This is a genomic window from Paraburkholderia sp. GAS42 (assembly GCF_050436565.1).
Classification (GTDB): Bacteria; Pseudomonadota; Gammaproteobacteria; order Burkholderiales; family Burkholderiaceae; genus Paraburkholderia.
Map to the genome: position 1 here is coordinate 1 of NZ_JBNDML010000008.1, position 57,671 is coordinate 57,671.

Below are 57,671 nucleotides of genomic sequence, written 5' to 3' on the forward strand. Positions count from 1 at the left end.
CCTGCCTGCCGGATGACCGCCGTGATTCGCCGATAGCCATACCGGCCACGGTGGGACGCGTAGATCGCCTGGATGCGTTGCTTGAGTGCGGCGTACCGGTCTCCAGCCTGACGCACCTTCTGCTGGTAGTAAAAGGTACTGCGCGCCAATCCCGCCACGTCCAGCAGGATGGCCAATGCATGGTCTTGCCTCAATTCGAGCACTACTTGCGCTTTGCGCGTCGTGTCTGACGTTGCTCCGCCCGAATCAAGGCATCGAGTTTTTTTAGGTAGGCCACCTCCGCGCGCAGGTACTCGTTCTCCTTGAGCAATTGCTCACGGGTACGGCTATCCGGGTCGGCGTCCGGCGGCGTGGGGTGGGCAGGCGGTGAGGTCGTCATCTTTGGGCGACGCCCCTTCGGGCGCGGTAACAATGCAGGGAAACCACCTTCATGATACTGGCGTTCCCAGCGAGCGACTGCGCCGGGATCCTTGATGCCCAGCATTAACCGCAGTTGCGTTCGCGACAGATGCTCCCGTTGCATACGCTCCAGCGCCTCGAGCTTGAATTGCGCGCTGTATTCCGTATGCCCCTTGCGGCGCAGCCCCGCTGGACCGTGCAGCTCGTATTCCGCAATCCATTGCTGCGCGAGAGTACGTGCTACCCCGTACTCTCGCGCCAGGGCACCGGTTCCGATACCTCCTGCCAGGTATCGCCTTACTACTTTGAGTTTGAGCTTCGCGTCGTGCTTCGCCATGAAAAAACCCCAAGGGTCGGATCTATGTCCAACTCTTGGGGTTCAGTTCAGCGCGAGTGGCGCATGCAGCCTTTTTCACACAACCAGCAGATTAACAGGTGAGCTTACTCACCCAGATAAGCAGCCCGCACCTTCGGATCATCGAGCATCTTCTTCGCGTCACCCGTCATCGTGACGAGACCCGAGTCCATCACATAGCCACGATTCGCCGCCTGCAACGCCAGACGCGCGTTCTGCTCGACCAGCAGCACCGTCATGCCTTCGGAGGAAATCGAACGCACCACTTCGAAGATCTTCTCGACCATGATCGGCGACAGACCCATCGACGGCTCGTCCAGCAGCAACAGCTTCGGGCGCGAGATGATCGCGCGCGCCATCGCCAGCATCTGCTGCTCGCCGCCCGAGAGCGTGCCCGCGTACTGCGTCGCACGTTCCTTCAGGCGCGGGAAGAAGCCGAACATGCGATCGACGTCCTTCTTGATGCCATCCGTATCGTTGCGCAGGTACGCGCCCATCTGCATGTTCTCGACAATCGACATGCGTGCGAAGATGCCACGGCCTTCCGGCACCATCGCCAGACCGCGCTTGAGCAGTTCATGCGCCGGCAGCCCCTTGATCGACTGGCCCATGTACTCGATGTCGCCAGCCGAATACGGCTTAAGACCCGTGATGGCCTTCATCGTCGTCGTCTTGCCCGCGCCGTTCGCACCGATCAGCGTGACCAGCTCGCCCTGCGCGACTTCGAGGTCGATGCCCTTGACCGCCTGAATGCCGCCGTAATTGACCTGAAGGCCCTTGATTTTCAACATTGCCGTAGCCATCAGTGGACCCCCGCGCCGAGATAAGCCTCGATCACCTTCGGGTCCTTCTGCACATCATGCGGCAGACCCTCAGCAATCACCTTGCCGTAATCGAGCACTGTCATGCGGTTGCACAGGCCCATCACCAGTTTCACATCGTGTTCGATCAGCAGGATCGTCTTGCCGTCCGAACGGATCTTGTCGAGCAGCTTCGTGAGTTCCACTTTCTCGGTGGCGTTCATCCCTGCAGCCGGCTCGTCGAGTGCGAGCAGCTTCGGATCGGTCGCGAGCGCACGTGCGATTTCCAGACGACGCTGGTGACCGTACGACAGGTTGCGCGACGTGTAGTCCGCGTATTGCAGCACGCCAACGTACTCCAGCAGTTCAAGCGCACGCTCCTTGATCTCGCGCTCTTCCTTGCGCTCGGACGGCGTCTGGAACACCGCGCCCAGCAGACCGTGCTTCGTCCGCACGTGGCGCCCGACCATCACGTTTTCCAGCGCGGTCATGCCGCCGAACAGACGGATGTTCTGGAACGTTCGCGCAATCCCCGCCTTCGCCACCTGATACACCGCAGTCGGCGTGTAGTTCGTGCCATCGAGCCTGAAGTCGCCGGAATCCGGCGTGTACAGCCCCGTGATCACGTTGAAGAAGGTCGTCTTGCCGGCGCCGTTCGGGCCGATCAAACCGTAGATCGTCCCTTCCTCGATCTGCAGACCGACGTCGGAGAGGGCCTGCAGGCCGCCAAAGCGCTTGTTCACGCCCTTGACGGACAAACGGATTTTTTTATCGCTCATATGATTTCTCCTGTGTCGACCCGAGTTAGCGCTTTAGCGCTTACTCGGGTCCCATGCATAGCTGTCGACCCGAGTTGGCGCTTTAGCGCTTACTCGGGTCCCATGGCCTCAGGCACGCACCGGCTTCTTGCCTGCGCGCTTCGCGATTTTCGCAATCTTGTCCTCATGCTTCGGCGACGGCCACAGGCCTTCCGAGCGGTACAGCATGATGAGCACCATCGCGAGGCCGTACAGCAGCTGACGGATCACTTCCGTGTCGACGATTTCGTGACCGAAGATCGCGTTCTGCAGCGGACCCATCGTCGAGCGCAGGAATTCCGGGAACACAGCGAGCAGCACCGCGCCGAGAATCACGCCCGGGATATGGCCCATACCGCCCAGCACCACGCACGCCAGCACCACGACCGATTCCCAGAACGTGAACGATTCCGGCGACACAAAGCCCTGGAACGTGCCGAACATCGCGCCCGACAGGCCGCCAAACGACGCGCCCATCGCAAACGCAAGCAGCTTCACGTTACGGGTGTTGATGCCCATCGCCTTCGCGGCGATTTCGTCTTCGCGGATCGCGGCCCATGCGCGACCGATACGCGAGTGCTGCAGACGCGTACACGTCCAGATCACGACCAGCGAACACAGCACGAACAGGTAGTAATACATGTACACGGACGGGAACGAGAACCCGAGGAACGTGTGCGTCTGCGCGAGGTTGAAGCCCGCGACGTGGATGGGATCGATCCCCGTGATCCCCTTCGGGCCGTTGGTGATGTTCACCGGACGGTCGAGGTTGTTCATGAAGATCCGGACGATTTCCCCGAAACCCAGCGTCACGATCGCGAGATAGTCGCCTCGCAGACGCAGCGTCGGTGCACCGAGCAGGATCCCGAAGATCGCCGCGAGCCCCATCGCGAACGGCACGATGATCCAGATCGGCGTATGCAGGCCGGCCGGGAACAGATGCGCGATCCATTCGAACTGCGAGGTCAGGTGCGGCGAGCTCAGCAGCGCTGCCGAGTAGGCGCCGATCGCGTAGAACGCGATGTAGCCCAAATCGAGCAGGCCGGCGAAGCCGACCACCACGTTAAGACCCAGCGCGAGCATCACATACAGCATCGCGAAGTCGAGCACGCGAACCCAGTAGTTGCCGCCTGCCGCGCCGATGATCATCGGGGCCGCGATCACGAAGATCGCGGTGATGATGCCGACGGTCAGCGTCTTCGTCAGGTTCTTCTCGGGGATGAGCGTCGTCGACGGCTCGATCGGTTGAATTGAGGTCATGTTCTTCTACTCCTTATGCTCGATCCGCGACACGTTCGCCCAGCAGGCCCGACGGACGGAACACCAGCACGATGATCAGCACGATGAATGCGAACACGTCCTGGTAGTTACTGCCGAATACACCACCGGTCAGGTTGCCGATGTAGCCCGCACCGAGCTGTTCGATCAGCCCGAGAAGCACGCCACCGACCATCGCGCCGCCAAGGTTGCCGATCCCGCCCAGCACCGCCGCGGTAAAGGCCTTCAGGCCGGGGATGAAGCCCATGTAGAAGTGCGCGTTGCCGTATTCGGACGCGATCATCACGCCAGCCAGCGCGGCAAGCGCCGAGCCGATCATGAACGTCGCCGAGATCACGAAGTTCGGGTTCACGCCCATCAGGCTCGCGACGTTCGGGTTCTCGGCGATCGAGCGCATTGCACGGCCGAGCTTTGTCTTGTGCACGAGCAGCAGCAGGCCGCCCATCACGAGGAACGCCACCACGATGATCACGATTTCAGTCACCGAGATCACGGCGCCAGGCGTCGTATCGGTGGCCTTGATCACGTTGATCGGATCGGTGGGCAGCAACTGCGGGAACGGCAGCGGGTTACGCGACCAGATCATCATCGCGAGCGTCTGCAAGAGGATCGACACGCCGATGGCGGTGATCAGCGGTGCAAGACGCGGCGCCTTGCGCAACGGACGGTAGGCGACCCGCTCGATCGTGTAGCCCACCACCGCGCACACGACGGCGGCGATGATCAACGCGATGCAGAGCGTGGCCGCGTTGCCGAGGCCAGGGAAGTGGTTCTGCAGCACGCCGATGGCTGAGAGCGCAACCATCGCGCCCACCATCAACACATCGCCGTGCGCGAAGTTGATGATGCCCAGAATGCCGTAAACCATCGTGTAGCCCAGTGCGATGATGGCGTAGACACTGCCAAGCACCAGTCCGTTGAGGATCTGCTGGATGAAGATATCCATTTAATGCTCCTTAGCCCGTGCGACTGGATTCGCGCTCGTCATCCGGCCGGTGGGCGAGGATGCATCACGGAATCGCAACGGCACTGCGGGTACTGATAAAAGACCGGTAAGGGTTATCCGCTCCGGATTCGCGTGGCGACTGTGTTGCAGCAGCCGGCTCGTCCGATGCGGATGCAAAAACGGCACCGTTAGGTGGTTCGGTGCCGTCAGGCTATGACTATCCCGTCATCACATCTTCACGACGTCGAGAACCGCTTTCTTGCCGTCCTTGAAGTCGTAAAGCGTAATGGCGCCCTCTTTCAAATCACCCTTGTCGTCGAATGCGATGTGGCCGATTACACCGTTGTAATCGGTAGAGGGCATCGCAGCCAGCACCTTGGGCGCGTCGATCGAATTGGCGCGCTTCATTGCATCGACGATCACGTACACAGCGTCATACGTGAACGGTGCGTAAATCTGCACCGGCGTGTGGAAGCGGTCGTCGTACTTCTTCGCGAAGTCCGCTCCCTTGTCCATCTTCGAAAGCGCCAGTCCCGCTTCCGAACAGACCAGGTTCTGCACGGCGGTTCCCGCCAGCTCCCCTACCTTGTCGGTACACACACCGTCGCCGCCAAGGATTTTTGCCCTGATTCCGAGCGCCGCCGCCTGCTTCGTGAACGGCCCGCCCGTTGCATCCATGCCGCCGTACATGATCACGTCCGGCTGAACACTCTTGATCTTCCTGAGGATGGTTCCAAAGTCCACGGTCCGCTCAGACGTGGCTTCGCGCGCAACAATCTTCGCGCCGCTTGCCACGACTGTCTTCGCAAACTCATCGGCCAGTCCCTTGCCGTAGACGGTCGCATCGTCCACGATCGCGATGCGTTTCGCGCCGAGCGTCTTCGTCGCGTAGTTGGCAAGCGCCGGGCCCTGCTGCGCGTCGGTCCCGACCACGCGATACGTCGTCTTGAAACCTTGCTGCGTGTAACCCGGATTCGTCGTCGACGGCGAGATCTGCACGATGCCTGCATCGCTATAGATCTTCGACGCCGGAATCGAAACGCCTGAATTCAGGTGCCCGACCACCGCGACGACATGATCGCCGACGAGTTTTTCCGCAACTTCCGTGCCCACTTTCGGGTCCGCAGCGTCGTCCTGCGCGTCGAGTTCAAGGTGAATCCGGCGGCCATCGATGGTCAGACCCTGAGTATTGATCTCTTCGACCGCGAGGCGCGCACCGTTCTCGTTATCCTTGCCGAGGTGCGCAATGCCGCCCGTCAACGGCGCGGCATGACCGATCTTGACGATAGTCGCATCGCTGGCGGGCGCAGCCGCTGCCGGCGCAGCCGAAGCAGCCGTGCCCGCCTCGCCATCACTCTTCTTGCTGCACGCGGCCAGCAGCGCAACCGCGGCTGCGACGGTCACAACGTGAGCAAACTTGACTCGCATTAAATAGGTCTCCTGCGCCTTGCAAAATCCAATGTCTGGGGCCCGGAGGCCCTGAGAACGCGCGCATTGTAACTCCAATTATGCGATAGGCAATATTGTTGAACCGGCAGGGTTTTCCTGCATTGCAACCGTATTTTGGGATCAATAGTGGTGAATTGGCGCAACCCGGTTGCGACATTTATCCGTGCATCAGTTGCACCAGCATCGCCGCCCCGGGCATCAAGTGTTGCAGCAATCTTTTTTGACGCCTGATGCCAGCGCGCTTCTATTGGATTTGCGATTTATCTGTAAGGCCGATTCCGCCGCACTATGTTGGTGCAATTAATCGTACTTGATCGATTCGTTTGATACGAAATTGGGGCTCAATCGTAATTGGCGGCGAAAAAATTTATCAAAAAATATGCGGAAATTTGCGTGCCGAGGTCTTCGATCGATGCTTTTGACGTGGTGTGGCACTATTTTTCGAAAGCCGTCGCCTGTCGGCGGAAGATAAAAAAAACGCGCCCTGGTGGACGCGTTTTGTTGTGCAGCCAGACGAAACCGGGGTCAGGCCGGCAGCCCCAGCCCGCGCGGCAGCGGAAACGCGATGTTTTCTTCGATGCCTTCAAGTGCGCGCACGTTGCGCACACCCAGTTCGTGTAGACGCGCGATCACGGCCTGCGCGAGCGCCTCCGGCGCCGACGCGCCAGCGGTCACGCCAATCCGGCGCTTGCCTTCGATCCAGGCCGGATCGATCTGCGTCGGCGAATCCACCATATAGGAAGGAATGCCGCGCTTTTCGGCCACTTCGCGCAACCGGTTCGAGTTCGAACTGTTCGGGCTGCCCACCACGATCACGACGTCGCATTGCGGCGCCATGAACTTCACCGCATCCTGACGGTTCTGCGTCGCGTAACAGATATCCTGCTTCTTCGGCTCGCGGATCGCCGGATACTTCGCCTTCAGCGCGGCGATGATTTCGGCCGCGTCATCGACTGAAAGGGTGGTCTGCGTGACAAACGCAATACGCTCCGGGTCTGGCAGCGCAAGCGCCTGCACGTCGTCGATGTCTTCGACGAGATGCATGCCTTCGCCAGCCTGCCCCATTGTGCCTTCGACTTCAGGGTGACCCTTGTGGCCGATCATTACGATATCGAACCCATCGGCGCGCATCTTCGCGACCTCGATGTGCACCTTGGTCACGAGCGGACAGGTCGCGTCATACACGCGCAGCCCGCGCGACTCGGCTTCCGTGCGCACCGCCTTCGACACGCCGTGCGCGCTGAAGATCACCGTATTGCCAGCCGGTACTTCCTCGAGCTGCTCGATAAAGATCGCGCCCTTCTTGCGAAGGTCCTCGACAACATAGGCGTTGTGGACAATTTCGTGGCGCACATAGATCGGCGAGCCATGCAGCTTGATGGCGCGCTCGACGATTTCGATCGCGCGATCGACGCCTGCGCAAAACCCGCGCGGCTGCGCCAGCAGGATTTCGGCTTCGGCCAGAGTCGTATCCGTGATGCTCATGTTTACAGGATTCCGATGATTTTCACTTCGAACGCCAGCGCCTGGCCAGCGAGCGGGTGATTGAAATCGAACAGGGCGGACGTTTCGCCCACTTCCTTCAGCACGCCCGCATAGCGTCCGCCGCCAGGCGCATTGAATTCGACGAGATCGCCGGGAGAAAAATCCTCACCAATCATGCTGTTTTCGCGCAGGGTGGCGAGCGACACGCGCTGGATCAACTCCGGATTGCGCGGGCCGAAGGCCTGCCCCGGTGCTAGCTGAAAGGCCGAATGGTGGCCGACCCTCAATCCCAGCAGAATATCTTCCAGTGGCGGCGCCAGCTGGCCCGCGCCCAGCAGCAGCGTGGCGGGCTTCTCGGTGAAGGTATTGATGATCTCGGCGCCATCGGCGAGTGAGAGCCGGTAGTGAAGCGTGACGTGCGAACCCGGTTTCACTTCGGAAATGTCGATGATGCTCATGCAGTACTCGTTCGGTCGACGCGCTGCGCGTGCGCCAGGGGCGCGATGCGCGCGGTGGCAACGGAAGTGCCGTGCGCAAAGGCACTATTGTAAGCCACATATCCAGTGGCGGTCGTGCGCTTCCCCGCATGCCGCCAGCAACGGCCGCACAGGCGGCCTCTCCCGAAGGACGACATCATGCATGACACCGATGACCTCACGATGTCCAGCGACCTCACCATCGAAGCCCCGCCCGGGCCGGCCGCGCCGAGCCGCTGCAGCGACTGGCCTTCGCGCGACATGCCGCGTGAGCGCCTCCTGGAAGCGGGCCCGGGCGCATTGTCGGATACGGAATTGATCGTGCTCGTGCTTGGCTCAGGGCTGCCTGGACAGAACGTCTTCGAGCTGGCGCGGGCGCTGCTGGCCCGTTTCGGCTCATTGCGCGCGATGCTCGACGGCACGCCAGCCGATTTTGACGGCCTGCGCGGCATCGGGCCGGCCAAGACCGCACAGCTACTCGCCATCGTCGAAATGGCGCGCCGCGGGCTGGCCGAAAAAATGCGCGAGCGGCCGCTGATCGATTCGCCTGGCGCAGTCGAAGATTACCTGCGGCTACTGATCGGCGCACGGCCGTATGAAGTGTTCGTCTGCCTTTTCATGGACGCGCGACACAGACTGATCCGCTCGGAAGAAAGTTCGCGCGGCTCGCTCACTCGCATCGCGGTCTATCCACGCGAAATCGTGCGTCGGGCGCTCACATTGAATGCGGCGAGCCTGATCGTGGCGCATAATCACCCCTCCGGCGCCGTCAAGCCCAGTGCCAGCGACCGTCGCCTCACGCGTGTCCTCCGTGAGACGCTGGCTCTGGTGGATGTGCAACTGATCGATCATCTTGTGATTGGCGTGCACGAAACGTTCTCCTTTGCCCGCGCCGGATGGGCCTGAACGCCTTTTTGCGACCCTGCAAGGGCGTCGCGGACAGGCGTCACAGCCTGTTGGCAGCCGCAAATAAGGTTTGATTTATCGGGTTTTTTCCTGCTAGAATCACGGTTTGCCTGTTTCCAACCCTGTTCCGAAGCCACCAAGGCCTTCCGGGAAGCGCCGAACGATCTCAAGCATCGCTCTTCTTTCCTGGATACTTTCACGGCGTTCGAACTCAGAATTAGCGTATTAGGAGTGCTCTCATGGCACGCGTATGCCAAGTAACTGGGAAAGCGCCGATGAGCGGCAACAACGTTTCCCACGCGAACAACAAGACCAAGCGTCGTTTTCTCCCGAATCTGCAGAACCGCCGTTTCTGGGTCGAAAGCGAAAACCGTTGGGTGCGTCTGCGCGTCTCGAACGCCGGTCTGCGCCTGATTGACAAGAACGGTATCGACACCGTGCTCGCAGATCTGCGCGCACGCGGCGAAGCCTAAGGAGTAGATCATGGCAAAAGGCGCACGCGACAAGATCAAGCTGGAATCGACCGCTGGTACGGGTCACTTCTACACCACCACGAAGAACAAGCGCAATATGCCGGAAAAGATGGCGATCATGAAGTTCGATCCCGTCGTCCGCAAGCACGTTGAGTACAAGGAAACCAAGATCAAGTAATCTTGCTTTCCGTTGTTCGACGACGGTTTGACGACAAAAAGCCTCGCACCTGTGCGGGGCTTTTTGTTTTTCCGCGCCCGCACTCCCCTTCCGATACGGTCGTTCTTCGTTAGCCGTTCGGCCAGCTTTCCCTCCAGTTGCGCGACGCGGTATCCTCTAATGCTTACCGACATGCCATTTGGCGCGTTCACGTCGCAAACAAGAGAGAAAGAGACACGGAGAGGCAGGACATGAATTTCGATGTAGCGATTGTCGGCAGCGGGCTGGCTGGTCTGAGCGTCGCGCTGAATCTCGCCGAGACGCGGCGCGTCGCCGTCATCGCCAAACGCTCAATGACCGAAGGCGCCAGCGACTGGGCGCAAGGCGGCATTGCCGCAGTGCTCGATTCCGCGGATAGCGTCGAGAATCACGTCAGCGACACGTTGATCGCCGGAGGTGGCCTCTGCGACGAAGCCGCTACCCGCCACATCGTCGAGCACGGGCGCACGGCCATCGAGTGGCTGATCGCGCAGGGCGTGCCATTCACCAAAGACGACGCGGCAGAACTGGGATTCCACCTGACGCGTGAAGGCGGCCACAGCCATCGCCGCATCATTCATGCCGCAGACGCCACCGGCCACGCCGTGGTCACGACGCTCAGCGAGCGCGTGCGCCACCATCCGAATATCACGCTGCTCGAAGACCACTGCGCGATCGACCTGATTACCTCAGACCGGCTCGGCCTGCCAGGCCGGCGCTGTCACGGCCTGTACGCGCTCGATATCGCGAGTGGCCGCACCGTGACCATCGAGGCACCCCACACCGTCCTCGCGACGGGCGGAGCGGGCAAAGTCTATCTGTACACCACCAACCCCGACACGGCGACGGGAGACGGCACAGCGATGGCATGGCGCGCAGGGTGTCGCGTGTCGAATATGGAATTCATCCAGTTTCATCCGACCTGTCTGTTCCATCCGTACGCGAAGTCGTTTCTGATTTCCGAAGCCGTGCGCGGCGAAGGTGGTATTTTGAAGCTGCCCGACGGCACCCGCTTCATGCCGAATCACGACGAGCGCGCTGAACTGGCACCGCGTGACATCGTCGCGCGTGCGATCGACTTCGAAATCAAGAAGCGCGGCATTGACTGCGTCTACCTGGACATCAGCCATCAGCCAGCTGCGTTCCTGCAGGAACACTTTCCGACCATCCTTGCGCGCTGCCTCGAATTCGGCATCGACATCACGAAAGAGCCCATCCCGGTCGTACCGGCGGCCCACTATACGTGCGGCGGCATCGTGACCGATCTTGCCGGGCGCACCGATCTGGCCGGTCTGTACGCGGTCGGCGAGACCTCGTGTACCGGCCTGCACGGCGCGAACCGGCTGGCCAGCAACTCACTGCTGGAATGTCTGGTTATCGGCAGATCTGCGGCGGCGGCGATCGAGGAGGAAGGGTTCGGTGCGGCCGTCCACGCGCCACTGCCCGATTGGGACGAAAGTCGGGTCTCGGATCCCGACGAAGAAGTCGTCGTCGCACATAACTGGGACGAACTGCGGCGACTGATGTGGAATTACGTCGGCATCGTGCGCACCGACAAGCGGCTTGCGCGCGCAAAGCATCGGCTGGCGCTGCTGCGCGACGAGATCCACGAGTACTACGCGAACTTCAAGGTGAGTCGCGATCTGCTTGAACTGCGCAATCTGGTCGACGTGGCCTCGCTGATCGTCGATAGCGCGCGTTCGCGTCGCGAAAGCCGCGGCCTGCACTTCAGCCGCGACTGGCCGGCGGCGCTGCCAAAAGCACTTCCCACGGTGCTCTCACCGGAACGCGTACCGAATCGCACGATTTGAGGCGCAAAAAAACCCGCAGCGATGCGGGTTTTTTTACGGCCAACGCGAATTGGTCGAATCAGAGCAATCGCATCGAGTAGTCGGTCGCCCGGACGTCCTTCGTGAGCGCACCGATCGACACGCGATCGACACCGGTTTCCGCAATGGTTCGTACCGTGTCGAAATTCACGCCGCCTGAGACTTCAAGCACTGCGCGGCCCGCAGTGATACGAACGGCATCTCGCATTGCGTCGAACGTGAAGTTATCGAGCAGGATCGACTGGGCGCGATGCGCAAGCGCCGTCTCTAGTTGCGCGAGCGTCTCGACCTCGATCTGGATCGGCACGCCCGCGTTCAATGCAAGCGCCGCGTTCATCGCCAAACCGACACCGCCGGCTGCGGCGATATGGTTTTCCTTGATCAGAATGCCATCGTACAACGCGATCCGCTGGTTCGCGCCGCCGCCAACCCGCACCGCATACTTCTGCGCGAGCCGCAGACCCGGTAGCGTCTTGCGCGTATCAAGAATGCGCGTGTGCGTATGAGCGATCGCGTCCACGTAGCGCCGCGTCACAGTGGCAACGCCCGACAGCAGTTGCAGGAAGTTCATCGCATTGCGCTCGGCCGTCAGAAGTGCGCGCGCCGGCCCGCGCATTTCGCACACCGTCGTGTCGGCTGTCATGCGATCGCCTTCGCGATAACGCCATTTCACGCCGATACGCGGGTCGACCCGATGCATGACCTCGATGAACCACGACACACCGCACAACACAGCATCTTCGCGCACGATGATCCGCGCATCGCGCAGATCATCGGCGGGCACGAGCAGGCCGGTCAGATCACCGTCGCCGACGTCTTCGGCAAGTGCATCGGTGACATTGCGAACAATCGCCGCATCAAAAGCGTCGCCGTACTGGGCGCGGATTTCCGCGAAGAGCGGAGAAATCGCCTCCGACCAGGCAAATTCAGACGCGCCCATCATGCCGCCCCTACATTCGAAAACAACGATGTATCGCGCGCGAGATCGCCACTCGCCTGCACGCGCTTCTTATGCTGCGCGGCGAATGCAAGCATCCGGTCGATCGGCAGACGCGCACGCTCGCCAATCGCGCGATCTACGGCAATCTCGTTGTGCCCGCGCTCCAGCACATCGGCGAGATTGACAAGACCGTTCATCGCCATCCATGGGCAATGCGCGCAGCTTTTGCAGGTCGCGCTATTGCCGGCCGTCGGCGCTTCGATGAACGTTTTGCCGGGTGCCGCGAGCCGCATCTTGTGAAGGATGCCCAGATCAGTCGCAACAATAAAGTGCGTTGCATCGAGACGTTTCGCGGCGTCGATCAGCTGCGTGGTCGAGCCGACGACATCTGCCTGCGCGACCACACCCTCTGGCGACTCCGGATGCACCAGCACCTTCGCGCCGGGATACTCGGCGCGCAGCAAATCGAGTTCGATACCTTTGAATTCGTCGTGAACGAGACAGGAACCCTGCCACAGCAGCATGTCGGCGCCGGTCTTCTTCTGGATATAGCCGCCGAGGTGGCGATCCGGTGCCCAGATGATCTTTTCGCCGCGTGCGTGCAGATCGGCGACGATTTCGAGCCCGATCGACGACGTCACCATCCAGTCCGCGCGCGCCTTCACGGCCGCACTGGTATTCGCATAGACGACCACGGTGCGATCCGGATGCGCATCGCAGAATGCGGAAAACTCGTCGACGGGACAGCCGAGATCAAGCGAACAGGTCGCATCGAGATCCGGCATCAGAATGCGCTTATCCGGACTCAGAATCTTCGCCGTCTCGCCCATAAAACGCACGCCGGCAACGACCAGCGTCTGCGCTTCGTGATCACGGCCGAAGCGCGCCATCTCCAGCGAATCGGCGACGCAACCGCCTGTCTCGTCGGCCAGTTCCTGCAGTTCGGCGTCCACGTAGTAGTGGGCGACGAGCACCGCCTTTTCGCGCGCGAGCAGCGCACGGATGCGCGCTTTCAGCACAACTTTCTCTTCCGCCGAGGGCACGTCGGGTACTTTCGCCCATGCCTGACCGACGCCGCACGTCAAACCCTGCGTCTGCGGCCGGTCGTATTCGACGCTCCTGATTACCTGATTCATGATCTCCTCTGCCCTGCTGATCTGGCGCCACGTACATGGCGTACGTTTTCGGCGGCCCAAAAAGCAAAACCCCGCCAACGCGGGGTTCTGTGACGTTCCGAAATTTTAAAGTATTTCGGGATCAGCCGGGATCAGGCATAACGACGAAGTCGCAGCGCAAATTCCTGGAGCGCCTTGATGCCGCTTTGTTCGGCACGATGGCACCAGTCCTGCAACTGCACCAGCAACTGTTCGCGTGAAGCATTCGACCGTTCCCACATCGCCGCGAGTTCGCTACGCAGCTCGATATACGTGCGCAGTTTCTGGCTGTTCGCGAAGATCTGCGGAAGCTGACGCTTCTGCGGTTCGTCCAGCCCGTCTTCTTCCTTGTGGACCCACTTGCGTGCGCCGCGCATCAATTGATACTTTTCACGCGCACCCACTTCCTTCAGGTGCGCCATTTCCTGGCGATACGCGCGCTTGAGCGCCTTGCCGTAGCGGGCCATCACTTCGTAACGGTTCGCGAGCACGGCCTGCAGCGTGTCCTGGTCGAGTACCAGCTTGCCCGACGTGAGACGCGGCGTCGGGGCAATTTTCTTCACCTTTGCCAGCTTGAATGCCGACATGATGCGGATGTACATCCAGCCAATGTCGAACTCGTACCACTTGTTCGACAGCTTCGCAGACGTCGCGTATGTGTGATGGTTGTTATGCAGCTCTTCGCCGCCGATCAGGATGCCCCACGGAAAGATGTTCGTGCTTGCGTCCGCGGAGTTGAAGTTGCGGTAACCCCACCAGTGCGCGAGACCGTTGACAACGCCTGCGGCCCAGAACGGAATCCAGATCATCTGCACAGCCCAGATGGTCAGGCCGACGATGCCGAACAGCGCGACATTCAACACCATCATCAGGCTGATGCCGAGAATCGGGTACTTCGTGTACACGTTGCGTTCAATCCAGTCATTCGGCGTGCCGTGGCTGAACTTGCGCAGCGTTTCTTCGTTCTTCGCTTCGGCGCGATACAGTTCCGCGCCTTCGAGCAGCACCTTCCAGATACCGCGCGTCTGCGGGCTGTGCGGATCTTCTTCGGTCTCGCACTTCGCGTGATGCTTGCGGTGAATCGAGGCCCACTGTGCCGTCAGCATGCCTGTGGTCATCCACAGCCAGAAACGGAAAAAGTGACTGACGACGGGATGCAGGTCAAGCGCACGGTGCGCCTGGCAGCGGTGAAGATAGACAGTCACGCCAATGATGGTGACGTGCGTCACCGCCAGCGTGTAAAGCACGAGTTGCCACCACGAAAGACGAAGCAGTCCGTGGGCAAGAAAGTCGAGCAGGGAGTTCAACAAGTCAATTTACCTGTGTGACGTGCGACATCGACCGAAAGGGCCCATGTCAAGAAAGTGAAAGCATGCATCAGGATTCGACGGCATTTTACTAGAACCGTTCCAAGTGTTTGTAACAAATGAGGATTTTTTTGTAGCACCGCAAAGAATATGCAGTTTGAAAGCCCAGGTTCCAGGTAAATCGGAGGACAGATGGAGGGCGGCAACGCCGCCCAGCCCTATCAGGCGCCGTTGTCGCCTTTATGTATCGTTTCACCGGTCAGATTTACTGCATGCGACAGCATGTCGCTGGCGCCGCCGACGATCCGCACTTCGCGTTGCGCGAATGGGATGGAAATGCCGTTCGCCGCAAAGAGCCGCCAGATGTTCAGGTTGATCGCCGAGCGTACGCCCGCGGTTCCCTGCGCCGCATTTTCGATCCAGAAGCCCAGTTCGAGATTGACGCCGTCTGTGCCGAAGCCGACCAGATAAGGCGTCGGCGCGGGCTCCTGCAGCACGCGCGGCACGTCCTTCGCGGCTTCGACCAGCAGCGCCATCGCCTTGTCGATATCGGACGTGTAGGCAATCTGCACCGCCGCCTTCGCGTGACCGCGCGTCAGATACGACGACTGGTTCTGTACGACATCCGTGATGAGCTTTTCGTTTGGAATCAGCGTTTCGATGCCGTCCAGTCCGCGCACCACCGTATAACGCGTGCGGATCTGCGTGACCATGCCCTGCAGTCCGGTGACGTTGATCGTGTCGCCGATGCGAAGCGACCGGTCGATCAGGATGATGAAGCCCGACACGTAGTTGCTCGCGATCTTCTGCAGGCCAAACCCCAGCCCGACGCCGAGCGCGCCGCCAAATACGCCCAGCACGGTCACGTCGATGCCGACGAGCGAGAGACTGACCAGCACCGCCGCCAGCATCAGCAGCGCGCGTCCGACGCGCACCAGCACGACCTTCAGGTTCGCATCGAGCGTGGTCGAACGCGTCAGGCGGTCTTCGAATGCCGAGCCGAGCCACATGGCGACAATCATCGTCACGCAGACCCACAGCAGCCCCGTCGACAGCGACAGCAGCGTCATATGCGCATTCGCAACGCGGAATTTCACGCTGCCCATCCACGCGAGCACGGCGTCCTGAATGCCCATCACGGTCAGCACCATGCCGATCCACACGACGACCGACACCACCTTCTCGACGAGAAACAGCAGACCGTGCGCCTCGCCGTCGCTGCTGAAGACGCGTCGCGCGAAGTAGAACACGATGTAGATCAGGGCAATGCCGAAGAGCGGTACCAGCGCGAGGTCGAGCAGCGCCGTGTGCATGAAATGCGCGGTGATCGTGCTCGCGATCCACACAAACACGCCGCCAACCAGCGGAAAGAACGCCTTGTTAAGGCTCTCCGCGCCGAAACGCAGCTTCTGGTAGCGCGTCTGGCGTCGCAGGTCGAGCGTGCGGCGCAACAGCCGCGCGACGAGCCACGCGGCGGCGAGCGTGCCCACCAGGATTGCCGCCTGCCACAGGATCACCGGCTGACCGAAGTCGCGCACGATGTCGCCGAACATGTGAGAAAAAAGACGTTCTTCCATGGATATCATTGCCCGTCCGGCGCCCTGCCGCGCGCGTCATGCGGCGGCGGAGGCCATCGGGGTCACTCGGTCGCGTCGGTCGCGGGAGCGGCGTCAGCCACCGCGGCAGCAGCGGGCGCCCTGCGTTCCAGCACAGCGGCGAAGAAGCCGTCGGTCGCGTGAAGATGCGGCCACAGCGACAGGTAGTCGCCCATCGGCATGTCGACGCGTTGTTCAGCCAGCACTTCGCCGGCCGGAATCAGCACGAAATCCGGATGGGCGTCGAGGAACTGCTTCACGATCGCTTCATTCTCGGCTTCGAGAATGCTGCACGTCGCGTAGACGAGCCGGCCGCCCTTCTTCACGAGACGCGCCGCGCTCGCCAGAATCGACGCCTGCTTCGGCGCGAGTTCGGCGACCGAATCCGGCGACTGGCGCCACTTCAGATCCGGATTGCGACGCAACGTGCCGAGGCCGCTGCAAGGCGCATCGACCAGCACGCGGTCGATCTTGCCCGCGAGACGCTTGATCTTCGCGTCGTGTTCGCTGTCGATCAGTACCGGGTTCACATTCGACAGGCCGCTTCGCGCGAGGCGCGGCTTCAGCTTGGCGAGACGTCGCTCGGAGATATCGAACGCGTAGAGACGGCCCGTCGAGCGCATCGCGGCGCCGAGCGCGAGCGTCTTGCCGCCGGCGCCCGCGCAGAAGTCGACGATCATCTCGCCGCGCTTCGGCGCGACGAGCGAACACAGCAACTGGCTGCCTTCGTCCTGCACTTCGACCCAGCCATTCTGGAACGCGTCGAGCTTCGTGAGCGGCGGCTTGCCGACCACGCGCACGCCGAACGGCGCGAACGGCGTCGCGCCGGCTTCGATACCGGCCTTGCCGAGCGCTTCGAGCAGTTCGTCACGGCTCGCCTTGATGGGGTTCGCGCGCAGATCCAGCGGTGCCGGGTAATTCAGTGCCGCGGCCAGTTGCGCCAGTTCCGCGGGTTCGAAGCGCGTCGAGAGCGCCTGATAGATCCAGTCAGGCAGATTCAGGCGAATCCGCAGCGGCAGGCTTTCCGGGTCGATCTTCGCGACGTGTTCGAGCCACGTCGATTCGGCTTCGGAGACGAACGGCTTCAGCGCCGAACGCCCCGCCGTCTGCATCAACCCGAGCAGCGCAAGACGCCGCGCCGGGCTGCCCGTGCCGCTTTCGGCCAGATGCGCGAATTCCATCCGGCGACGTAGTACCGCGAAGACGGCTTCGGCGATCACGCCGCGCTCGCCGTGTCCGAGCTTCGGATGCGCGCGGAAAAAGCGGCTCGTAGCGGCGTCCGCGGGGCCCGCGAACTTCAGCACGTCCGCGAGCAGCGTTTCAGTCTGTCCAATCAGAAAACCATGTAGCCTCATACGCCCTCCCCGGCGGTTTGACCGGCGAAGAGCCATTGGGGCTCCGGCGGCGTAAGCGTGACGCGCAGGCCATCGAGGGCAAGACGCCCTTCGACAAACCAGCGTGCGGCACGCGGATAAATGACATGTTCGGTGGCAAGCACGCGCGCGGCCAGCGCCGCGGCGTCGTCGCCGGCCAGCACGGGCACCGCCGACTGAATGACGATCGGCCCATGATCAAGCTGCGACGTGACAAAATGCACCGACGCGCCGTGCAGACGGACGCCGGCGTCGAGCGCCTGCTGATGGGTTTTCAGGCCCGGGAAGCTCGGCAGCAGCGAAGGATGCACGTTCAGCATCCGGCCTGCGTAACGGTCGACGAAACCGGGTGTCAGCACACGCATGAAGCCGGCGAGCGCCAGCAGATCGGGCGAAAAGCGGTCGATTTCGAGTGCAAGCGCGGCGTCGAACGCCTCGCGGTCAGGAAACTGGCGGTGGTCGACGACCACCGTGGCAATGCCTTGCGACGCCGCGAAAGCAAGACCCGCGGCGTCTGGACGGTTGGCAATCACGGCGGCGACCTCAGCCGGCCAGCGCTCGCGCGAACACGCGCGGACAATGGCTTCCATGTTGCTTCCCCGTCCGGAAATCAGGATGACGAGTTTTTTCATCCGCGGATTTTAACATTCGAGGGGCCCGCAAACCGGCCCGCGCCGCCGTGCCGGCTCCCGAGCGTTTATAATCGTTTGTTTTGCGGCATCTGGCCCACTCTACTCAAACTCGCCACACCCGCTATCGTGAGAGTCTTCCGCGGTCTTCCCAATGCCGAAAGCCGTGCGCCCTGCGCACTGACCATCGGCAACTTCGACGGTGTCCACCGCGGCCATCAGGCTTTGCTCGCGCACGTCCGCGCGGCCGCCGATGCACGCGGCCTGCCCGTCTGCGTGATGACCTTCGAGCCGCACCCACGCGAATTCTTCAATCCGGCCGGCGCGCCGCCCCGTATCGCGATGCTGCGTGACAAGCTCGAAGCGCTGCGCATGAACGGCGTCGACCGCGTTGTCGTCGAGCATTTCAACCACACGTTTGCGAGCCAGTCGCCGGACACGTTCGTCGAGCGGATCATCGTCAACGGTCTGCACGCGCGCTGGGTGATGATCGGCGATGACTTCCGCTACGGCGCGAAGCGCGCCGGCGATTTCAATTCGCTGAAGGCGGCGGGCGAGCAGCACGGTTTCGAAGTGGAACAGATGGCGACGGTGGCCGATCCGTCGGGTGCGCGCATTTCCAGTTCCGGCGTGCGCACGGCGCTGGTGTCGGGCGATCTCGATTCGGCACGCGCGGCGCTCGGCCGCGATTACCTGATCAGCGGACACGTCGTGCACGGTATGAAGCTCGGCCGCGATCTCGGCTTTCCCACGCTGAACCTGCCGATTGCCCACAAGCGGCCGGCGCTGGCGGGCATCTTCATCGTACGTGTGCATGGCGTCGAAGCGGAGCCGCTGCCGGGCGTCGCAAGCCTTGGCCTGCGTCCGACCGTCGACGATTCCGGCCGCGTGCTGCTCGAAGTCCACCTGCTCGACTGGCACGGCGACGCGTATGGCAAACCCGTGCGCGTCGAATTCCTGAAGAAGCTGCGCGACGAGGAGAAATACGTCGACCTCGAAACGCTGACCGTTGCGATCTCGCGCGACGTCGCCAATGCGCGTGCGTGGTTTGCCGCCGTTGGCGCATGTGCGCCGGGCAGCCGGTCGACCGGCTTCGCCACCTCGGCCACCGACCGAATTAGATAACCGCCGCGGTACGTGCGGCTGCAGGCGCAGCACGTACCCTCGCCGCGCGCACCGGACAGCGCCAGTCGCCCATGCGACCAGCCTGCCTGAAGCGCGCCACGCCCCGCGTACTCCGCGATACACAGCATTCACCGCGACCTGATCATGAGCAACAAGAAAGCCGATTCGAAACCGCAGTCCCGCTACCCGGTCAACCTGCTCGACACGCCGTTCCCGATGCGCGGCGACCTGCCCAAACGCGAACCCCAATGGGTCAAGGAATGGCAGGAACGCAAGATCTACGAAAAGATCCGCGCCGCCAGCAAGGGCAGAACAAAGTTCATCCTGCACGACGGCCCGCCGTATGCGAACGGCGACATCCACCTCGGCCACGCGGTGAACAAGATCCTGAAGGACATGATCGTCAAGGCGCGCAATCTCGCAGGCTTCGACGCGGTCTATGTGCCGGGCTGGGATTGCCACGGCATGCCGATCGAAATCCAGATCGAAAAGCAGTTCGGCAAGTCGCTGCCGGCTATCGAGGTGATGCAGAAGGCGCGCGCCTACGCGGGCGAGCAGATCGAGAAGCAGAAGCTGGGCTTCCGGCGTCTGGGTGTGCTCGGCGACTGGGACAACCCGTACAGGACGATGAACTTCACCAACGAAGCCGGCGAAATCCGCGCGCTCGCGAAGATCATCGAGAAGGGCTACGTGTTCCGCGGTCTGAAGCCGGTGAACTGGTGTTTCGACTGCGGCTCGGCGCTGGCCGAAGCGGAAGTCGAATACAACGACAAGACCGACCCGACGATCGATGTTCTCTTCAGTTTCGCCGAGCCGGAGAAAACCGCGCACGCGTTCGGCCTCAAGTCGCTGCCGCGCAGCGAAGGCGGCATCGTCATCTGGACGACGACGCCGTGGACTATCCCCGCCAACCAGGCGCTCAACGTTCATCCGGAGATCACGTACGCGCTGGTCGATACACCCCGTGGTCTGCTGATTCTCGCAGAAGAACGCGTCGAAGCCTGCCTGAAGCAGTACGCTCTGGATGGCCATGTCGTCGCAACTGCGCCGGGTGCGAACCTCGCGAATGTGCGCTTCCATCATCCGCTCGCGTCCGCGCATCCGGATTACCGCCGCACGTCGCCGGTTTACCTCGGCGACTACGTGACGACGGAAACCGGCACGGGCATCGTGCACTCGTCGCCGGCGTATGGCGTGGAAGACTTCGTGTCGTGCAAGTCGCACGGCATGGCCGATTCCGACATCATCAGCCCCGTGATGGGCGATGGCCGTTACATCGAATCGCTCGCGCTCTTCGGCGGGCTGTCGATCTGGGCCGCGAATCCGAAAATCGTCGCGGCGCTGGACGCGGCCGGTTCGCTTCTGCGCAGCGAGAAGTACACGCACAGTTACATGCATTGCTGGCGCCACAAGACGCCGATCATCTATCGCGCGACGTCGCAGTGGTTCGCCGGCATGGACGTCAAGCCGAAGGACACGGATAAAACCCTGCGCGAAACCGCGCTCGAAGGTATCGAAGCGACGGCGTTCTATCCGTCGTGGGGCAAGCAGCGCCTCTTCAGCATGATCGCGAATCGCCCGGACTGGACGCTGTCGCGTCAACGTCAATGGGGCGTGCCGATGGCGTTCTTCGTCCATAAGGAAACGGGTGAACTTCACCCGCGCACACTGGAACTGCTCGAACAGGTTGCACAGCGCGTTGAACAGGGCGGCATCGAAACATGGCAGTCGCTCGACCCGCGCGAACTGCTCGGCGACGACGCCAACATGTACGAAAAGAATCGCGACACGCTCGACGTCTGGTTCGATTCCGGCACGACGCACTGGCACGTGCTGCGCGGCTCGCACAAGGATGAGCTGCAATTCCCGGCCGACCTGTATCTCGAAGGCTCGGACCAGCATCGCGGCTGGTTCCACTCGTCACTCCTGACGGCTTCAATGCTCGACGGCCGTCCGCCGTACAACGCGCTCCTGACGCACGGCTTCACGGTCGATGGCGAAGGCCGCAAGATGAGCAAGTCGCTCGGCAACGGCATCGATCCGCATGAAGTGGCGAACCGGCTGGGCGCGGAGATCATCCGTCTGTGGATCGCCTCGACCGACTATTCGGGCGAACTCGCAATCTCCGAGGAAATCCTGAAGCGCGTGACGGAAGGCTATCGACGCATCCGCAACACGCTGCGCTTCCTGCTCGCGAACCTGTCGGACTTCGACTTCGCGAAAGACGCGCGCCCGGTTAGCGACTGGCTCGAAATCGACCGCTACGCGGTTGCGATGACGGCCGGCCTGCAGGCCGACGTGCTCGCGCATTACGAGAAGTACGAGTTCCACCCTGTCGTCGCGAAGCTGCAGACGTTCTGCTCGGAAGATCTCGGCGGCTTCTATCTCGACGTGCTGAAGGACCGTCTGTACACGACGGCGGCCGATTCGGTCGCGCGCCGTTCGGCACAGACCGCGCTGTATCACATCGCGCACGGCCTGCTGCGTCTGATGGCGCCGTTCCTGTCGTTCACCGCCGAAGAAGCATGGAAGGTGTTCCAGCCTGCCGGCGAAACGATCTTCACCGAGACGTATCACGCCTATCCGGACGTGCCGCAATCCGCCGCGCTCGTCGACAAGTGGACGCTGCTGCGCGAAGTCCGCGGCAACGTGACGAAGGCGCTGGAAGAAGCGCGCGTCGCGAACCTGATCGGTTCGTCGTTGCAGGCCGAAGTGGAAATCCGCGCGAGCGACGCGCGTTACAACGCGTTGGCCAGCCTTGGCGACGATCTGAAGTTCGTGCTGATCACGTCGACGGCGACGGTGGTGAAGGTCGAAACCTCCGAGCAAGAAGGCGTCGAAGTGATCGCGTCGAAGTATCTGAAGTGCGAACGCTGCTGGCACTATCGCGCGGACGTCGGCGCTCATTCGGGGCATCCGACGCTGTGCGGCCGCTGCTTCAGCAACCTCTTCGGCAGCGGTGAAGCAAGGAGCGCGGCATAATGGCCAGAACCATGTCGAAACCTGCTGGCGGCTCGTCGCTGCTGCCGTGGCTGGGCGTTGCACTGATCGTCATTCTGTTCGACCAGCTGTCGAAGATCGCGATTGCGAAGGTGTTCGCGTACGGACAGTCGGTCGCGTTGACGCCGTTCTTCAACCTCGTGCTCGTGTACAACCGCGGCGCGGCGTTCAGCTTCCTCGCGGCAGCGGGCGGCTGGCAGCGCTGGGCGTTCACGGCGCTGGGCGTGATCGCGGCGCTGGTGATCTGCTATCTGCTGAAGCGCCACGGTAACCAGCGGCTCTTCTGCACGGCGCTGGCGCTCATTCTCGGTGGCGCGCTGGGTAATGTGATCGACCGGATCGCGTACGGCCACGTGATCGATTTCCTCGATTTTCACGTGCGCGCGTGGCACTGGCCGGCGTTCAATCTCGCCGACAGCGCGATCACGATCGGTGCGGCGCTGCTCGTGTTCGACGAGCTGCGGCGGGTGCGCGGCGCGCGTTGAGCGTTCGCGTCTGGCGGCGCGAGTGTTGATGGGTACAAAGGTCGGCGACGTCATGTGCGCCGGCCATCATGCTTTGTCGGAGGCTCGCGTTGGCAACCGCAGAACTCGCTGGAAAACATCTCGTCCTCGGCATGACAGGCGGCATCGCCTGCTACAAGATCGCTGAACTCACGCGCCTCCTGACGAAAGCCGGCGCGACCGTGCAGGTCGCGATGACCGAAGCGGCGACGCAGTTCATCACGCCCGTCACGATGCAGGCGCTGTCCGGCCGGCCCGTCTACACGAGCCAGTGGGATACGCGCATCGACAACAACATGCCGCACATCGATCTGTCGCGCGAAGCGGATGCCATCGTGATCGCGCCTGCTTCGACGGATTTTCTCGCGAAGCTCGCGCACGGCATGGCCGACGATCTGCTGTCCACATTGTGCGTCGCGCGCGATTGCCCGCTGCTCGTCGTGCCTGCGATGAACCGTCAGATGTGGATGAATCCGGCGACGCAACGTAACGTCGCGCAACTGCGTGCCGATGGCATCGAAGTACTCGGGCCGGATTCGGGCGCTCAGGCATGCGGCGAAACGGGCGACGGCCGCATGCTTGAACCTGGAGCGACATACGATGCGATCGCGTCGTTCTTTACACCGAAAATTCTCGCCGGCCGCCGCGTGCTGCTGACCGCCGGGCCGACGTTCGAACCACTCGATCCCGTACGCGGTATCACGAACCGTTCGAGCGGCAAGATGGGCTTCGCGCTCGCCCGCGCCGCACAGCAGGCTGGCGCTGACGTCCACCTCGTCGCCGGCCCGGTTTCGCTGGAAACGCCGTGGGGCGTGTATCGTGAAGATGTGCAGACCGCGCAGCAGATGCACGACGCCGTGATGCGCGCGGTGCCCGACTACGACATCTTCATCGGCGTCGCGGCGGTTGCCGACTGGCGCATCGATCACGTCAGCGAACACAAGATCAAGAAGAACGCGGACAAGTCGTTGCCCACGTTCACCTTCGTCGAGAACCCGGACATTCTGGCGTCGGTGGCGAAGCTGCCGCATCCGCCCTACTGCGTTGGCTTCGCGGCGGAAAGCGGCGACCTCGAAGTACACGGCGAAGAGAAGCGCGTTCGCAAGAACGTGCCTTTGCTGATCGGCAATCTCGGTCCACTGACCTTCGGCCTCGACGACAACGAAGTCATTCTCTTCGAAGGCAAAGGCACAACAAAACTGCCGCGCGCGGACAAGCAGACGCTCGCGCGCGCGTTGATCGCTGAAATTGCGAAGCGCCTGCCGGACACGCGCCTGATCCCGTAACGTCGCGCGCGTTGCATTAAATATTGAACCGGAGCGGTACTGCCATGACGCTACTTTCCGTGCTCGATCAAACGCCCGTGATCGACGGGTATTCGGTAGCCGACGCGGTCGCCGCCACCGTCGAACTCTCACAACTCGCCGACGATCTCGGCTACACGCGCTACTGGTGCGCCGAACATCACGGCCTGCGCGGCGTTTCGAACCCCTGCCCCGAGGTCATGCTCGCGCGACTCGGTAGTATGACAAAGCGCATCCGCCTCGGCTCCGGCGGCATCATGCTGCCGTACTACAGCCCGTTCAAGATTGCTGAGCAGTTCCTGATGCTCGAAGCGCTCTTTCCGAACCGGATCGATCTCGGTGTGGGCCGCGCGCCCGGCGGCGACATGCGCACCGCGCAGGCCGTTGCCGCGGGCACGTACAACCGCGGCGATATTTTTCCGCAGCAGGTCGCCGATCTCGTCGGGCTGATGAACGGCACGCTGTCGTCGGAACACATCGCGCATGATGTGCTGCTACAACCGGCAGTCGAAACCCGGCCGCAATTATGGGTGCTGGGTTCGAGTGACTTCGGCGGCATGCTCGCGGCGCAACTGGGCCTGCGTTTTTCGTTCGCGCACTTCATCAACGCGCACTTCGGTCGTCAGGTTGCACAGGTCTATCGCGAACGCTTTACGGCCGGCAACGAGGCGAAGCCGTATCTCGCCGCCGCGATGTTCGTGATCTGCGCGGACACTGAACAGGAAGCCGCCGACCTCGAAAAAGCCGTGGACCTGCGTCGCGTGCAGATGGCGTATGGATTGAACGCGCCGATCCCGTCGATCGAGCAGGGGCTCGCGCAGGAATACGGCGAACGCGAACAGCTGGTGATCGACCGCGAGAAACCGCGCAGCATCATCGGCACACCCGAAACCGTCACGGAACGGATGCTCGCCGTGCAGGCGCAGTTCCAGGCCGACGAACTGATCGTTCTTACCGTCGCGGGCAGTTACCGTGCGCGGCTTCGCTCTTACGAACTCCTCGCCGACGCGTTCCAGCTGGCACGCTGAGGTTTTTTCAATTCACACCGAACCTGCATGAAACTCGACCTGAAGATTCTCGACGCGCGCATGCGCGAACAGCTGCCCGCTTACGCGACAACCGGCAGCGCGGGCCTCGACCTGCGCGCCTGCCTCGATGAACCGCTGACGCTGAAGCCCGGCGAAACCGCTCTGGTGCCGACAGGTCTGGCGATCCACGTCGGCGATCCGGGTTATGCGGCGCTGATCCTGCCGCGCTCAGGGCTTGGTCACAAACACGGCATCGTGCTGGGGAATCTCGTCGGGCTGATCGACTCGGACTATCAGGGCCAGTTGATGATCTCGACGTGGAACCGCGGCCAGAACGAGTTCACGCTGAATCCGATGGAACGCCTCGCGCAACTCGTCATCGTGCCGGTCGTGCAGGCCGAGTTCAATATCGTCGACGACTTCGAAGAAAGCGTGCGCGGCGACGGTGGGTTTGGCAGCACGGGCAAGCACTAGCTTCGGTCGAAACAGCAAACGCAAAAAGCAGAACGGCGCGGGTTTTAGCCCGCACCGTTCTGCTTTCACGTACAGCGAAAAACTTACTCGACTTCGATCGCTTCCGGATTCGGATTGCGCGGCGCCGGCTGTTCGTCGAAGGTCAACTGCACCTTGTCTTCAGCATCGACGTCGACCGTCACACGGCCACCACTCATCAGCTTGCCGAACAGCAGTTCATCAGCCAGTGCACGACGGATCGTGTCCTGGATCAGACGCTGCATCGGACGTGCACCCATCAGTGGATCGAAACCGTGCTTCGCGAGATGCTTGCGCAGCGCGTCGGTGAAGAGCGCGTCGACCTTCTTCTCGTGCAGCTGGTCTTCGAGTTGCATCAGGAACTTGTCGACCACGCGCATGATGATTTCTTCATCGAGCGAGCGGAAGCTGATCGTCGCATCCAGACGGTTACGGAACTCCGGCGTGAACATGCGCTTGATATCGACCATTTCGTCGCCGGTTTCGCGGCGCGTCGTGAAACCGATCGTCGACTTGTTCATCGACTCAGCGCCCGCATTCGTCGTCATGATGATAATGACGTTGCGGAAGTCTGCCTTGCGACCGTTGTTGTCCGTCAGCGTGCCGTGGTCCATCACCTGCAGCAGCACGTTGTAGATGTCCGGATGCGCCTTCTCGATTTCGTCGAGCAGCAGCACGCAATGCGGCTTCTTCGTGACAGCTTCGGTGAGCAGGCCGCCCTGATCGAAACCGACATAGCCCGGCGGCGCGCCGATCAACCGGCTCACCGCATGACGTTCCATGTACTCCGACATGTCGAAACGGATCAGCTCGATGCCGAGCGTGAACGCGAGCTGCCGCGCCACTTCGGTCTTGCCGACGCCAGTCGGGCCAGAGAACAGGAACGCGCCAATCGGCTTGTCCAGTTTGCCAAGGCCAGCGCGCGCCATCTTGATCGAGGCGGAAAGCGCATCGATCGCCGGGTCTTGCCCGAAGACGACGCTCTTCAGATCGCGATCGAGCGTTTGCAGCTTGCTGCGATCGTCCTGCGAAACACTTTGCGCCGGCACGCGTGCGATCTTCGAGATGATTTCCTCGATCTCGCCCTTGCCGATCGTCTTCTTCTGCTTCGACTTCGGCAGGATACGTTGCGCCGCGCCCGCTTCGTCGATCACGTCGATCGCCTTGTCCGGCAGATGACGATCCGTGATGAAGCGTGCCGACAGTTCAGCCGCCGCCGACAGCGCGCCCGATGAATACTTCACGCCGTGATGTTCTTCGAAGCGCGACTTGAGGCCGCGCAGGATCGCCACCGTCTGTTCGACGGTCGGCTCGGTGACATCGATCTTCTGGAAACGGCGCGACAGTGCCGCGTCCTTTTCGAAGATGCCGCGATATTCCGTGAACGTGGTCGCGCCGATGCACTTCAGCGTGCCCGACGAGAGCGCCGGCTTCAGCAGATTCGAAGCATCCAGCGTACCGCCCGACGCAGCACCTGCGCCGATCAGCGTATGAATTTCGTCGATGAAGAGAATCGCGTGCGGGCGTTCCTTCAATTCCTTGAGGACCGTCTTCAGGCGCTGTTCGAAGTCACCGCGATACTTCGTGCCGGCGAGCAGCGCGCCCATGTCGAGCGAATACACCTGCGCATCCGCAAGAATGTCCGGCACTTCGCCGCGCGTGATGCGCCAGGCGAGGCCTTCGGCGATCGCCGTCTTGCCGACGCCAGCCTCACCGACCAGTAGCGGATTGTTCTTGCGACGACGGCACAGCACCTGCACCACACGCTCGACTTCCGACTCGCGTCCGATCAGTGGATCGATGCGGCCGTCTTTCGCCATCTGGTTCAGGTTCTGCGTGAACTGTGCAAGCGGGGTTTCCTTCTGCGCAGCGGCTTCGTCAGACTCGGCGCTGGCGTCGCTCGCTTTCGCGGCGTCGGTGCTGTTCGTCTTCGCGATGCCGTGCGAGATGAAGTTCACCACGTCCAGACGTGTCACGCCCTGCTGCTGCAGGTAGTAGACCGCGTGCGAATCCTTCTCGCCGAAAATCGCGACGAGAACGTTCGCGCCGGTGACTTCCTTCTTGCCGTTCGATGTCGACTGAACATGCATGATTGCGCGCTGGATCACGCGCTGGAAGCCGAGGGTCGGCTGCGTATCGACGTCGTCCGTGCCTGGCACGGTCGGCGTGTTGTCATGAATGAAGTTGCGCAGGTTCTGACGCAGGTCTTCGATATTGGCCGCGCATGCGCGCAACACTTCTGCTGCCGTCGGATTGTCCAACAGGGCCAGTAAAAGATGTTCGACCGTGATGAACTCGTGCCGTGCCTGGCGTGCTTCCATGAACGCCATGTGCAGGCTGACTTCCAGTTCCTGGGCAATCATGCTTCCTCCATCACACACTGCAGCGGATGCCCGGCCTGCCGTGCGTGGGTAACGACTTGCTCGACCTTGGTCGACGCGATGTCCCGCGTGTAGACCCCACAAACCCCCCGACCTTCGCGATGCACCTTCAACATGACCTGCGTTGCGGTCTCACGATCTTTATTGAAATACTCCTGCACGACCATCACGACGAATTCCATCGGCGTGAAGTCGTCATTCAGCAGCACCACCTTATACATGGCCGGCGGTTTCAGCTTCTGTTCCTGCCGCTCCAGTACGGTGCCGTCCTGCTTGTCCGGGATAATCGCCATACATCCAATTCTAAACAACCCGGGCAGGCCCGCAATCCTGCCAAAACCCGACCGGCTGGTCGGCGATCGGTTCGCCACCGCCTGACCGTACAGCCTTGTCACGCGTGAGTTCTGCACCGAGCCGATTGCGGATCCGGCTCACGGGACTGACCTGAAACCCATCCCGAAAAACTGCAGTCGAAACGAGTATCGCACAACCCACCCGATCAGGCTGGAGACGACCGCGATGCTCGTCTGGTCTGAACCTCATGTGAGTCGATTATGCGTCTTTTCAAGATGCGCCGCTTGCGCCACCGCACATAAGAAAAGAAGGAAAAACCCTGGAAATTGGGTCTTTACAACGTGTCTACGGCCGTCTCAAAATTTTCTTGACAGTCGAATTAAGAGCCTCAACAATCAAGCTGGCACTTTTTTCCACCCAGCCGGAATAACGGAAAAATGCCGTGGTGAGCTTGTAACGAGGAGCGACAGCAACTGCGGTCGTTAAGCTTTTCGAGGGGCTCGTGGCAGGAACATGAGTTACAGGGGAAGTTGGCATGGCAACTGGTACGGTCAAATGGTTCAATGACGCGAAAGGTTTCGGATTCATTACGCCCGACGAAGGCGGTGAGGATCTGTTTGCACACTTTTCGGCTATCCAGATGAACGGTTTCAAAACGCTCAAGGAAGGCCAGAAAGTAAGCTTCGAGGTCGTGCAAGGCCCCAAAGGCAAACAGGCATCGAATATCCAGGCTGCCGCCTGATTCTGTTCGATACCCGGACCCTGAAAACCCGGCTTCGCGCCGGGTTTTTTCGTTTCGGGCCTTGCTGTTGTTCGACGTCCCGCCGTGGCGATGGCGTTGATCAGGTCACCTTGAGCGTGCCCATCATGCCGAGATCCTCGTGTTCGAGGATGTGGCAATGGAACATCCGCTCGCCTGCCATCGTCTGGACCGTGGCGATGCGCACGATCTCATCCGGCTGGACATTCACCGTGTCGCGCCATGCCAGATATGGCTCGGGCGTCTTCACGCCGCCCCGCTCCCGCCCTATCACCTGAAACTGCGTGCCATGCAGATGGAACGGGTGGTCCATGTCCGTGCGGTTCTCGATCGTCCATTGCTCGACTTCGTCGCGCCGGCTTGTCAGCGTGACGCGCTTCGGATCGAACCCGGCGCCGTTGATCATGAAGCGCATGCCGGCCGGCATGCCGTGGACGGATGCGCCAGGACGGTGCATCGCAGCCATGTCCATGGCTTCTGAGAAAATCACCGACTTCTGCGCGACTGGTGCAGGAAACGGCACGATGGTCCGCAACGTTGCAGGAACTGAACGTGCGCTGGACCCGGCGCGGGCATCGGTGTGCGGCTGGAAGGTGACGTCGGCGAGCGCGTGCGCCGGATCGGGCGGCAGGCTGCCGTGGGACATCGCCATCTTGCGGCGGTCGTAGACATCGGCGGTGAGCGTCGCCTGCGAAGGCGCGCCGCCGGCGCGCACGATCACTTCCGCGCGCTCGCCGGGCGCGAGCAGCAGTTCGGTCAGACCTTCGCGTGGCTTTTCCAGCAGGCCGCCATCCGTGCCGACCTGAACGAAGCGCTGCTGTTCTCCGAGCGAAAATCTCAGATAGCGGGCACTGCACGCATTCCACAGACGCCAGCGCTCATCCTCCTTCACAGTGATGCGCGGACGGCGTGCGCCGTTCACCAGCACGAACTGCCCTTCGCGGCCGTTCATCCAGTCCATCATGTCGTTCGCGGGAATCGAGCCGTCGGTGGCCAGTTTCAGGTCGGAGAAAAACAGATGACGCTCGGGGAAGCCGGCGAGCGGATCGTCGGCGGCGCGAACGATGATCGGTCCGGCGAGCCCGCGAAACACCTGCTCCGCCGACATCATGTGCGGATGCGGGTGATACCAGTACGTGCCCGCGCTGCCCGGCGGCAAGGTGAAGCGGTACACATGGGTGGCGCCGGGCGCGATCATCGCGGACGGGTTGCCGTCCTGATCCGGCGGGACCGGCAGGCCGTGCCAGTGAATCGTCGACGGCTGCGGCAGGCGGTTGATGAAGCGGATTTCGACGGTATCGCCTTCGCGGACGTCGATCAGCGGGCCGGTGACCGGGTCCTGTGCGCTGCCCGCCCCCGATCCGTTGTATTGCCAGAAGGTGGTCGACCGGCCCGCGAGCAACCTGTGCTGCGTGGGCTCGGCGACAAGCGTCGCGCGGAACGTGCCGGCCTCGCTGCCCGCGTTCGCGAGCCTGCGGAGGTCGGGCAGCGGCGCGCCGGCAGGAAGCGCGTCGGCGGGAGCGAGTGCGCCCTGAGGCGGCGCTTTGAGCGACGGCTTTGCGTGCTGCATGCCGGACATGCCCGACATGTCGTCCATGCCCTCCATGTCTTCCATGCCCTGCATCGAATGGCCAGCGTGCTGCGCGAAGACGTCGCGCGCGAACAGCGACGCAACGGCGGCGCTCAGCGAGCGGGCGAGAAATTGCCTGCGAATCATGTTGGTTTCCTTGTTGCGAGCGAACGGGCGCAAGGCGCGGCCCGCTCGCGCGTGATCGTGCGATGGCCCGGGCGTAGGAGCAAGCTCGCGGGTCATCGATATTTCTTCGCACTGGAAGTACGTGCGAGCTGGAACGATCAGGCTATCGGTGGACGCAACGGTGGCACATGGGTGACGCCTTCGTGCCGCGGTTCCGGTAAAGGACGGGGCAACAGCGCATCAGGTACACGAGGTTCGAAACGGAATGTGACGAACAGCGCGGCGCAATGCACGCCGCAGGTCGCCATACAGCAGATGGAATGATCGTGACGACATGGTTCGCGCGACGCGGCCATATCGGCGCAATGTGACGGCGCATCTGCCGCGGCGTTCGCTGCGTCCAGCTGCATCATTTGACCGGCGGCCGCTCGCTGCGCGGCATGCTCGTTTGCGAACGCGCCCTGCGCGGTGAGCAAGGCAAGAGACAGCACGATAAAGAGACGCCACAGCGAGGTCATTGCGAAACGGATGGCAGGGAATACGCCACGAAGAACCGACATGCGAACGATGATAGCGCAAGCGATGGCGCAACCGTCTGGATATTGACACGACGCAACAAGAACACGCGCCATTGAAAAACCCCGGCGACACAACGTGTACGCCGGGGTTTTTCGCGGGTTTCTTCGGAACAGCGAAGAGACGCTTACATATTCTCGATCAGCACCTGACCAAAGCCCGAACACGACACCTGCGTCGCGCCTTCCATCAGACGCGCAAAGTCATACGTCACGCGCTTTTGCAGAATCGATTTTTCCATTGCTGCGATGATCACATCCGCCGCTTCGGTCCAGCCCATGTGGCGCAGCATCATTTCCGCCGACAGGATTTCCGAACCCGGGTTCACGTAATCCTTGCCTGCGTACTTCGGCGCCGTGCCGTGCGTCGCTTCGAACATCGCGACCGAATCCGACATGTTCGCGCCCGGCGCGATGCCGATACCGCCGACCTGCGCCGCGAGCGCGTCCGACACATAGTCGCCGTTCAGGTTCAGCGTGGCGATCACGTCGTACTCAGCCGGACGCAGCAGGATCTGCTGCAGGAACGCATCGGCGATCACGTCCTTCACGACGATGTCGCCGCCCGTCTTCGGGTTCTTGACCTTCATCCACGGACCGCCGTCGATCAGCTCCCCGCCGAATTCCTTCTGCGCCAGCGCGTAACCGTAGTCACGGAATGCGCCTTCCGTGTACTTCATGATGTTGCCCTTGTGGACCAGCGTCACCGAGCGGCGATCGTTGTCGATCGCGTACTGGATCGCCTTTCGAACCAGGCGCTCCGTGCCTTCGCGCGACACCGGCTTGATGCCGATACCCGACGTGTCCGGGAAGCGGATCTTCTTCACGCCCATTTCTTCGCGCAGGAACTTGATGACCTTTTTCGCTTCTGCCGATTCCGCCGCCCATTCGATGCCGGCGTAGATATCTTCCGAGTTCTCGCGGAAGATCACCATGTTGGTCTTCTCCGGCTCACGCACCGGCGAAGGCACGCCCTTGAAGTACTGCACCGGGCGCAGGCACACGTACAGGTCGAGTTCCTGACGCAACGCCACGTTCAGCGAACGGATGCCGCCCCCGACCGGCGTCGTCAGCGGTCCCTTGATCGAGACGACGTACTCCTTCAACACTTCGAACGTTTCTTCCGGCAGCCACACATCCGGGCCGTACACGCGCGTCGCCTTCTCGCCCGCGTAGATTTCCATCCAGTGAATTTTCTTCTTGCCCGCATACGCTTTCTCGACCGCTGCGTCGACGACCTTGATCATCACCGGCGTGATGTCGACGCCGGTGCCGTCACCTTCGATGAAAGGAATGATTGGCTGGTCGGACACGTTGAGCGAGTAATCCGCGTTGACAGTGATCTTGTCACCGCCCGTCGGAACCTTGATGTGCTGATACGGCATGATCGGACTCCAGTGATAGCTGTGCTGGTAGAAACAGCGATTGGAAGCTGATGGGGACTGCGAAACCGGGCGCTCCTCGCTACGCGCAATGCCGGACGCCTGCAAGCGGCCAGGCAGTTATTCTAGCCCACGCTGCCCTGCACGCACGGCCGGGATATGACGGCGAGAACGCGTGGCGAAACCGGGCAACACGAATGTAGCTGGAGTGGTGCCCCCTCTCTTATGTCTTATATAAGACCTAAGACTTGGCGTTTCATATTATGCATTAATATCTCGCCATTTGCCACAGCGCCCGCGCCGCATTCTCCAGTCTGCGCCACATGCCAGATACGCGACGGCGCGGAACTTCCGTCGGAATTTATTGCATGCGTCTTATCGCGCTCAACAAGCCATTCGGCACGATCTGCCAGTTCTCGCCGCACGAAACACGCGCGTCGCTGGCTGACTGGGTCAAGACGCCCGGCGTCTATCCCGCAGGACGACTCGACTCCGACAGCGAAGGCCTGCTGCTGCTCACCGACGATGGCGCCCTGCAGGCACGCATCGCCGAACCGCGCCACAAGCTCGTCAAGCGCTACTGGGCGCAGGTCGAAGGCGCACCATCGAACGACGATCTGAAAAAGCTCGTGCGCGGCGTCGATCTCGGCGATTACGTGACGCGTCCGTGTCGCGCGGAATTCGTCGAGCCACTGGAAACGCTCTGGCCACGCACGCCGCCGATCCGCTTTCGCGCGGCAATTCCCACTACGTGGATCGAACTCTCCATTACTGAAGGCAAGAACCGCCAGGTTCGCCGCATGACAGCGGCCATCGGATTTCCGACGCTGCGACTCGTGCGCGTCGGTGTCGGTGCGCTCGATATTTTTGCGCTGGGGCTCGCACCTGGCGAGCATATCGACGTGCCATTGCAGGCACCGTGGAATGGTGTCGTGTGATTTTTCACGCTCATGCGCAACGCGTATTCGCGATCTAACCCGTTGTACCGTCAGTCATTTTTCTCGCTGATGCCGAGTGACACATCAGTATGTGTCCGCGTATTCGCAGCGATGCAGAAATATTCGCGAAAATTCGCGTCAACCGCGTCGTAACCTCACGCGTTATTCGACCCAGATGCCCTCCGAAGCTATCCGGCATTCAGCCTTAAAGGCCTTTGTGCAAGCCACTCTCGCGGCAAACACAGTGGGTCCGGACGCTGGCAGACGTCATCGAAAATTTGTTCGATACGGCTGTCAACCGAAAGGTGGATGGCACGTTTACCGATCTGACTCAAGAACCGGGTCATTGGTTAATTTACCGCAACTCATGCTGAGGATTTACAAAATGAACAAACTGATCGCCGCTCTGGTCGCTGGTCTCTTCGCAACGGCAGCATTCGCACAAGCTTCGGCACCGGAAGCAGCTTCGGCAGCGCCGGCAGCAGCAGCTTCGTCGGCAAAGAAGACCACGAAGCACGCACACAAGAAGTCGCACAAGAAGGCAGCAGCAGCTGCTGCAGCTTCGGGCGCTTCGGAGTAAGTTTGTTGTAAAAACGCAGTCAAGAACTAGCAGTACTGCCGTTCTTACGGCGTTGAAAGGCAGAAGGCCGCAAGGCACTCTGCCTTTTTCTTTTTTGACGCGCTCGCGTAACATGCGCGGGTTATTTTCCAGCTAGGAGTCACGCCGTGCGAATCACCCTGCGCTCCCTCGTCGCGCGCTTCGCGTTTGCGATTGCATTGCCCGTCGCGGCCCTTTTGTTCGTCGCCACCGGTTCGAACGACGCGTACGCGCAGCAGATGCCGCCCGGTGCAAAACAGCCTGGCGATTTCCCGCGCGTCAAACTCACCGCTGGCATGTTCGTGATCGACGCCGCCGTCGCCGCCAACGATGCGGACCGCGAACAGGGACTCATGTATCGCACGACGCTCGCGCCGAACGAAGGCATGATCTTCGCCTTCAACGAAAACGCCGTGCACTGCTTCTGGATGAAGAACACGCTGATTCCGCTGTCCGTCGCGTTTATTCGCGCCGATGGCACGATCACCGATATCGACGAGATGCAGGCCGAAACCACCAACAATCACTGCCCGAAGCACAACGGCGTGTATGTGCTCGAGATGAGCAAGGGCTGGTTCACGTCGAAGGGCATCACGCCGGGCATGAAGATTCAGGGACTGCCCGCGCCGCAATAAAAAACAGCAGCGGTCCGTGCGGGATCGCCTGCCGTCCATCGGGAAGCCGGTGACACCTTCAAGGTGCACCGGCTTTTTTGCGTCCGGAGCGACGGCTGTCGCCCGAAATCTATCGATGATGCAGCGCACAGACTCCTTCCGGGTGAACTTCGGGCGACCCGCGGGCACCCCGCCGGCAACCCAAAAGCGCCACCCGGCTCCCCCGTCCGCCGCGCCTGGCAAGATTCCTGCAAAAGCCTGACGGTAGCGCTATGCTTATGGTCTTATCACAGCAGCACCGCGATCGACCGGGCGGAGCAACGCACAGCCCGGCGCCTTCCACCGGCGCGCCTTTCCAAGGAGAATCACGTGCCCAGAAAGACTCCCATTGAACGCTACCGGAACATTGGTATTAGCGCTCACATCGATGCCGGCAAAACCACCACTACGGAACGCATCCTGTTCTACACCGGCGTGACCCACAAGATCGGCGAGGTTCACGACGGTGCGGCGACGATGGACTGGATGGAACAGGAGCAGGAGCGCGGCATCACGATCACGTCGGCGGCCACCACGGCGTTCTGGAAAGGCATGGCCGGCAACTATCCGGAACACCGGATCAACATCATCGACACCCCGGGGCACGTCGACTTTACGATCGAAGTTGAACGCTCGATGCGCGTGCTGGACGGCGCGTGCATGGTCTACGACTCGGTCGGCGGCGTGCAGCCGCAGTCCGAAACCGTGTGGCGTCAGGCGAACAAGTACAAGGTGCCGCGTATTGCGTTCGTCAACAAGATGGACCGCGTCGGCGCTGACTTTTTCCGCGTGCAGAAACAGATCGGCGATCGCCTGAAAGGCGTCGCGGTGCCAATCCAGATTCCGGTCGGCGCCGAGGATCATTTCCAGGGCGTGGTCGACCTCGTCAAGATGAAGGCGATTGTCTGGGACGAAGAGAATCAGGGTATCAAGTTCGAGTACAGGGAGATTCCGGCTGAGCTTGTCGATACCGCGAAGACGTGGCACGACAAGATGGTCGAGGCCGCAGCCGAAGCGAACGAGGAATTGCTCGACAAGTACCTTCACGGCGGTACGCTGACCGAAGAGGAAATCAAGTTCGGCATCCGCAGCCGCACGATCAGGAACGAGATCGTGCCGATGCTGTGCGGCAGCGCGTTCAAGAACAAGGGCGTGCAGGCGATGCTCGACGCCGTGATCGACTATCTGCCGTCGCCGGTCGACGTGCCCGCGATCACCGGTCACGATGAAGACGACAACGAGATCGAGCGTCATCCCAGAGACGACGATCCGTTCTCGGCGCTCGCCTTCAAGATCATGACTGACCCGTTCGTCGGCCAGCTGATCTTCTTCCGCGTGTACTCGGGCGTCGTGAATTCGGGTGACACCGTCTACAACGCGATCAAGGAAAAGAAGGAACGCCTTGGCCGGATCCTGCAGATGCATGCGAACGAGCGCAAGGAAATCAAGGAAGTCTACGCAGGCGACATCGCCGCTGCGGTTGGCCTGAAAGAAGCCACAACGGGCGACACGCTGTGCGATCCGAACAACGTGATCATCCTTGAAAAGATGATCTTCCCGGAACCGGTGATCTCGCAGGCCGTCGAGCCGAAGACGAAAGTCGATCAGGAAAAGATGGGCATCGCGCTCAATCGTCTCGCGCAGGAAGATCCGTCGTTCCGTGTGCAGACCGACGAGGAATCCGGCCAGACGATCATCTCCGGCATGGGCGAGCTGCACCTGGAAATTCTCGTCGACCGGATGAAGCGCGAGTTCGGCGTCGAGGCCACCGTCGGCAAGCCGCAGGTCGCGTATCGCGAAACGATCCGCACGACGGCGGAAGACGTCGAAGGCAAGTTCGTCAAGCAGTCGGGCGGTCGTGGTCAGTACGGTCACGTCGTGCTGAAGCTCGAACCGCAGAAGCCGGGCACGGGCTACGAATTCGTCGATGCGATCAAGGGCGGCGTGGTGCCGCGCGAATTCATCCCGGCGGTCGACAAGGGCATCATCGAAACGCTGAAGGCCGGCGTGCTCGCGGGCTATCCGGTCGTCGACGTGAAGGTCACGCTGACGTTCGGTTCGTACCACGATGTCGACTCGAACGAAAACGCGTTCCGCATGGCCGGCTCGATGGCGTTCAAGGAAGGCATGCGCCGCGCGAAACCGGTGCTGCTCGAACCGATGATGGCTGTTGAAGTCGAAACGCCGGAAGACTTCATGGGCAACGTGATGGGCGATCTGTCCGGCCGTCGCGGCATCGTGCAGGGCATGGAGGACATCGCTGGCGGTGGCGGCAAGCTCGTGCGCGCCGAAGTGCCGCTCGCCGAGATGTTCGGCTACTCCACTTCCCTGCGTTCGCTTACACAGGGTCGCGCCACGTACACGATGGAGTTCAAGCACTACGCTGAAACGCCGTCGAATGTGGCCGACGCAATCGTCAATTCGAAGCACAAGTAATCGCGTTCGAAGCGGTTGAGTGGTTGTGAAGCCCGTTCCTTGTGAACGGGCTTTTTTCTATCCGGGCGGCCCGCACGTCGATGGCCAATGACCGGTCCGACACGGGCGATTTTTGAACGTGCCAGAATACCGGGACGCCCCGAGAGAGGAGACAATCATGAGCCACGATCATTCCCACGACGGCCCGCACGACCATGAGCATGAGCCCGGCGGCGACCATCCCGACTGGCGGGAAAATGGCGTGAAAGTCATCCGCGGCGATCAGCTGGACACCAGCACGGCACAGACGCCCGGCATGAACCGCGCCGCAGCAATCAATGCAGCCCGCGTCGGCGCGCAGAAGATCTGGGCCGGCACGGTCACGATCCATCCGAATGCGAAGACCGGCGCGCATCATCACGGCGCGCTCGAAAGCGTGATCTATGTGGTGCGCGGCCGGGCGCGCATGCGTTGGGGCGAGCACCTCGAATTCACGGCCGAAGCTGGCCCTGGCGACTTCATCTTCGTGCCACCGTATGTACCGCATCAGGAGATCAACGCGAGCACCGACGATCCGCTCGAATGCGTGGTCGTGCGCAGCGACAACGAGGCGGTGGTCGTGAACCTGAACATCGATGCCGTTGAAGCACCCGAAACGGTCTACTGGGTCGATCCGATCCACAAACATCCGCACGATCACTAGAGATCGACAGAAAGCGCCCTTCATGACGCCAACTACTGCCGCGCTGCGCCCTCGCCTCCTCACGCTCTACGCCGTGCTGATCGCTGCCAATCTGGCGGCGTGGGCGTGGGCGCTGATCGCGTTTCGTCACTATCCGCTGCTGCTCGGCACGGCATTGCTCGCGTATGGCTTCGGCCTGCGCCACGCGGTCGACGCCGACCACATCGCCGCGATCGATGCCGTCACGCGCAAGTTGATGCAGGAAGGCAAGCGCCCGCTGACGGTCGGCCTGTCGTTCTCGCTCGGCCATTCGACGATCGTGATTGCCGCGACCATCGGCATCGCGTTGACTGCCGTCTCGATGCATGACCGCTTCGACAGCTTCAAGGCGGTAGGCGGTACGATCGGCACCGCCGTTTCAGCGGCATTTCTGCTGGTGCTCGCGGGCGTGAACCTGATGATCCTGCGCGACGTGTGGCGTCGCTACCGGCACGTGCAGCGCGGCGGCGAACTACCGCCGGACGCGGCGACGCGCGCGCCCGCCGGTTTGCTGTCGCGCGCGCTGCGACCGCTCTTCCGTCTCGTGTCGAAAAGCTGGCACATGTATCCGGTCGGTGTGCTGTTCGGTCTCGGCTTCGACACGGCCACCGAAATCGGCCTGCTCGCGATCGCCGCCGCCGAAGCGGGCAAAGGCCTGCCGATGTATTCGATCCTCGTGTTTCCCGCGCTATTCACGGCCGGCATGACGCTCGTCGATTCCACCGACAACGTGCTGATGGTCCACGCCTACGGCTGGGCGATGGACGACCCGCGCCGCAAGCTCTACTACAACGCGAGCATCACGTTTGTGTCGGCGGTGGTGGCGATTGTGGTTGGCGGCGTCGAAGCGCTGGGCCTGCTGTCGGACACACTCGGCCTCACGGGCGGCGCGTGGGACGCGGCGGCTGCGGTCAACGCGCGCTTCGGCACGCTCGGCTACGGGATCGTCGCGATGTTCACGGCGTGCTGGATCGGCTCGGTGCTGTTTCACCGCTGGCGTCGTCCTGCGGTCACGGCACGGTAGTCGCGCAGCGCAGCAATCGCGGTGCCCGTGCGCGGGCCTGTACCGTCGTCGTGGCGACGCTTCGGGCGCTAACGCAGCACGCCTTAGCCGCCCGCCTGACACGGCGACCCGGTTATCACGCCGACGAACGTTGTCATCACGACACATGTTCCCCTGTTTCATCCGCGCGAGCGGGATTTGCGCGACGCCTGGCGTTCCGATTCCACGGGCAATCGCTTACACTGAAATCGCCCACGTCGCCGCACCACGGCTCGGGTTGACGCGCCCAACCGGGCGCGTTGTCCGATAGAACCCAACGGAACACCATTCGATGAAGAATTCCGCGGATCGCCATTCAGCCCGCCTCGCACTCGAAGCTGCACGACGCACCGCCGATGACCTCGGCAACCACGCCATCGACGAATTCCTCGCCGGCCGCCTCTCGCGCCGCGAACTGCTGCGTTACGCAGGCGTGATCGGGCTTTCGCTGGCGGGCGGCGGCCTGCTCGCTTCGCCGCGCGCGCACGCACAGGGTGCACCGAAAGGCGCCAACGCGACGATCCGCGTCGCGCACCTGATGCCGGGCGGCGCCGTCGACCCGCTGACCGTCACCGACGCCGGCGGCCTCGCGCTGCTGAACCAGACCGGCGAATTCCTGATCAACGACGACGAGCACTCACAGTTGCAACCCGCTCTGGCGCTGTCATGGCAGCCGAACGCGAAGGGCGACGTGTGGACGTTCAAGTTGCGTCAAAACGTGAAATTCCACGACGGTCAGACCTTCGGCGCGAAGGACGTGGTCGCCACGTTCGACCGCCTTGCCGATCCGGCAACCGGTTCAGCCGCCCTCTCGGTGCTGAAAGGCGTGCTGTCGAAAGGCGGCGCGAAAGTCGTCGACGAGCAGACCGTCGCGTTCCATCTCGACGCGCCGAACGGCAACTTTCCGTATTACGTTTCCTCGGACAACTACAACGCGATCATCCTGCCGGCGAATTACGCAGGCAACTACGAAAAGACCTTCATCGGCACCGGCGCGTTCAGGCTCGAAGCGTATCAGCCGAAGGTGGGCGCTTCGTTCGTGCGCAATCCCGATTACTGGGGCGACAAAGCACTGCCGCAACGCGTGCAGTTTTCGTTCTACGCCGACGAACAGGCGCAGATCCTCGCGCTGCAAGGCCGTCAGGCCGACGTGATGGGCACGTTCACCGTGCAGGGCGGCTCCGGCATCGTGAACAATCCGGAATTCAAGGTGATCGGCGTACGGTCGAGCGCGCATCGTCAGATGCATATGCGCAACGACAATCCGCTCTTCAAGGACAAGCGCGTGCGCCAGGCGCTCGCGCTGTCGCTCGATCGCGAAGTGATGGTGCGCGGGCTCTTCAAGGGCCGCGCGATGGTCGCCAACGACAGCCCGTTTGCCTCTGTCTTTCCGTCGTCGGATATGAGCGTGCCGCAGCGCAGGCTCGACGTTGCGAAGGCGAAGCAGCTGCTCGCGCAGGCGGGCGTCGCCAACGGTTTCGACGTCACGCTGACCACTGAAAAGTACATGGAGATTCCGGACCTCGCCGTCGTCATACAAAACGCGGCGAAGGCGATCGGCGTGCGGATCAATCTGAAGGTGGAAAGCCAGTCGCTGTATTACGGCGCGGGCACGCCCGGCAAATCGGACTGGCTCGACTCGCCGCTCGGCATCACGGATTACGGTCATCGCGGCGTGCCGAACGTGTTCCTCAACGCGCCGCTCACAAGCAGCGGTACGTGGAACGCGGCGCACTTCAAAAACCCGCAGTACGACAAACTCGTCGCGGATTTCGTGGGTGCGCTCGACGTGGCATCGCAGAAGAAAATCGCCGGGCAGATCGAAACACTGCTGCTCGACGAAACGCCGATCATCATCCCGTACTTCTACGACCAGTTGATCGCCACGCGCAGCGTGCTGGGCGGCGTGCGTTTCACCGCGATCGCGCAGCTGTATTTCGATCGCGCGGTACTGGCCGGTTAAGCGCCGGCGCGATCAATCCACATCGCATTCGGCGCCAGCACTTCACGCGAGCATTCGATGTCGACTCCGGCTTTTCCTTCCGCACCGAACGCGCCGCAAACAGGTAGCGGCAACGCGGGCCGCGTCGCGCGTTTTCTGGCAACGCGCATGGCGCTCTCGCTCGTCACGCTGTGGCTGCTGTCGGTGCTCGTGTTCGCGGGCGGCCAGTTGCTGCCAGGCGATATCGGCCGCGCGGTGCTTGGGCCGCTTGCCGACGCACGCGCTGTCGCCGCGCTCAATCATCAGCTCGGCGCGGACCGGCCGCTGCTAACGCAATACGCCGGCTGGATCACGCATTTCGTGCGCGGCGACATGGGCTTGTCGTACGTGTTCCGCACGCCGGTCAGGCCGTTTGTCATCCAGGCACTCGGGCATTCTGCGAAGCTTGGCCTGCTCGCGTTCATTGTCGTCGTGCCGCTTGGGATCGCGGGCGGCGTGTGGGCGGCGATGCATGCGGGACGCTGGATCGATCGCGCCATCAGCATCGCGGGCCTGTCGGCGACAGTGGTGCCGGAGTTCGTGTCGTCGATCGTGCTGATCCTGATCTTCGGCATCTGGCTGCAGTGGTTGCCGATCGAGGCCTCGTATCCGCCTGGCGCCGGCGTGTTCGAGCAACTCAGGCATCTGATCCTGCCTGTGCTGCCGCTCGTCTTCGTCTTCTTCGGCTACATCGCGCGGATGGCCCGCGCCGGCACCGTCGAGGCGCTCGACGCCGACTACACGCGCACCGCGATCCTCAAAGGTCTGCCGCAGCACATCGTGATCTGGCGACACGTGCTGCGCAACGCATTGCTGCCGACCATCACCGTCGCCGCTACGCAGCTCGGCTACATGATCGGCGGACTGGTCGTCGTGGAGACGCTCTTTCACTATCAGGGCATCGGCTCGCTGATCTACAACGCCGCGAAGGCGAAGGACTTTCCGATGCTCGAAGCCGGCGTGCTGACCATCGGCGTCGTGTACACGGTGGCGAATCTCGTCGCCGATGCGCTGCACGTGCTGCTCAATCCGCGTCTGCGTGTGCAGGGGGCCGAATGAACGCCGTCGCGCCGCCGGAAGCGGCCCGCATCCAGGAGCCGCGCTACGACCGCCTGCGTGCCCTGCTGCATTCGCCGACGTTCATCGTCGGTGTGCTGATCGTGCTTGGCTGGGTAGTGTGCGCAATCGCCGGGCCGTGGATCGTGCGGCTCGATCCGTACGCGTCCGATCCGCTCAACTCGCTGGCGCCGCCCGATCACACGCACTGGTTCGGCACCGACCAGCTCGGCCGCGATGTGTTTTCGCGCGTGATCGTCGGCGCCCGCGACATCCTCACGATCTCGCCACTCGCGACGTTGCTCGGTACGCTGGCGGGCACGGCGCTCGGTCTGGTCGTCGGCTATTTCGACGGCTGGGTCGACAACGTGATCGGCCGTGCGATCGATGCCGTGCTCGCGTTGCCACTTGTCATCGTCGCGCTGCTTGCACTTGCGGCCGTGGGCACGTCGAACTTCACGGTGATTCTCGTGATCGGCATCACGTTCACGCCGATCACCGCGCGCACCGTGCGCGCCGCCGTGCTGGCCGAACGTCATCTCGACTACGTCGCCGCGGCGCAGCTGCGCGGAGAAAACGCGACGTACATCATGTTCGCGGAGATCCTGCCCAACGTGCTGCCGCCGATCATCGTCGAAGCGAACGTGAGGCTCGGGTATGCGATTTTCGCGGTCGCGACGCTGTCGTTTCTCGGCTTCGGCATCCAGCCGCCTTCGGCTGACTGGGGGCTCGCATTATCGGAGTCGTACACGTTGATGGCGGGCGGTGCGTGGTGGACCGTCGTGTTCGATGCGGCGGCGATCGCATCGCTCGTCGTCGGCGTCAATCTGATCGCGGATAGCGTCGAAGGTGTGCTCGACCGATGAATGCGCCGCCGCCCTCCGCTTTTCCCGCCTTCGACGTCTCGAAGAGCGAGCGCACCGACGCGCTGACAATCGTCGGCCTCACGGTCAGTTACCGTTCCCGCGGACGCGATCGCGAGGTGCTGCAGGACGTCTCATTTCGCGTGAAGCGCGGCGAAGCGTACGGGCTCGTCGGTGAATCCGGATGCGGCAAGTCGACGGTCGCGATGGCCGCGTTGCGCTACCTGCCGCGCAACGGCAAGGTGAAGGCCGGCCGCATTCTGATCGCCGGCCAGGATCCGAACGCGCTCGACGCCGACGCGTTGCGCATGATGCGCGCGAAGTCGATTTCGATGGTGTATCAGGATCCTGCACGCGCGCTCAATCCTTCGCTCACCGTCGCGCGTCAGGTGTCGGAAGCATTCGAAGCTGCGGGCGCATCGTACGCGACGGCGCTCGAACGCACGCTTGAAATGCTGCGCCGGGTGCGAATCGCGTCACCGGAGCGCGTGATGGACAGCTATCCGCATCAGCTGTCGGGCGGCATGCAGCAGCGTGTCGTGATCGCGATGGCGCTCGCTTCGAATCCCGCGCTCCTGATCCTCGACGAACCGACGACTGGCCTCGACGCAACCGTCGAAGCTGAAGTGCTCGATCTGGTCGCGCAACTGCGCAAGGAGTTCGGCACGGCGGTGCTGTTCATCAGCCACAACCTCGCGGTGATCGGCCGGATGTGCGAGCGCGTCGGCGTGCTGTATGCGGGCAAGCTCGTCGAAGAAGGCACGACGCGCGATGTTTTCGCCCGTCCGCGACATCCGTATACGGTCGGCCTGCTGCGCTGTCTGCCGACGCCCGGCCGCAGCAAGGACACGGACCGGCTCGATACCATCGCCGGTCAACTGCCGCTCGCAGGCTCGGTGATGCAAGGCTGCATCTATACCGACCGCTGCCGTCTCGCCGACGATCGCTGCCGGCGCGAAGCACCGCCGCCTTATCGCGTGTGCGCTGCGCACGGCGATCAGATGTCGCGGTGCCACTATCACGAGCGCGCGATCGATCTGCCTCGCAATACCGGCGAGAAGCCGGAGCTCGCGCGACAATCCGCGAGCGATGGCACGGATGAACGCGCGCTGGTGCTGCGCGCGGAACATGTATCGAAGACATTCCACGTGTCGGGCGCAGCGTTACGCGCCGTCGATGACGTCTCGCTCGAACTGATGAAGGGCGAGACGCTCGGCCTCGTCGGCGAATCGGGAAGCGGCAAGACGACGCTCGCACGGCTGCTGCTCGGCCTCGTTTCGCCCGACGCAGGCAGTGTCATCGAACTCGACGGCGCGTTGTTGCCGGCGCGCGTCACCCGACGCAACGACGAGCAGGTGAAGTCGCTTCAGATCGTGTTCCAGAACCCGGATTCGGCGCTCAACCGCGCGCATTCGGTGAAGCGGCTGATCGGTCGCGCGTTGTCGCGGCTGGGTTCGCTGCGCGGTCAGGCGCACGGCGCGAGGCTCGCCGCACTCGCCGCGGCAGTGCGCCTGCCCGACCGCTATCTTGGCGTGCGCACGCGTCAGCTGTCGGGCGGGCTCAAGCAGCGCGTCGCGATTGCGCGCGCGTTTGCGGGTGATCCGCGGGTCGTTGTCTGCGACGAACCGACTTCCGCGCTCGATGTCTCCGTGCAGGCCGCGATCCTCAATCTGCTCGCCGACCTGCAACGCGAACGCGGGGTGAGCTATGTGTTCATCTCGCACGATCTGAACGTCGTGCGCTACTTGTCGGATCGCATTGCGGTGCTCTATCTCGGTCGTCTGATGGAGATCGGGCCGGCCGGCGCGGTGTTCGATGGTCCGCATCATCCGTATACCGAAGCGTTGATTTCTTCGATCCCAACGCTCGATTCAAACAGCGGCGCGCAACGCGTCCGTCTGTCCGGTGACCTGCCTTCGGCGTCGGCGCCGCCTTCGGGCTGCGTCTTTCATACGCGCTGCCCGCGCAGGCTCGGCGCGATCTGCGAACAGCAGGATCCGCCGATGCACGATGCGGGCGACGGTCATCACATCCGCTGCCACATCCCCGTCGAAGAACTTCGCGTGCTCCAGCGCGATACGACGCGAAGCGAAGCGTGACGTGAGATAGCGCGACGCGTCGGTTTGTCTGCTGAATGCGGACGCTTCATCGATGACACGTCTCGCGCGGCGATTCACGTCGTGCGTTTCACCGTCGAAACGTTTTTATGCGATTCCTGAACGCCTGCATCGGGTGCGGTACGTGCGCGCCATGTACGACGCGGGTTTGCGGGCAGTGGCATGGTTGTCGCTACGGGAGGTGCGGGCAACCGGCACGCGATCAGCGACAACGGGGTTGAGCTTTCCGACACGGTTGGCCGATGCAGATAACGGCTTCGTGCTTCGCCGATAGTGTGCGAGGCGCGCACTGTGCGGACCAGACACGGGGAGCAACAAGGCTCGCGTTATGACGGGCCCTCCGCATACGAGGCGGCCAATAAGAGACGGCGGCAGACGAGGCGTCGCCCTCTCGTCGGGAGAGATGTGATGAATAACACGAAGTTAACTAAGCACTACTACGGGTTACGGGATGCGGCAGTGTGTATTGCTGGCGCGGCGACTTTAATGGCAGTGCATGTCGCGCACGCCGCATCGACGAGCGAGGTGATCCCGCAATGGATTCTGGTCGCCGATGCGCCGTTGCCGGCAAGCGGCGGACAGGCCGGTACTCCAGCGGCTATGTCTGCTACGCCCGCGACACCGGCCTACAACGCGGCGACCCAGTCGTCGGCAAAAGGCGTCGCGGCGGGCTCCCCTCTCGTGGGAAGCAGCCTGACGGCAGACGCATCGCTGCCGGGCAGCGGCGACTCCGCTGACGCGATCGGCGCTGCGGACGGCGCGGCCGTTCTCGCGCAACGGGGCACGCTCGCGACCGGCGCACCATCCGACGCCAGCACAACAGCAGCCGACGATGCAGCGGCCGTCTTCCAGACGACGCGGGAATGTCGCAGCAACACAGTCGGCATCTGCGATCCGAAACAGGCGAACGGCGGACGCGGTGGAAGCGGCGGCGCGGCGTCGAGCGGCGCAAACAGCAGTAATAGTGGCAGCAACAGCAGCGGCGGTGGCAGTGGCGCGGGCGCATCGGCGGGGAGCTCGAACGGCAGCGCGTCCGCCGGAGGCAAAGGTGGTGGTGGCGGTGGTGGCGGTGGCGGTGGCGGTGGTGGCGGTGGCGGTGGTGGCGGTGGTGGCGGTGGCGGTGGTGGCGGTGGTGGTGGTGGTGGTGATGGTGGCGGTGGTGGTGGTGGCAGCGGCGGTTGCGGCTGCGGCGGCGGTGGCTCCAGCGGCAACGGCAGTAGCGGTCACGGCGGTGGCTTTGGCGCCGGCGGTCCTGGCGGTGGCTTCGGTGCGGGTGGTCCCGGCGGTGGGTTTGGCGGTGGTTTCGGAGGTGGTGGCGGCTTCGGCGGAGGGTATGGCGGCGGCTCCGGCGGTGGTGGCCACGGCAGTGGCAACGGACATTAGATCCGTAGCAACGGAACGGCGCCCCCGTGCCGTTCCGCAGATCCGAAACGATTCGGCTCCTTGCCGGTCCGAGCCTGTGTTGGCGGTGACGTCCCGATCCCCCGGTCGGACGTCGCCGCCAGGGCCGGACACGTCCCTTCTGTGGTCCCTTCCCTTTCGCCTCAACGGCATCGGCAGCTTCAACTGCGCCGACAGTTCCGACAGCGCATCGCGCGGCAGCCGGAACCAAATGGCATGGATCGCCTCATATTGAATTCAACGTTCAGCATGAGGACAACACGATGCAAAGACATGTCCCCTCACCCGTCGCGCGCACTGCATCAGCCCTGCTGATGGCCACCACGCTCGGCTTCGCCTCGCTGGCGAACGCGCAGACGCCTGCTCAACCTGCTGCCCCGGTCACAGCCGTGGCGCCACCCGTCGATCCGTCCTTCTCCGCGTATTCGCTCGCACAACGCTGCAAGAAGAAATCGGATAACGTCGCGCAAGGTCAATGCGTCGGCGCGATTCGCGGCATCATCCGCGGCTATCAGTACGGCGTGCTGTTTCTCGGACAGCGTGCGTCGCTGCCCCCGAACGAAACCCAACGCGTATCGCTATGCCTGCGCGACACGCAGGTCTCCACCATCGTCGACGATTTTCTTAAGGACGCCGGTCAGGTCAGCGACGATGCTCTCAAGCGCGCGCCCGCCGAAGTCGCCGTGCTCGGCTCCGTCCATTCACATCACCCCTGCAACTGATCCATGCGCGTTGCACACGCGCATGAGCAGACACACCTCACAGCATTTCGAGCGGCCGCTTGCTGCGCGGCGGCCGGAAATGCGCATCGATGGCAGCGTATTCGTCGACGGTGAGTTGCAGGTCCAGCGCGCGGCGGTTGTCGCGTACATGCTCAATGCGGCCTGACTTCGGAATCGCGAAGACCTCCGGCCGGCGCAGCACCCACGCGAGCGCCACCTGAAACACGGACACGCCACGCGCGCTGGCGATGTCGTCGAGCGGCGAGCGTTTCGGCAGACGCGCATGATCAACCGGGCTGTACGACATCGCCGGCATCGCGCGCTCCGCGAGCCAAGGCAGCAGGTTGAACTCCGGTCCCCGTCGCGCGACGTTGTAGAGAATCTGGTTCGTCACGCAGGCGTCGCCCCCTGGCACGTCGAAAAGTTGTTCCATGTCGTCGGTGTCGAAGTTGCTGACGCCCCAATGACGGATCTTGCCCGCCCGACGCAATGTCTCAAATCCTTCGACGGTCTCCGCAAGCGGCACCGATCCGCGCCAGTGCAACAGATACAGATCGAGGCGATCAGTCTTCAGACGCTTCAGGCTCTGCTCGCAGGCTGCCTGCACACCACGCCGGCTTGCATTGTGCGGATAGACCTTGCTGACGAGAAACACGTCGTCGCGCACGCCGTGCAATGCTTCGCCCAGCAGCGATTCGGTGGCGCCGTCGCCGTACATTTCGGCGGTGTCGATAAGCGTCATCCCCAGTTCGATGCCTTCGCGTAGCGCTGCTATCTCGGCAGCGCGGCGCGCAGGCTGCTCGCCCATTTCCCACGTGCCCTGCCCCAGCTTCGGAATGCGCTCACCATCGGGCAGGCTCACGCTGGCGATCTCGTTCGTCATGGTTACTCCTTGTTTCCGGGTTTCTTCGCAGCACAGACAGCGCGGACATGCGCGCATGCGGACGCGCCGCGGCGATGACAATTCGAACGAGTTTATCCGTTCACGAAGGCGCATAGAGACCCACCCGCAAAAGCCCGCTATAACGCGAGGGCGCCAATGACATAGAATTGCCGCTTGCCCTTCTTGCGTCCGTCACATGAACTCTGCCTCGGAAGACCGCTGGCGCGACCTGCGCCCGGACCCGGAAAACGACACCCCGCTCTATCTGCAACTCGCCCGCAAGCTCGGTCACGCGATCCACGAGAACCGCTGGAACGCCGGCGAAGCATTGCCCTCCGAACGCGTGCTGTCGGACGCGCTGGGCGTGTCACGCATCACCGCGCGCAAGGCCATCGCGCTGCTCGTCGAACAGGGGTTGATCCGGCGCACGCAGGGCGCGGGCAGTTTCATCACACCGCGCTATGAAGATCCGCTGTCGCGGCTGTCGAGCTTCAGCGAAATGCTGCGGCGACGCGGCTTCACGCCGAGTTCGCAATGGCTGTCGCGCGAAATCCAGCCGGCGAATCGCGATGAAGTGATCCAATTGGGTTTGTCGCCGGCGGCGGCGGTGACACGTCTGCGGCGTCTGCGGCTCGCGGACGGCATCGTGATGGCGGTAGAAAACTCGACGTTTCCGTCTTCGGTGATTCCCGATCCGCAGGCGATCGGCGATTCGCTGTACAGCTATCTCGAGCAACGTGGGTTGTCGATCGTGCGCGCGTTGCAGCACTTCCGCGCGGTCAACGCGAGCGAAGAAATCGCGCAGCAGATGAGCATCGCGCCGAACGAGGCGCTGCTGCTGATCACGCGCGTCGGTTACACCGCCGACCAGCGCGCGATCGAACTCACCGATACCTACTGCCGCAACGATTACTACGATTTCGTCGCGGAGCTTCGCAAGTAGGCTGATGGCGCGCTATGCCCAGCGCGCGTCGTCGGTGCCGATCGGCACGGGCGGGCGGGCGTAGAACGGCGGCGTCTCCGACAGCCGTTCCGCCGGCATCACGCTTGTGACACGGCCAAACGGTGAGTCGACGGTTTCCAGACAATCCTGCACGTCATCGAACGTGACGTCCGGCGTGCGCCAGCCGTCGGCGACCTGTCCGAACGACGTCAGCCAGTGGCCCGTCTGCGCCAGCGAAAGCCGGACGTGCCAGCTGCCGCCTTCGGTTGCCCGCCTGGCCAGCGCGACCATTGCGCCGAATGCAGCCAGATAGCCCGTGCCATGATCGAGCGCCTGACACGGCAGATGTCTGGGCATTCCACCTTGCGTTTCTGAACCACCGCCTTCGCCGCGCGCCGCAAGACTCTCCGTCCACGCGATGCCGCTCGCCGACTGCACGAGGCTGTCGAAGCCGCGTCGCAGCGCCCACGGCCCGGTGTGGCCATATGCCGAAATCGACACGCACACGATGCCCGGACGCAGCCGCGCCAGCTCTTCCGGCGCAAACCCGCGCGCCGCGAGTGAGCCCGGACGATAGGCCTGCAGAAACACATCCGTGTTGCCCGCCACCAGCGCACGCAGTCGCGCGCGCGCGGGGTCGTCGCGCAGATCGAGTGTTGCGGAGCGCTTGCCGCGACCATTGTCGATCACGAGCGGCGCAATATTCGGCAGATGAGGACCGTTGATCAGCAGCACGTCCGCGCCGTGCTGCGCGAGCGCGCGCCCCGCAACCGGCCCCGCGATGATCCGCGACAGGTCGAGTACACGGGTGCCGGCAAGCGGCAGGGACGCGTCGCCGCGACCCGGTGCCTCGGGTTGGGAATCGCCGATCCGTTCGATCTCGAAGAGCGGCAGGGACGCGATCGCCTTCGCCTGATCGAGCGCGGCCCATTCATCGGGCGCGCGGATCAGCGCAGCGCACAGACAGGCGTCGGCGAGCGTCTGATCCAGCGTCGCGCCGTGCCAGCCGCGAATAGCTTCAGCGACGGCCTTCGGATCATTGGCGCAGCCGAGCACCTTCAGCACACCGTCAAGATGATGCTGAAAGTTGGTATGAAGCTGGATCCAGCGATTGTCGCGCGTCGCGTAAAAGCCGGTGACCGGATTGCGCAGCTCAGGCGGCAGCCCGTCGTTCACCCGCAGATACCGCTCGCTGCGAAACGTGGCAAGCGCACGCCGCACGTCGACGTCGACGCGCTGCTGCCGGCCGGTACGCAGGCGAAAGCATTCCGCGGCGGCAAGCGCCATGGCCGCAATCGTCGCGGACGCCAGCGTGCCAACGCGATAGACGGACGGCAACGCAGGGTCTTCGCCTGCGAGCGAGACGGCGTCAAGCGCCGCGGGGCTGCAGGCCGCCAGCGACCAGAGATGTTCAAGCGCGAGTCGCGGTGTCATGAGCAGGGGCAAGCGCCCGCGACGAAGCGGGCGCATTGATGGAACTCACTGTTCGATCATAAAACGATCGCCCCGTTCCTGCCGGAAGGCACAAAACCCGCCGCAGCCTGCGCTCACGCCGCCGGGAACCAGCGCGGCATCCACGCACGCAGCGATCGCCGGGAGAGCCTGAACAGCCGCGAAGCATCGGCCGACAGCGTCCGCTCACGCAGCTCGCAGCCGGCGAACGTCAACGCGACGCGCGCGTTGCCGGGCCCGGCGCTCACCCACGCCCGCGCGCCGCGCGGCAACTCAAATGTTTCACCGGCGGCGAGCCAGTAATCCTCCGGATCGCCATCGAGCGTGATCCAGATTTCCCCGGCCATCACCTTCAGGATGAGCGGCCGGGCGACGCGCCATGCGGCCGCCGGCTCGTCATGTTGCAGTTCGAAAGTACGGATTTCGCGCATCGCAGTGCTCCTTGAAACGACTTTATGATTGAGTCATTATTGCGGCGCGACGACCGGAACCCCATGCACACTTCCGGACAGTTTCATCGAAACTGTACAGTCGAAAAACCAGACAGTAGCCGCTAATCCAGACAATGAGCCAGCCAATGAGCCGGACAACAGGCCGGACAGTGAGGTGGTATGAAACTCGAACTTGACCGCGAAAACGGCGTGCCGCTCACCGAGCAGATCGTCAACGGCGTTCAGACGTGGATCCGGTCGCGCGTCGCGCATCCGGGCGCGAAACTGCCGTCGATCCGCCAGTTCGCCACCGATTACCAGATCAGCCGCTTCCCGGTGATCGAGGCGTACGACCGGCTCGTGTCGCTCGGTTTCATCGATTCACGGCACGGTTCGGGCTTTTACGTCGCCGAACGTTCGCGCGCGATGCTCGCGGGTCAAGGCACGTCCGACCCGCGCCGCGCGGACGAAGAGTCGGTCCACATCCTCCAGCAGTTCAACCATCCGGGCGAATCGCTGAAGCTCGGCAGCGGCTTCATCCCCGAAGCGTGGCGCGACATGGACAGCATCGGCCAGGCGATCCGTCACGTCTCGCGCGTCGACAGTTCAAGCTTGATCGACTACGCAACGCCGCTCGGCAACGCGACCTTGCGCGACCACCTGCAGGGCCGCATCGCGCAGCTCGGCATCATGGCCGACGCGTCGCAGATCCTGATCACGAACGGCGCGAGCCAGGCGCTCGACATGCTGATGCGCTACATGCTGAAGGCCGGCGACACGGTGTTCGTCGAAGATCCGGGCTACTACAACCTGAACGGTCTGCTGAAGCTGCATGGCGTGCGGCTCGTCGGCATTCCGCGCACGCGCAACGGCCCCGATCTCGACGCGATGCAGGCGATGCTGAAAGAGCATCGTCCACGCCTCTTCTTCATCAATACGGTGTTCCACAACCCGACCGGCACGACGATCTCGCCGCCCGTCGCGTTTCGCCTGCTGCAGCTCGCACGCGAGCACCAGTTCACGATCATCGAAGATGACATCTACGCCGACTTCCAGACCGAGCCGACCGACCGCCTCGCGACGCTCGACCAGCTCGAACACGTTGTCTATGTGGGCGGCCTGTCCAAGACGCTGTCGTCTTCGCTGCGCATCGGCTATCTGGTGGCGAGCCCGGCGATCGTCAAGGATCTCGCCGACGTGAAGATGCTGACGAGCATCGGCGGCTCGCGTTTCGCGGAAGCGGTAGCCGTCGCGCTGCTGGAGCGCGGCATGTATCGCAAGTATCTCGAACGGCTGCGTCGCCGGATGCGCGATGCGCTCGGCCTTACCGTGCACACGCTCGAAGACAGCGGGTGGGATCTTTTCGATAAACCGCTCGGCGGCAAGTTCGTGTGGGCGCGCGTGCCGCATGTCGAAGACGCGACGCGGCTCGTCGAGTGTGGCGCGCCGCTCGGCGTGACGGTCGCGCCGGGCAGCTACTTTCGCCCGAACGCCGAACCGAGCCCGTGGATCCGGATCAACGCGGCGTTCACCCACGACCCGCGCGCGCGGGCATTCTTCGACGCTGCCGCCGCGCTTCCGGGCTGACGCACGACGCTGCGTCCGCTGCGTCCGCTGCGTACCCGGTGCCACCGGGCAACGCCCGCCGCAACCGGCAAGGCACCCACCCGGCGCGATTCCCGGCGGCGTCGTGACGCTTGCCGTTAAAATGACGGCTCGCCGCGTTGCCAGACTGCGCGCCGCCTGCGCCCTCCTCTGCCCTCATGTCCATCGCCCAGACCGCGTCCGCCCCGTCTTCGAAATCCCTCACCGTATTGCTGTGGCTGGTGGCCACCGGCTTCTTCATGCAGACGCTCGACGCGACGATCGTCAACACGGCGCTCCCCGCGATGGCGACGAGTCTCGGCGAACTGCCGCTGCGCATGCAGTCGGTGGTGATCGCGTATTCGCTGACGATGGCGGTGATGATTCCAGTGTCGGGCTGGCTCGCGGACAAGCTTGGCGTCCGGCGCGTGTTCCTGAGTGCGATCCTCGTGTTCACGGTCGGCTCGCTCCTCTGCGCGAACGCGCATACGCTGAACCAGCTGGTGGTGTACCGCATCGTGCAAGGTGTGGGTGGCGCGATGCTGCTGCCCGTGGGGCGACTCGCCGTGCTACGCACGTTTCCGGCTGAACGTTATCTTCCGGCGCTGTCGTTCGTCGCGATTCCGGGGTTGATCGGTCCGCTCATTGGTCCGACGCTCGGCGGCTGGCTCGTGAAGATCGCGTCGTGGCACTGGATCTTTCTGATCAACGTGCCGGTGGGCATCGCCGGCTGCATCGCGACGTTCATCTTCATGCCGGACAGCCGCAATCCTGATACGCCGAAGTTCGATCTGAAAGGCTATCTGCTGCTGATCGTCGGCATGGTCGCGATCTCGTTCGCCCTCGATGGCCGCACGGAACTGGGCATCCAGCACGCAACCGTGCTGGTGCTGCTGATCCTGAGCCTCGCGTGTTTTGTTGCGTATGGACTGCATGCGGTGCGCGCGCCGCAACCGATCTTCTCGCTCGATCTGTTCAAGATCCACACGTTCAGCGTCGGTCTGCTCGGCAACCTGTTTGCGCGGATCGGCAGCGGCGCGATGCCGTATCTGATTCCGCTGCTGTTGCAGGTGAGCCTCGGCTACAGCGCGTTCCAGGCGGGCATGATGATGCTGCCGGTTGCGGCGGCGGGGATGTCGTCGAAGCGGCTCGCGACGACGCTCATCATGAAATACGGCTACCGGCGCGTGCTCGTCACAAACACCGTGCTCGTCGGCCTCGCGATGGCGAGCTTCGCGCTGACGAGCGCCGGCCAGCCGCTCTGGCTGCGGCTCGTGCAGCTTGCGTTCTTCGGTGGCGTGAACTCGATGCAGTTCACGGCGATGAACACGCTCACGCTGAAAGACCTCGGCACCGGCGGCGCGAGCAGCGGCAACAGCCTGTTTTCGCTTGTACAGATGCTGTCGATGAGTCTCGGCGTCACCGTCGCGGGCGCGCTGCTCGCGACCTTCACCGGGCTGATTGCACGCGTCACCGAAGCCAATTCGCTGCCGGCATTCCACGCGACGTTCCTGTGCGTCGGCATCATCACGGCGGGCTCGGCGTGGATCTTCGCGCAACTCTCGCCGGATATCCGCTCGCGGGCGAAAAAGACCGACCCATCCGAGCGGACGTAACGACGGTATCGCGTCAGGGCGCCAGGTGACGTCGCGTTTCCGCGGTTCATGCCGGCGTAATGGCTCAGACGGTTCGCGGGTTTCGGCACAGAAACGCCGTGCACGAGTACCCGCAGCAGGGCGTCACGCGCACCATCGCTGTGCGTCGCGCGGCCGCGAAGTGCGAGCCGGCACACAGCCTGACGAATCCAGCCGCACGCAGGTGTCATTTTCGGATGCGCATACTTCTTGCTGGCCTATCCTGTAAACTTGCGTTTTCGGCGGGCTGTGCGCCACAGCTGACCACTACACGACCGATATGATGAGCATGATCGACCTCGATCCCCCCGGCTTCCAGCCGCCGCGTCCGATGGCGGGCGACGAAGGCGCGCGCCGCACCGTCCTGTACGGCGGCTATACCGTCTTCAGCGTGTTCCAGCCGGTGTTTTCGGTGTCGCACCGTCGCGCAATCGGTTATCACGCGTCGCTACGCGCGCGCGATGAACACGCGCGTCATGTGCCGTCGCACGAAGTCTTCACGCAGGCCGCGCGGCGCGGCGATCTGCTTGAACTCGGGCGTCTTGCCGAATCCCTGCATCTCGGCAACTTCAATGCGTTCGACAGCCACGACGAGTGGCTTTTCCTGAGCCTGCATCCTGCGGCACTGATGGACACGAGCTACGGCGACGCGCTGCTCGCCGGGCTGAAGGCGCTCGGCCTGCCGCCGCAACGCGTGGTGCTGGAAGTGTCCGAACAGGCCGGCGGCGAGACGACGCGTTTCTCGGAAATCATCGACGCGCTGCGCAAGTCAGGTTTCCTGATCGCGCTCGATGGTTTCGGCGCGAAGCATTCGAACATCGACCGCGTGTGGCAGCTGCGCCCCGACATCGTCACGCTCGACCGCTGCATTCTTGCGCAGGCGAGCGAGCATTCACATATCGAACGCGTGTTGCCCGGCCTCGTTTCGATGCTGCATGAATCCGGGCAACTGGTGTTGATGGGCGGACTTTCGACCGAGCGCGACGCGCTCATCGCACTCGAATGCAATGTCGATTTCGTGCAGGGCGCGTTTTTCGCGGGCCCAAGCGTCGATCCGGTGAAGCCGCAAGCCGCGGCCGGCTTGATGGATGCGCTGTCGGCGGCGTTGCGGGAGCGCGTATCGGCGCGCGAGCGTGCGCAGGTTTCGCGGCTTGCGCCGTACGTGAAGGCACTCGAAGCCGCCAGCGCCCAGCTTTTCGCCGGCGGGACGGTCGCGCACGCGACAGCGCCGTTGCTGGCGCTCGGCGAAACCGCGCGCTGTTTCGTGCTGGACGCCTCCGGCCGGCAGATCGGCGACAACGTGCTGCCACATGGCCGCGCATCGCAACGCGCAAAACGGTTCCGCCCGCTCCTGCATTCCGAAGGCGCGAGCTGGGAGCGCCGGCCGTATTTCATCCGGGCCGTTCGCGAGCCGGGCAAGGTTCAGCTGACGCCGCCGTATCTGTCGATCAACGAGGCGCACCTGTGCGTGACGGCGTCGATTGCCGCGGAAACGGCGCGTGGGTTGCAGGTGCTGTGCGTCGACATCAACTGGGAAGTCGCCGCGCACCGGAATTGAGGGATGCGGTTTTGTTGAGTGAAAGCGGCACGGCGCGCGCAGGCCGGTCAGCACATGACCGGTTCGGCGCGGCCAATCCGTTCAAGCAGGCGAGTGACAGCACGCGAACCCCACGCCGCATTCGCCGCACGCAGATTTACCACTGACGACACGACGCACAGCCGCGCGATGCGTCCATCGCAGGCGGCCGCGACGTCAAGCAGGCCCGTCACCTCCCCTTCCGCCATCAACGCAACGCCCGCCATGCCATTGATCGTCACAGGCGCGGCATTGCGCGTAGATGACGTCAGCTGATCCACCCAGCGCGCCGAAGCAATCGCCTCACCGGCATTGGCTTTTTCTTCCGCATCGCTGAGCACAACCGCTTCTTCGCTGAACAGGCGCATCAACTGCGCGCGATCCTGCGCCTCGATCGCCGCGCGCAACCGCTCGACGACCTGCGCATGCGCGGACGGATCGACGGCCGGCTTCGGCTCGCCGCCTTCACGCTGCAAGCGCGTTTTCGCGCGATGGACGATCTGCCGGCAGTTCGCCACCGATTTGCCGATGATCTGTGCGATGTCCGCGTAATCGCAATCGAGCGCCTCGTGCAGCACGAAGGCCGCGCGCTCATCCGGCGTCAGGCGTTCGAGCATCAACAGCAAACCGTACGACATCTCTGACGCACGCAGCGCCATTTCTTCCGCCGACGGCACGATGCCATCGAGCCACGGCTCTGGCAGCCAGCCTGCCGCACGCGACAGGCGCTCCATCTGCAGATGCCGCAGGCGATCGATTGCAAGACGCGTCGTAATCGTCGTGAGCCAGCCTGCGGGCGCGCGAATGTCGCTGGCGTCGGCGAGATGCCACTTGAGCCACGCGTCCTGCACGACATCTTCGGCTTCCGCGCGACTGCCAAGCATCCGGTACGCGAGCGCCATCAGCTTTCCCCGCGATGCCGCGAACGTCGCGGCCTTGTCCATTTCATCTTCCGTCATGCGTGATGCTCCGTGATCGTGGAGAAAACACTTCGGCGCTGTGGAATTCGCGCCCCGCCTTCATAGACGGTTCAGCGCGCCCCCATGTGACAGTCGCCCGACAAAATAAATCATGTCACGCGATACGGCGTTCCCGCGTCTTGCAGACAGGATTCTGCGCGACGTCAGCCGTGCGCGGAATCCACCAACAACCCAACGAGGAACGCATGTCATACCTGTATCCGCCCCCGTCATTTTCGGGTCTCGGCCTCGTGCCGACCGTCATCGAACAGTCCGGTCGCGGTGAACGCGCCTACGACATCTATTCGCGGCTTCTGCGTGAGCGGATCGTGTTTCTGGTGGGGCCGGTGAATGACCAGTCGGCGAGCCTGATCGTCGCGCAGTTGCTGTTTCTCGAGTCCGAGAATCCTGACAAGGATATTTCCTTTTACATCAACTCGCCGGGCGGCTCGGTTTATGACGGCCTCGCGATCTACGACACGATGCAGTTCATCAAGCCCGAAGTGTCGACGCTATGCACCGGCTTCGCGGCGAGCATGGGTACGTTTCTGCTCGCGGCCGGCCAGCGCGGCAAGCGTTACGCGCTGCCGAACGCACGCATCATGATTCACCAGCCCTCAGGCGGCGGACAGGGCACGGCCGCCGACGTCGAGATCCAGGCGAAGGAAGTGCTGTACCAGCGCGAACGCCTGAATGCAGTACTCGCCGAACGCACGGGCCAGAGCATCACGCAGATCGAAAAGGACACGGACCGCGACAACTACATGTCCGCCGA

General features: G+C 62.9%; 52 protein-coding genes (1 of these 52 running past the window's edge). 28 read left to right on the top strand and 24 right to left on the bottom strand.

The features are described from left to right. From P3T16_RS13770 to P3T16_RS13810, 9 genes are all read right to left on the bottom strand, one after another. Positions 1-203 (bottom strand): IS3 family transposase (locus P3T16_RS13770; protein WP_429342713.1); only part of this gene is annotated, 203 nt, incomplete at its 3' end. Continuing rightward, positions 203-736, bottom strand: coding sequence for a helix-turn-helix domain-containing protein (locus tag P3T16_RS13775; protein ID WP_429342714.1), 534 nt, complete (start codon positions 734-736; stop codon positions 203-205). The genes P3T16_RS13770 and P3T16_RS13775, both read right to left, overlap by 1 nt. Positions 737-840: 104 nt before the next feature. Continuing rightward, on the bottom strand, positions 841-1,557 hold the full coding sequence (locus P3T16_RS13780; protein ID WP_429254580.1) for an ABC transporter ATP-binding protein: 717 nt from the start codon (positions 1,555-1,557) through the stop codon (positions 841-843). Further along, on the bottom strand, positions 1,557-2,333 hold the full coding sequence (locus tag P3T16_RS13785) for an ABC transporter ATP-binding protein (RefSeq protein WP_429254581.1): 777 nt from the start codon (positions 2,331-2,333) through the stop codon (positions 1,557-1,559). Before P3T16_RS13785 ends, P3T16_RS13780 begins: the two co-directional genes overlap by 1 nt. 108 nt (positions 2,334-2,441) lie before the next feature. Continuing rightward, complete coding sequence (locus P3T16_RS13790; RefSeq protein ID WP_429342715.1) at positions 2,442-3,611, bottom strand: ABC transporter permease subunit; 1,170 nt, start codon at positions 3,609-3,611, stop codon at positions 2,442-2,444. Positions 3,612-3,624: 13 nt separating this feature from the next. Further along, positions 3,625-4,575 (bottom strand): branched-chain amino acid ABC transporter permease, encoded by a 951-nt coding sequence (locus P3T16_RS13795; RefSeq protein ID WP_429254583.1) that lies wholly within the window; start codon positions 4,573-4,575, stop codon positions 3,625-3,627. Positions 4,576-4,803: 228 nt separating this feature from the next. Then, entirely contained in the window at positions 4,804-6,003 is a 1,200-nt protein-coding gene (locus P3T16_RS13800) for a branched-chain amino acid ABC transporter substrate-binding protein (RefSeq protein ID WP_429342716.1), read from the bottom strand. 546 nt (positions 6,004-6,549) lie between these two features. Further along, entirely contained in the window at positions 6,550-7,509 is a 960-nt protein-coding gene (gene ispH, locus P3T16_RS13805; protein WP_429254585.1) for a 4-hydroxy-3-methylbut-2-enyl diphosphate reductase, read from the bottom strand. A 2-nt stretch (positions 7,510-7,511) separates the two neighbouring features. Next, positions 7,512-7,967 carry an FKBP-type peptidyl-prolyl cis-trans isomerase gene (locus P3T16_RS13810; protein WP_429342717.1) on the bottom strand — a complete coding sequence of 152 codons (456 nt, stop codon included), beginning with the start codon at positions 7,965-7,967 and terminating at the stop codon, positions 7,512-7,514. Positions 7,968-8,168: 201 nt separating this feature from the next. On the opposite strand from P3T16_RS13810, the gene radC reads away from it, so the two are divergent. From radC to nadB, 4 genes are all read left to right on the top strand, one after another. Continuing rightward, entirely contained in the window at positions 8,169-8,891 is a 723-nt protein-coding gene (gene radC / locus P3T16_RS13815) for a RadC family protein (protein WP_429342853.1), read from the top strand. 239 nt (positions 8,892-9,130) lie between these two features. Then, positions 9,131-9,364, top strand: coding sequence for a 50S ribosomal protein L28 (gene rpmB / locus P3T16_RS13820; protein ID WP_007586227.1), 234 nt, complete (start codon positions 9,131-9,133; stop codon positions 9,362-9,364). A 10-nt stretch (positions 9,365-9,374) separates the two neighbouring features. Next, a complete protein-coding gene (gene rpmG, locus P3T16_RS13825) occupies positions 9,375-9,542 on the top strand; it encodes a 50S ribosomal protein L33 (protein ID WP_121281636.1) in 168 nt (55 codons plus the stop codon). 230 nt (positions 9,543-9,772) lie between these two features. Then, positions 9,773-11,371 carry an L-aspartate oxidase gene (gene nadB, locus P3T16_RS13830; protein WP_429342718.1) on the top strand — a complete coding sequence of 533 codons (1,599 nt, stop codon included), beginning with the start codon at positions 9,773-9,775 and terminating at the stop codon, positions 11,369-11,371. Positions 11,372-11,429: 58 nt separating this feature from the next. Here the strand turns inward: nadB and nadC are convergent, their stop codons facing one another. The 6 genes from nadC to purN form a co-directional block, all read right to left on the bottom strand. Beyond that, complete coding sequence (gene nadC, locus P3T16_RS13835; protein ID WP_429342719.1) at positions 11,430-12,329, bottom strand: carboxylating nicotinate-nucleotide diphosphorylase; 900 nt, start codon at positions 12,327-12,329, stop codon at positions 11,430-11,432. Next, positions 12,329-13,465 carry a quinolinate synthase NadA gene (gene nadA, locus P3T16_RS13840; RefSeq protein ID WP_429342720.1) on the bottom strand — a complete coding sequence of 379 codons (1,137 nt, stop codon included), beginning with the start codon at positions 13,463-13,465 and terminating at the stop codon, positions 12,329-12,331. Before nadA ends, nadC begins: the two co-directional genes overlap by 1 nt. 131 nt (positions 13,466-13,596) lie before the next feature. Then, positions 13,597-14,793 (bottom strand): DesA family fatty acid desaturase, encoded by a 1,197-nt coding sequence (locus P3T16_RS13845; RefSeq protein WP_429342721.1) that lies wholly within the window; start codon positions 14,791-14,793, stop codon positions 13,597-13,599. A 218-nt stretch (positions 14,794-15,011) separates the two neighbouring features. Then, on the bottom strand, positions 15,012-16,367 hold the full coding sequence (locus tag P3T16_RS13850; RefSeq protein WP_429342722.1) for a mechanosensitive ion channel family protein: 1,356 nt from the start codon (positions 16,365-16,367) through the stop codon (positions 15,012-15,014). Between the two features lie 62 nt (positions 16,368-16,429). Beyond that, positions 16,430-17,740 (bottom strand): RsmB/NOP family class I SAM-dependent RNA methyltransferase, encoded by a 1,311-nt coding sequence (locus P3T16_RS13855; RefSeq protein WP_429342723.1) that lies wholly within the window; start codon positions 17,738-17,740, stop codon positions 16,430-16,432. Next, the gene (gene purN / locus P3T16_RS13860; RefSeq protein ID WP_429342724.1) at positions 17,737-18,390 is read right to left on the bottom strand and encodes a phosphoribosylglycinamide formyltransferase; all 654 of its coding nucleotides are present in this window, start codon (positions 18,388-18,390) and stop codon (positions 17,737-17,739) included. Before purN ends, P3T16_RS13855 begins: the two co-directional genes overlap by 4 nt. 126 nt (positions 18,391-18,516) lie before the next feature. Between purN and P3T16_RS13865 the strand changes: the two genes are divergently transcribed. The 6 genes from P3T16_RS13865 to dut all read left to right on the top strand — a co-directional run bounded on the left by P3T16_RS13865 (position 18,517) and on the right by dut (position 25,821). After that, complete coding sequence (locus tag P3T16_RS13865; RefSeq protein WP_429342725.1) at positions 18,517-19,512, top strand: bifunctional riboflavin kinase/FAD synthetase; 996 nt, start codon at positions 18,517-18,519, stop codon at positions 19,510-19,512. A gap of 144 nt (positions 19,513-19,656) precedes the next feature. After that, positions 19,657-22,494 carry an isoleucine--tRNA ligase gene (ileS, locus tag P3T16_RS13870; RefSeq protein ID WP_429342726.1) on the top strand — a complete coding sequence of 946 codons (2,838 nt, stop codon included), beginning with the start codon at positions 19,657-19,659 and terminating at the stop codon, positions 22,492-22,494. Continuing rightward, complete coding sequence (gene lspA / locus P3T16_RS13875; protein WP_429254596.1) at positions 22,494-22,997, top strand: signal peptidase II; 504 nt, start codon at positions 22,494-22,496, stop codon at positions 22,995-22,997. The genes ileS and lspA overlap by 1 nt, the downstream gene beginning before the upstream one ends. 89 nt (positions 22,998-23,086) lie before the next feature. Next, positions 23,087-24,301 (top strand): bifunctional phosphopantothenoylcysteine decarboxylase/phosphopantothenate--cysteine ligase CoaBC, encoded by a 1,215-nt coding sequence (gene coaBC, locus P3T16_RS13880; protein WP_429254597.1) that lies wholly within the window; start codon positions 23,087-23,089, stop codon positions 24,299-24,301. A 44-nt stretch (positions 24,302-24,345) separates the two neighbouring features. Next, positions 24,346-25,347: an LLM class flavin-dependent oxidoreductase gene (locus P3T16_RS13885; protein WP_429342727.1), complete on the top strand. Its 1,002-nt coding sequence runs from the start codon at positions 24,346-24,348 to the stop codon at positions 25,345-25,347. A gap of 27 nt (positions 25,348-25,374) precedes the next feature. Then, entirely contained in the window at positions 25,375-25,821 is a 447-nt protein-coding gene (dut, locus tag P3T16_RS13890) for a dUTP diphosphatase (RefSeq protein ID WP_429342728.1), read from the top strand. An 83-nt stretch (positions 25,822-25,904) separates the two neighbouring features. Here the strand turns inward: dut and clpA are convergent, their stop codons facing one another. Together clpA and clpS are read right to left on the bottom strand one after the other, a co-directional pair. After that, on the bottom strand, positions 25,905-28,202 hold the full coding sequence (clpA, locus tag P3T16_RS13895) for an ATP-dependent Clp protease ATP-binding subunit ClpA (RefSeq protein ID WP_429254600.1): 2,298 nt from the start codon (positions 28,200-28,202) through the stop codon (positions 25,905-25,907). After that, positions 28,199-28,513, bottom strand: a complete 315-nt coding sequence (gene clpS, locus P3T16_RS13900; RefSeq protein ID WP_228875618.1) for an ATP-dependent Clp protease adapter ClpS — start codon at positions 28,511-28,513, stop codon at positions 28,199-28,201. Before clpS ends, clpA begins: the two co-directional genes overlap by 4 nt. A 536-nt stretch (positions 28,514-29,049) precedes the next feature. Here clpS and cspD point away from each other — a divergent pair. Next, the gene (gene cspD / locus P3T16_RS13905; protein WP_017776809.1) at positions 29,050-29,256 is read left to right on the top strand and encodes a cold shock domain-containing protein CspD; all 207 of its coding nucleotides are present in this window, start codon (positions 29,050-29,052) and stop codon (positions 29,254-29,256) included. Positions 29,257-29,356: 100 nt separating this feature from the next. On the opposite strand, the gene P3T16_RS13910 is transcribed toward cspD, so the two are convergent. From P3T16_RS13910 to icd, 3 genes are all read right to left on the bottom strand, one after another. Beyond that, positions 29,357-30,991: a multicopper oxidase family protein gene (locus P3T16_RS13910; protein WP_429342729.1), complete on the bottom strand. Its 1,635-nt coding sequence runs from the start codon at positions 30,989-30,991 to the stop codon at positions 29,357-29,359. A gap of 137 nt (positions 30,992-31,128) precedes the next feature. After that, entirely contained in the window at positions 31,129-31,713 is a 585-nt protein-coding gene (locus P3T16_RS13915) for a hypothetical protein (protein ID WP_429342860.1), read from the bottom strand. Further along, positions 31,674-32,930 carry an NADP-dependent isocitrate dehydrogenase gene (icd, locus tag P3T16_RS13920; protein WP_429254602.1) on the bottom strand — a complete coding sequence of 419 codons (1,257 nt, stop codon included), beginning with the start codon at positions 32,928-32,930 and terminating at the stop codon, positions 31,674-31,676. Before icd ends, P3T16_RS13915 begins: the two co-directional genes overlap by 40 nt. A gap of 365 nt (positions 32,931-33,295) precedes the next feature. On the opposite strand from icd, the gene P3T16_RS13925 reads away from it, so the two are divergent. The 12 genes from P3T16_RS13925 to P3T16_RS13980 all read left to right on the top strand — a co-directional run bounded on the left by P3T16_RS13925 (position 33,296) and on the right by P3T16_RS13980 (position 47,434). Continuing rightward, positions 33,296-33,865 (top strand): pseudouridine synthase, encoded by a 570-nt coding sequence (locus P3T16_RS13925; protein WP_429342730.1) that lies wholly within the window; start codon positions 33,296-33,298, stop codon positions 33,863-33,865. Positions 33,866-34,250: 385 nt separating this feature from the next. Further along, positions 34,251-34,445, top strand: a complete 195-nt coding sequence (locus tag P3T16_RS13930) for a hypothetical protein (protein ID WP_429254604.1) — start codon at positions 34,251-34,253, stop codon at positions 34,443-34,445. 146 nt (positions 34,446-34,591) lie between these two features. After that, positions 34,592-35,098, top strand: coding sequence for a DUF192 domain-containing protein (locus P3T16_RS13935; RefSeq protein ID WP_429254605.1), 507 nt, complete (start codon positions 34,592-34,594; stop codon positions 35,096-35,098). A 348-nt stretch (positions 35,099-35,446) separates the two neighbouring features. Continuing rightward, positions 35,447-37,552, top strand: coding sequence for an elongation factor G (gene fusA / locus P3T16_RS13940; protein WP_429254606.1), 2,106 nt, complete (start codon positions 35,447-35,449; stop codon positions 37,550-37,552). A gap of 157 nt (positions 37,553-37,709) precedes the next feature. Next, the gene (locus tag P3T16_RS13945; RefSeq protein WP_429254607.1) at positions 37,710-38,234 is read left to right on the top strand and encodes a cupin domain-containing protein; all 525 of its coding nucleotides are present in this window, start codon (positions 37,710-37,712) and stop codon (positions 38,232-38,234) included. Positions 38,235-38,256: 22 nt separating this feature from the next. Further along, on the top strand, positions 38,257-39,276 hold the full coding sequence (locus tag P3T16_RS13950; protein WP_429342731.1) for a HoxN/HupN/NixA family nickel/cobalt transporter: 1,020 nt from the start codon (positions 38,257-38,259) through the stop codon (positions 39,274-39,276). Positions 39,277-39,586: 310 nt separating this feature from the next. Then, positions 39,587-41,257 (top strand): ABC transporter substrate-binding protein, encoded by a 1,671-nt coding sequence (locus P3T16_RS13955; protein WP_429342732.1) that lies wholly within the window; start codon positions 39,587-39,589, stop codon positions 41,255-41,257. 57 nt (positions 41,258-41,314) lie between these two features. Continuing rightward, positions 41,315-42,334, top strand: coding sequence for an ABC transporter permease (locus tag P3T16_RS13960; RefSeq protein ID WP_429342733.1), 1,020 nt, complete (start codon positions 41,315-41,317; stop codon positions 42,332-42,334). Next, complete coding sequence (locus tag P3T16_RS13965) at positions 42,331-43,197, top strand: ABC transporter permease (protein ID WP_429254611.1); 867 nt, start codon at positions 42,331-42,333, stop codon at positions 43,195-43,197. Before P3T16_RS13960 ends, P3T16_RS13965 begins: the two co-directional genes overlap by 4 nt. Then, a complete protein-coding gene (locus P3T16_RS13970) occupies positions 43,194-45,293 on the top strand; it encodes an ABC transporter ATP-binding protein (RefSeq protein ID WP_429342734.1) in 2,100 nt (699 codons plus the stop codon). The genes P3T16_RS13965 and P3T16_RS13970 overlap by 4 nt, the downstream gene beginning before the upstream one ends. A gap of 426 nt (positions 45,294-45,719) precedes the next feature. Continuing rightward, entirely contained in the window at positions 45,720-46,694 is a 975-nt protein-coding gene (locus P3T16_RS13975; protein WP_429342735.1) for a hypothetical protein, read from the top strand. 281 nt (positions 46,695-46,975) lie between these two features. Next, complete coding sequence (locus tag P3T16_RS13980; protein WP_429342736.1) at positions 46,976-47,434, top strand: hypothetical protein; 459 nt, start codon at positions 46,976-46,978, stop codon at positions 47,432-47,434. A gap of 37 nt (positions 47,435-47,471) precedes the next feature. Here P3T16_RS13980 and P3T16_RS13985 read toward each other — a convergent pair whose 3' ends face one another. Next, positions 47,472-48,317: an aldo/keto reductase gene (locus tag P3T16_RS13985; protein WP_429342737.1), complete on the bottom strand. Its 846-nt coding sequence runs from the start codon at positions 48,315-48,317 to the stop codon at positions 47,472-47,474. Positions 48,318-48,513: 196 nt separating this feature from the next. Between P3T16_RS13985 and P3T16_RS13990 the strand changes: the two genes are divergently transcribed. Continuing rightward, positions 48,514-49,260: a GntR family transcriptional regulator gene (locus P3T16_RS13990; RefSeq protein WP_429254616.1), complete on the top strand. Its 747-nt coding sequence runs from the start codon at positions 48,514-48,516 to the stop codon at positions 49,258-49,260. A gap of 12 nt (positions 49,261-49,272) precedes the next feature. On the opposite strand, the gene P3T16_RS13995 is transcribed toward P3T16_RS13990, so the two are convergent. Then, positions 49,273-50,694, bottom strand: a complete 1,422-nt coding sequence (locus P3T16_RS13995) for a CoA transferase (RefSeq protein WP_429342738.1) — start codon at positions 50,692-50,694, stop codon at positions 49,273-49,275. A 113-nt stretch (positions 50,695-50,807) separates the two neighbouring features. Continuing rightward, positions 50,808-51,143 carry a DUF2917 domain-containing protein gene (locus tag P3T16_RS14000; RefSeq protein WP_429342739.1) on the bottom strand — a complete coding sequence of 112 codons (336 nt, stop codon included), beginning with the start codon at positions 51,141-51,143 and terminating at the stop codon, positions 50,808-50,810. 180 nt (positions 51,144-51,323) lie between these two features. On the opposite strand from P3T16_RS14000, the gene P3T16_RS14005 reads away from it, so the two are divergent. The 3 genes from P3T16_RS14005 (at position 51,324) to P3T16_RS14015 (ending at position 55,919) form a co-directional block, all read left to right on the top strand. After that, entirely contained in the window at positions 51,324-52,730 is a 1,407-nt protein-coding gene (locus P3T16_RS14005; RefSeq protein WP_429342740.1) for a PLP-dependent aminotransferase family protein, read from the top strand. Positions 52,731-52,906: 176 nt separating this feature from the next. After that, complete coding sequence (mdtD, locus tag P3T16_RS14010; protein ID WP_429254620.1) at positions 52,907-54,343, top strand: multidrug transporter subunit MdtD; 1,437 nt, start codon at positions 52,907-52,909, stop codon at positions 54,341-54,343. Between the two features lie 301 nt (positions 54,344-54,644). Further along, positions 54,645-55,919, top strand: a complete 1,275-nt coding sequence (locus tag P3T16_RS14015) for an EAL domain-containing protein (RefSeq protein ID WP_429254621.1) — start codon at positions 54,645-54,647, stop codon at positions 55,917-55,919. Positions 55,920-55,966: 47 nt separating this feature from the next. On the opposite strand, the gene P3T16_RS14020 is transcribed toward P3T16_RS14015, so the two are convergent. Further along, positions 55,967-56,896: a sigma-70 family RNA polymerase sigma factor gene (locus P3T16_RS14020; protein WP_429342741.1), complete on the bottom strand. Its 930-nt coding sequence runs from the start codon at positions 56,894-56,896 to the stop codon at positions 55,967-55,969. A 206-nt stretch (positions 56,897-57,102) separates the two neighbouring features. Here P3T16_RS14020 and clpP point away from each other — a divergent pair, with 206 nt between their 5' ends. Then, positions 57,103-57,671, top strand: the 5' portion of a protein-coding gene (gene clpP / locus P3T16_RS14025) for an ATP-dependent Clp endopeptidase proteolytic subunit ClpP (RefSeq protein WP_429342742.1). The gene runs 85 nt beyond the window's last position; the window shows 569 of its 654 coding nt (coding positions 1-569); its start codon is at positions 57,103-57,105; the stop codon falls past the right edge of the window.

Excerpts from the sequence above, each read along its gene's own strand:
- P3T16_RS13775 (WP_429342714.1), bottom strand. The coding sequence starts at position 736 with ATGGCGAAGCACGACGCGAAGCTCAAACTCAAAGTAGTAAGGCGATAC.
- P3T16_RS13780 (WP_429254580.1), bottom strand. The coding sequence starts at position 1,557 with ATGGCTACGGCAATGTTGAAAATCAAGGGCCTTCAGGTCAATTACGGC.
- P3T16_RS13785 (WP_429254581.1), bottom strand. The coding sequence starts at position 2,333 with ATGAGCGATAAAAAAATCCGTTTGTCCGTCAAGGGCGTGAACAAGCGC.
- P3T16_RS13790 (WP_429342715.1), bottom strand. The coding sequence starts at position 3,611 with ATGACCTCAATTCAACCGATCGAGCCGTCGACGACGCTCATCCCCGAG.
- P3T16_RS13795 (WP_429254583.1), bottom strand. The coding sequence starts at position 4,575 with ATGGATATCTTCATCCAGCAGATCCTCAACGGACTGGTGCTTGGCAGT.
- P3T16_RS13800 (WP_429342716.1), bottom strand. The coding sequence starts at position 6,003 with ATGCGAGTCAAGTTTGCTCACGTTGTGACCGTCGCAGCCGCGGTTGCG.
- ispH (WP_429254585.1), bottom strand. The coding sequence starts at position 7,509 with ATGAGCATCACGGATACGACTCTGGCCGAAGCCGAAATCCTGCTGGCG.
- P3T16_RS13810 (WP_429342717.1), bottom strand. The coding sequence starts at position 7,967 with ATGAGCATCATCGACATTTCCGAAGTGAAACCGGGTTCGCACGTCACG.
- radC (WP_429342853.1), top strand. The coding sequence starts at position 8,169 with ATGTCCAGCGACCTCACCATCGAAGCCCCGCCCGGGCCGGCCGCGCCG.
- rpmB (WP_007586227.1), top strand. The coding sequence starts at position 9,131 with ATGGCACGCGTATGCCAAGTAACTGGGAAAGCGCCGATGAGCGGCAAC.
- rpmG (WP_121281636.1), top strand. The coding sequence starts at position 9,375 with ATGGCAAAAGGCGCACGCGACAAGATCAAGCTGGAATCGACCGCTGGT.
- nadB (WP_429342718.1), top strand. The coding sequence starts at position 9,773 with ATGAATTTCGATGTAGCGATTGTCGGCAGCGGGCTGGCTGGTCTGAGC.
- nadC (WP_429342719.1), bottom strand. The coding sequence starts at position 12,329 with ATGGGCGCGTCTGAATTTGCCTGGTCGGAGGCGATTTCTCCGCTCTTC.
- nadA (WP_429342720.1), bottom strand. The coding sequence starts at position 13,465 with ATGAATCAGGTAATCAGGAGCGTCGAATACGACCGGCCGCAGACGCAG.
- P3T16_RS13850 (WP_429342722.1), bottom strand. The coding sequence starts at position 16,367 with ATGGAAGAACGTCTTTTTTCTCACATGTTCGGCGACATCGTGCGCGAC.
- P3T16_RS13855 (WP_429342723.1), bottom strand. The coding sequence starts at position 17,740 with ATGAGGCTACATGGTTTTCTGATTGGACAGACTGAAACGCTGCTCGCG.
- purN (WP_429342724.1), bottom strand. The coding sequence starts at position 18,390 with ATGAAAAAACTCGTCATCCTGATTTCCGGACGGGGAAGCAACATGGAA.
- ileS (WP_429342726.1), top strand. The coding sequence starts at position 19,657 with ATGAGCAACAAGAAAGCCGATTCGAAACCGCAGTCCCGCTACCCGGTC.
- lspA (WP_429254596.1), top strand. The coding sequence starts at position 22,494 with ATGGCCAGAACCATGTCGAAACCTGCTGGCGGCTCGTCGCTGCTGCCG.
- P3T16_RS13885 (WP_429342727.1), top strand. The coding sequence starts at position 24,346 with ATGACGCTACTTTCCGTGCTCGATCAAACGCCCGTGATCGACGGGTAT.
- dut (WP_429342728.1), top strand. The coding sequence starts at position 25,375 with ATGAAACTCGACCTGAAGATTCTCGACGCGCGCATGCGCGAACAGCTG.
- clpA (WP_429254600.1), bottom strand. The coding sequence starts at position 28,202 with ATGATTGCCCAGGAACTGGAAGTCAGCCTGCACATGGCGTTCATGGAA.
- clpS (WP_228875618.1), bottom strand. The coding sequence starts at position 28,513 with ATGGCGATTATCCCGGACAAGCAGGACGGCACCGTACTGGAGCGGCAG.
- cspD (WP_017776809.1), top strand. The coding sequence starts at position 29,050 with ATGGCAACTGGTACGGTCAAATGGTTCAATGACGCGAAAGGTTTCGGA.
- P3T16_RS13910 (WP_429342729.1), bottom strand. The coding sequence starts at position 30,991 with ATGATTCGCAGGCAATTTCTCGCCCGCTCGCTGAGCGCCGCCGTTGCG.
- icd (WP_429254602.1), bottom strand. The coding sequence starts at position 32,930 with ATGCCGTATCAGCACATCAAGGTTCCGACGGGCGGTGACAAGATCACT.
- P3T16_RS13925 (WP_429342730.1), top strand. The coding sequence starts at position 33,296 with ATGCGTCTTATCGCGCTCAACAAGCCATTCGGCACGATCTGCCAGTTC.
- P3T16_RS13930 (WP_429254604.1), top strand. The coding sequence starts at position 34,251 with ATGAACAAACTGATCGCCGCTCTGGTCGCTGGTCTCTTCGCAACGGCA.
- P3T16_RS13945 (WP_429254607.1), top strand. The coding sequence starts at position 37,710 with ATGAGCCACGATCATTCCCACGACGGCCCGCACGACCATGAGCATGAG.
- P3T16_RS13950 (WP_429342731.1), top strand. The coding sequence starts at position 38,257 with ATGACGCCAACTACTGCCGCGCTGCGCCCTCGCCTCCTCACGCTCTAC.
- P3T16_RS13955 (WP_429342732.1), top strand. The coding sequence starts at position 39,587 with ATGAAGAATTCCGCGGATCGCCATTCAGCCCGCCTCGCACTCGAAGCT.
- P3T16_RS13960 (WP_429342733.1), top strand. The coding sequence starts at position 41,315 with ATGTCGACTCCGGCTTTTCCTTCCGCACCGAACGCGCCGCAAACAGGT.
- P3T16_RS13965 (WP_429254611.1), top strand. The coding sequence starts at position 42,331 with ATGAACGCCGTCGCGCCGCCGGAAGCGGCCCGCATCCAGGAGCCGCGC.
- P3T16_RS13970 (WP_429342734.1), top strand. The coding sequence starts at position 43,194 with ATGAATGCGCCGCCGCCCTCCGCTTTTCCCGCCTTCGACGTCTCGAAG.
- P3T16_RS13975 (WP_429342735.1), top strand. The coding sequence starts at position 45,720 with ATGAATAACACGAAGTTAACTAAGCACTACTACGGGTTACGGGATGCG.
- P3T16_RS13980 (WP_429342736.1), top strand. The coding sequence starts at position 46,976 with ATGCAAAGACATGTCCCCTCACCCGTCGCGCGCACTGCATCAGCCCTG.
- P3T16_RS13985 (WP_429342737.1), bottom strand. The coding sequence starts at position 48,317 with ATGACGAACGAGATCGCCAGCGTGAGCCTGCCCGATGGTGAGCGCATT.
- P3T16_RS13990 (WP_429254616.1), top strand. The coding sequence starts at position 48,514 with ATGAACTCTGCCTCGGAAGACCGCTGGCGCGACCTGCGCCCGGACCCG.
- P3T16_RS13995 (WP_429342738.1), bottom strand. The coding sequence starts at position 50,694 with ATGACACCGCGACTCGCGCTTGAACATCTCTGGTCGCTGGCGGCCTGC.
- P3T16_RS14000 (WP_429342739.1), bottom strand. The coding sequence starts at position 51,143 with ATGCGCGAAATCCGTACTTTCGAACTGCAACATGACGAGCCGGCGGCC.
- P3T16_RS14005 (WP_429342740.1), top strand. The coding sequence starts at position 51,324 with ATGAAACTCGAACTTGACCGCGAAAACGGCGTGCCGCTCACCGAGCAG.
- mdtD (WP_429254620.1), top strand. The coding sequence starts at position 52,907 with ATGTCCATCGCCCAGACCGCGTCCGCCCCGTCTTCGAAATCCCTCACC.
- P3T16_RS14015 (WP_429254621.1), top strand. The coding sequence starts at position 54,645 with ATGAGCATGATCGACCTCGATCCCCCCGGCTTCCAGCCGCCGCGTCCG.
- P3T16_RS14020 (WP_429342741.1), bottom strand. The coding sequence starts at position 56,896 with ATGACGGAAGATGAAATGGACAAGGCCGCGACGTTCGCGGCATCGCGG.